This is a genomic window from Listeria rocourtiae FSL F6-920 (genome assembly GCF_000525975.1).
Lineage (GTDB): Bacteria > Bacillota > Bacilli > Lactobacillales > Listeriaceae > Listeria_A > Listeria_A rocourtiae.
Map to the genome: position 1 here is coordinate 1 of NZ_AODK01000016.1, position 50,911 is coordinate 50,911.

The following is a 50,911-nucleotide window of genomic DNA, read 5'->3' on the forward strand; positions in this document are numbered from 1 at the left end:
ATTACATGCTCGCTTTGCTCGTATGCATATTGGGACTGTAACTCACTTCATTTCGAACAGTCTAAGAAGGATTACATGCTCGCTTTGCTCGTATGCATATTGGGACTGTAACTCACTTCATTTCGAACAGTCCCAACAATACGAGCGCTTGAGAGCCGATTTATTTGGGTTATGAGCCAGATGATCTTTTTTATTTGACTACCATTACATTACATGGAGCGTGGTTAACAACGTATGCAGTCGTCGAGCCAATCAGTGTTCTTTCAATGGCCCCTCTTCCTGTTGCTCCGATAACGATTAAATCGATGTCGTTTTCTTTTGCAAATTCGATAATGCTACGTTTCGGATCGCCGTGTACCGTTTCGTTTTTGAACGCTACGTCTGAATCAATTGTCGCAGTCATACTTTCCAGTCTTTTTTCAGCTAAGGCACGATACACGTCATCCATTTCTGGACGTACATTGAGCGATAAGTAGAGCTCGTCATTATTCGGCATGATTTCTTGAATAACTGTAAAGAAGACCAAACTAGCATTTTCTAATTTTGCGATGCGGATGGCTTCTTGAAAAGCATCATTGGACTGATCTGAGCCATCGATAGCTACTAAAATTTGTTTATTTGTCATTTCATTTCACTCGCTCTCTTTATTTTATATTCTTGCTACAATCAATACGACTATGCATGGATTCTTGCTTGCCTTTTCTGGATAAATCTCAGTAAAATTACGAGCAAGGCAATACAAACAATGGATAAAATAGCAATTTTAGTATTTCCTTTTAGTAACGCATCCCCTCCAAATGCATATAGGAATGAAGTAGGTAAAACACCTAATGTAATCGCTAGCAAAAGTGATTTTAGTGGTATTTTTAATTTGACTGCTGTGTAGTTCACGATAACGGATGGGAGTATTGGAATCATGTAACCCGCTGTGATGCCGAAGAACAGTTTTTTCATGCGTGAAATATTGGCTATGAATTGATTTGACCTGTTTGCTTTTTATGAATTGATTTGACCTGTTTGCTTTTTTGGATATTCCAAATTTACGTAACATAATAATCACGATGAAATTTCCTAATATATTTCCGGTGGCATTCATAAGCACACCTAACCATGGGCCAAAGCTCACGCCGATAAGAATACCGATAACTGAGTTAGGAACACCAGGAATGGCGCACATGATAGCTGTCAAAGCTACTAGTAGCAAGGCATCTTTTAACTTATGCCTACGAATACTCTCCATCAGCTGCGTTCTATCTGCATCCGGATCAAGAAATAGCTTGAAATCAGCAGAATAATCCTTGTAAATAATGTAGCCTAATATGATAATCGCGATGAGGCCTAGTACAATAAACATTACTTTGAGACGGATATTCATGTTCTCCCTCCCCTTTTCCCCTCTACAACTCCAATTATAGCTTGACATTTTGTGCTTAGCAAATTCGAAAACGTGACTGCTTGATTACTATACTTTCTCTTTTTTGCGGAAGCCATTTGGCGTGTACCCAGTATATTTTTTGAATTGGCGGTAAAAGTAAGCCATGTCGGTGTATCCTGATTCTTCAGCAATGGCTGTCACGGGTTGCTTCGTTGTGAGCAACACTTCTTTTGCATGGTTGACGCGATATTGGTTTAAGTAATCTGTGAAATGGCTACCGACCTCTTTTTGAAAAAGTTGACCGAGATAAACGGCATTAATGTGGAACTTTGCACCTAGCGTTTTGAGAGACATGCCTTCTGTGAAATGCTCAGTGATATGAGACATGATTTTCTGGATAATCGGGCTTTTGCTATTGTCATCAGGCTGATTGCGATCAAAAAATGGGTGAATGAGTTCCAGCATCGTTGTTTTGAGTTCACACGGGGTTGCCGCACCATCTAGTTGCCGAATCGCCTTTAGTAGCTGTTCGGGATCGGATTCGGACATCATTAATGCGACTTCGCTAAGTACTCGTATGACTTGGTGTGGATCACTTTCGTAAAGATGCGCCTCCCATTCACCAAAGAATTGATTGAGCCAAGCGAGTGTCTTTTCTTTTTCTTGCAAAACAAGGGCGCGCGCTAATTGATGTTGACTGAAATTCGGGCGCCAGCGATGTGGCAAAACCTTGTCGGCTGATATAAGTGTTCCTGGTGAGGAAACGAGTCGTTCTTGGAGTAGCTGTTCAAGCCCACGGAATGCTTTGGGAAAATAGGCCGTTCCGGTTCCGACCTCGCTCATCAAGAAAAAGCATTGCTCCACGCCAATCAAAGCTCCAATTTCTTCATACACCGTTGTGATTTGAGCAGCAATTCCTGCATCATCCTCCGCCATTAACCCAATAAGTAACTCTTCTTCGGGATTCAGCAACATGAATGGATACTCTGCGCGTAAATGGCTTTGGAGTTTCTGCCAGCCTTCCTCTGTTCGATTTACTTGGCCGTATAACGGTTGTATCCAAACGAGCGCTGTTCGCATGTCCTTAGCGAGCGGCATTTTGTATAGCGCCATCCGTTCTTTCCAGTCCTCCATTCCAATACGGTTGTTCAACCAGCGCCAAAGTGCATTATCCCGCAAAATATAGTACGCTTCGTCATCTCCTGCTGCTTGAAAATCGGCTTCCACCTTTTCTTTAATTTGCGTGATTGTTTCAAGTAATTCCGTTTCGTTTAGCGGTTTGAGCAGATAGTTTTCAATCCCGATGGCAAGCCCTCTTTTTACGTATTCAAATTCCTGGAAGCCTGACAAAACGATGAATTTTGTCTCAGGCTGTTCTTTTTTCCACTCCTCAATCAGCTGCAGACCGTCCATTTTTGGCATTTTGATATCCGTAATGACAAGATTACACGGCTCATTCGAAAAATGGGCTAGTGCCTCCACCCCGTTTTTGGCAGTTCCTATAATCTCAATCTCTTCATCAAACTCTTGAATTACCGCCTGTAAGCCCTGCACAATAAGCGGTTCATCATCTACTAAAAGCATTCTCAACATAGTTTCTCCTCCCCTCCGATGTATACGGAACGCATAGCATCACTTCTGTACCTTGGCCTTTGATACTCGTAATTGTAAGTCCATATTGTTCTCCGAAATACAGCTGGATACGACGATGAATATTGACGAGCCCAATTCGGCCTTGCTCACCTTTCTCACTCGCTAAATCTTTTTTTTATTTGGCGCATTTTATCTGCGCTAATACCGCGCCCATCATCACGCATCTTGACTTCGAGTATATCATCAAGTCGTTTCACGCTAAATGTAAGACTTGTTCTTTTTTCTTCATGTCGCGCATATTTGAAAAAATTTTCAACGAGTGGCTGTAGTGTGAATTTTAAAAAGGGATGCTCCAATAGTGGTTCTTCGACTTCTAGGAAGAATGGGACCTCTTGTTGGTATCGGAGCTCCATGAATTGGAGGTATTGGCGGACGTAGTTAACCTCATCGGCAAGCGTGACCATCTCAATGTTATCAGCGGTGTAGCGGAGCAGCGTGGATAAATGGTAAATCATATTACTAGTTACTTTCGCCCCTTCTAGCCTCGCATGCATCCGAATCGCTTCCAAGGAATTGTATAGGAAATGAGGTTCGACTTGGCCTTGTAGCGCTTTTAACTGTGCTTTCTGTTCCTCGATTTCGAGCGTGTAAACTTGCTTAATATAGTCATTCAGGCTATCACCCATTTTGTTGAAGCTTTGGCTGATTAGTGTGAGTTCGTCTTCGCGTTCATCGACTGGTAGCTTGGCGTGGAGCTCACCTTTTTCCATCTGATCCATGCCGTCGATGATGACTTGAATGCGGTTAGAATAACGTCTGCTGATGAAAAAGTTGATTGCAATGGAGATTAGGACAAGAATAACACCGATGCCGAATAAGGTCCACTGGAGGACAGGGATTCCGCCGATTTGGTTTTCTGGGACAATGACTTGACCGAAAACGCCGGATGCTTGCTCTTCGGTGGTTTGGATATAACCACTGTCATAACGGTAACCGTTTTCAATATTCGCAGACGTGATGTCAGGTAGTGAGTGATTGCTATACAGCACTGTTTTAACGCGATTTAAAACAGCAAATGTGGACGCTGATTTTGCTTTTGGAATAAGCTCTCCTAGAAATTCTGGGTCAGCATACATTAGTACTGTACCGAGTGGTTGTAGTGTACTAGGGTCATTGATAATCTGTTTGAAAACAACACTTGAGCCGACGCGGAATACGTTCTCTTTTTTGGAGGCGCTTTGGAGTAATTTTTGTTCGCCGTATTTTTCGTAAATTGGTTGCCATTTGCCATAATTAGTCGGAAATGTGTACGTGAATTCTTTGTCCGCAGACACGAGCTGCACCGCGATTACATCGTCATCATATGTAAAGTAAGACCTTAGAAAACTCTGCAAATCCACGCTGTAAAATCCCTGTTTTTCGTAATAATTATCAATATTTTGCCTGATATAATCCGCATAATCATGTGTCATCGCGACTTGGACATCATTCATGAGTTCACTGTTTTTGTAGATTTCCTGCGTCATAGCTACGAGCGCAGCCTCTTTTCGACCTACAGCAACAAGTTGTGATTCCGAAACTGTTTTTGTTTCTTGGAGCACCGCATCGACTTTTATGTTTGTATAGTATTTTGATATGAAAAATAATAATAATCCAACGGTGAACAGCGATGTTAAGGAAAAAATCAATAACATTCGCTGAAAAATTCGCCGTTTTAGTTTGTGCGCACTCATTTTAGAAAACACCCCCAGTCCCTATTATGCCATATCTTGCGCGGGTTGGGCTGTCATTTTTGCTTGCATTCTCTGAAACCGAATGAGGTTTACTTTCATCACCCAATATGCTGGCAAAACTCCGGAAATAAAAAGAAGTAGCGCTGGGACTTGGGCAATCAAATACGCTGCGACCCCAAAGCCTGCAATGAGGAGCAGTGATGTTTTCCAACTTGTGAAAGCGAGTAAAAAGGACTGAATGATGTAACCTCTTAGCGGATAAATAAAATGTGCGTATACAGAAAAATAGTTGACGAGTGCAAGTATTGTCATACCAAACAAGAAGAATAAAAAGAAGTAGAGCAAACTTGACGCTAAACCATTCATTGTTGCAAACACGATGCGAAGATCAATATATAAGAATCCTAGAATAGCAACGAAACACAAGCCTGCTATGTTGGTTTCTAGGAACGCTTTTTTATAAGCATTCCAAGCTGTCGGCCAAATCGCGATATCAATTTCTTTTTGTGACCACTTTCGCGTTACTGTGAAAAGAGCTGCCGTTGCTGGCATGAATCCGAAGACACCTAGACCGATAATAATTAAAAACATCCAAATCAGATTTGCCCAAACGAAGCGAATTAACCATTGACTGGCAACAAAGAATTTATCCATTTTTTCTACTTTTTCCATATATACCATCTCCTAGCACGAAAAAGGTTGGGACATAACCCAGATAAATCGGCGACAAGCGCTCGCATTCAAGGGATTTAGCAGACTTCCGGTTCTGCTACACAAGAGCAGTTTCGCTTAACTTCTTGCATGGTCGAGGAAACTACCCTCTCCCTGCATTCAGTCATCATGTACAGTCGTACACTCCGCTTTGTTGGGACTGTTCGAAATAAAATGAGCTACAGTCCCAATATACATGAGAGCAAAGCGAGCATGTAATCCTTCCAAATCCCTTGAATACAAACGCTTTCGCTCAATTTGTGTGAAGCAAAATTTTTGTCCTGCCCAAAAAGTGGATAGGGCGATCTTTATCTCATCTGGAGTTTGTCCAAACTCTTCGCTACTCTATTTTATATTTTTGGCTAGTGGAGAGCCTTTCACACACATACCACAAAGGCTTAGCACAAACTCACTAAACATCGCGTTTGACCAAGCAAACCATTCACGCGTATATTCGTTATGATTGCTCGCATTGACGCCTTCATGCATGAAACCAGTGCCGCCATCTGTTGTCGTAAGCATTTCGAGAATCGCTAATTTTTCTGATAAACTTGTCGCGGTCATCCCTTGCACACTAAGCGCGATTGGCCATACGTAATGATCTGGCGTATGCGGACTACCAATCCCTGTCAACTGACTGCCCTCTACATAAAAAGGATTTTCCCGACTCAAAATGAAATCCCGTGTTGCAAGATATTTTGGATCGGTGAAATCGCCAAAGCCTAGGTAAGGCGCAGCTAGCAAACTCGGAACGTTTGCGTCATCCATAAAATTTTTGCGTCCAGTTCCATCTACTTCGTAGGCGTATATTTCACCGTAATAGGGATGCTCTTGCACCGCAAAATTTTGAATTCCCTGCTCAATTTCTGATTTTAACAATGCAATTTCTGTAGTTAAGCTCGCATCACGCCAATATGCAACGTTTATTTCTTCAAGATATCCAAGCGCGACCACTGCAAACATATTGCTTGGTACAAGATAACCGTAAAGACAAGCGTCATCACTAGGCCGGAAGCCGCTCCACGTCATACCAGTATAAGCAACCTCTGTCCCCTTGCCATCACGATTCAACGTATCTGATTGGCGCACATCCTCACGTTCAAACGAATACGGCGACTTCGTTTCGTGATATTGCTCCGTTTTCCAAACATCCAGAATCGCTGCTACACCCTGCCGAAAATCCGTGTCAAAATGTGCCAAGCTTCCCGTGCTCTGCCATAACAAATACCCTAATTGAATCGGATAGCAAAGTGAATCAACCTCGTATTTCCGCTCCCAAACATGTGGTGACATTTCCGTCTTATCCGCTTGAAAACCCTTCCCGTTCGCTTCTTGATTAAAGGCATTAGCGTACGGATCCAACTGCACAAAACGCATCTGCTGCTTCACAAGACCCGCAATCACTGTCGCTATCTCCGGATCTTCTTCTGCGACCATCAAGTATGGCCGAATTTGGCTCGTTGAATCCCGCAACCACATCGCTGGAATGTCCCCAGTAATAACAAATGGCAAGCCTTCCTTCGTCTCAATAAGCGTTGTTGTATACGTATTTAAAAAACATTGCTGAAACATCTCCTGCAATTTCAGGTGCTCTGGAAACACTTCTGCAACCCGATCAATCATTTTCTGAAAGCTTTTCGGCACATTTTTCGTCGTCATTTTTCATCCTCTTTTCTCCACGTGATAATTTCACTCGGCGCAATCTGCCAATTCGTTGCTAACTCCTCATCTGGACTAGCTTCTTCTAAAATTGTCGTTTTTCGCATGTCACTGAGTAAAACCAACTCCTGCATCCTCTCACTTACACTATAAAAACGTAAAATTTCTGCATCCCGACTCGCCGCCCTTTTCCAGCTAGAGAAAATTAAACCTGGGGCATCTTTCCACATCGCGAATTCCATGTGGCTCGAAAGCTCTCCATCATGTTGCCCATCCGCTTGAACAGCAAACGGTTCCATCTGATACTCATACGCCCGCTTCGCTGCCTCCATCCGAAGCGTCTCTTCCACATACGGCATGACATAAAATTCTGCCACTTGTTCACCAAATGACTGCGCTTCTGGAGCTGGGAAGTTCCCCCAATCACCCATTTCCGAATTCGCACGAAGCAACGTCAAGCGAATCTCTGAGCCATCCACGCTCACCTCATACTCTGGCAAACCACGATTTACAACCATCAAGCCCGCCAATGCCACAAAAGCTTGCTGTCGCTGATCATTGCTCGGGTTTTGCCACTCCTCACTCACCCGATTAGGCCGTTCCACAATTTCAAAAACACTATCCGCAAAATGCGTCGCGCACGCCGTTCCAGTCGGAAAAATCGCCCGCAAACGATGATCCGCTACTTGGTTGTCCATCCGCACATCTACCTTTAACGCCTTCGAACCATAATCAAGCGTCAATCTCGTTCGCACGACAAATTCCCTAGATTGCTTCGACCTTGGCGACACTCGCTCAGGATGCCAAACAACACGCGCCTTCTCATCTACAAAAGCTTCCGTATCGGCACTCTCCGGCAACATCATCCGGTGCCTAATCTCTACGATTTTACGAACCTTCGAACTCTCTAAAACCGTAAGCTCAGCGACCAAGTTCTCCGTTGATATCCGCTTCTTGTCGCCAGTCTCCTTAAACATATACTCATTCCCAATATCACCTTGATCCACATACGTTCCAAGCCCAGAAAAAAATTTGTCCTGACTCCTTACAACTCACAGAATATGAACCATTTTCCGCAATAGCTACCTCCAAAAACTGATTTTCCAATCGATTCGCGTCATTCTCAACACTCACAACCTCAATTTCACCAGCCACAGGTACCGCAAAATAAGTTGCAAAACCCAACCTCGGCAAGTCCTCCGCTACAAAGCTCACCTGATATCGTCGCGCAAAATAAGGCTTCCGAAATGCACGATCCGGCAACTCATAATCAAACTGCATCCCAAGCTCCGTAACGTCCACATCCACCAAATTACCATTTTCATCCCGAATCTCCAACCGCACACTCGGTAAACCGTTCAAATAAGCCGGAATCTCCTCAAACGGCATCTCCGCAAAATACGTCCGCTCCAACTCCACATCCATCGTCACGACCCTCGTAGCCGCGTAACCCGATGTATGAAACACCACGATCGGTATCGACTCCGCACCGCCATCAAATTTTGCTATCGTATCCATTTGTCGCACAATCCCCGTCACCTTATCATCCAAAATCGCGCGCGCCGCCTGTTCCGCTTTCATGAAGCGAGTCTCCATCTCTCGGTGCACCGCATCAACACTACAACCTGTAATGCTATCATGAATCTGGTTTTCCATCAGCAACTTCCACGCAAATTTCAAATACTCCTCCGGGTACACAGTCTTCCCAACCTGTGTTGCCATCACCGCAATTGGCTCCACAAGCTTCTCCAATAACTGCTGCACCCGCTGATTCGCTTGCTTCAAATACATCCGCGACGAAGCTGTATTCACAAGCGTCGACCAGCCATCAGTCCGCTGATTCGTAAGCTCGCCCTCAATCACTTGTAAATCATCACTCGGCAATAACTTCCGCAATTCCGAAACATATTCGGTAAAATTGCTATGCTTAAAATCAATGTCTGGATAAAGCTCCCGCGCCACATCCAGCGCCTCGGGTAAATCCACCTGCACCGGCTGATGGTCACATCCATTCAAGAACAGCAATGCTCCCGTCGACGCATAGGCGTTAACATCCGAGAGTTTTCTATCCCAAAACGCCTTTGCTGCCGCGCGCTCCACTGGAATCTCATTCCCGTTCGAATACCAATTGGCTAGCAAAACACCCAAAACCCTTGTCCCGTCAGGTGCCTCCCAATACATTTCCGAAAATGGCGACGTATAGCCACCCTCAAAAACCTGATTATTGAACCCTGTTGGCTTCACACCGCGCCCAAAAATCACCGAATCCATTCCAGCCTGCTTCACAAGTTGCGGTGCCTGTCCATATATCCCAAATGTGTCCGGAAAATAACCGATTCTCTCCACCGCTCCAAATGCCTGCGCATCCTGCATACCATAAAGTAAATTTCGCACATTCGCTTCACTGCTCGTTAAAAATGCGTCTTGCAACATATACCAAGGCCCCACCCGCAATTTCCCATCTCGGACCAAGCGCTCCATCCGCTCCCTCTCTCCAGGTTTTACCGACAAATAATCCTCCAGCATAATCGTCTGCCCATCTAAATGAAAATAATCAAATCCGTCTTTATTCTCCAACAAATTCGCCGTCTCATCTAGCAACGTTACCAACCGATAACGCAACGTCTCAAGTGGCAAAAACCACTCCCGATCCCAATGCGAATGTGAAATTATGTACGCTGTTTTCTTCATCATTTCCGCCCCTCTCACCAATCCCAAAACAGTTTTTCAGCCATTTTTGTATTCGTTTTCATTTTTAGTATATCTGCCCTAATTTCGAAAATCAATGACACGCGTGCAACTTCTATGATAAGTCTATTTTTATGTGTTTTGTCTACCTTTACAATCCGCCTTGCTTCCCATTAAAACATCATTATGCTACTATTACTGCATACTTAAAATAAAGGAGTTTTACCATGCATATTAAAATCGCAAAATCAAAAGAAGATAGCCAACATATTTCCGAACTTGCGCACTATATCTGGCACGAGCACTATCCGTCCATCATTACCAAGGAACAAATCGATTACATGCTTAAAAAATTCCAATCCGCTGACACAATATATAGCGAAATAGAGAACGGCACAACCTACTTAATGGCCTATAAATCAACCACGTTCGTTGGCTACGCCGCATTCTATCAGAAAGGCGCTGAACTATTCCTAAGCAAGCTGTACATCAACCCTGCCTATCACAAACAAGGAATCGGCAAACAACTCTTCGCAGAAATCATCCAATTCGCACAAAATAATAATTTGCCCAGCATCCGACTTTTCGTAAATAAGTACAACACAAACTCCATCGAAGCCTACAAAAAAATGGGTTTTTCTGTCGAAAAGGCGCTTATAACCGATGTCGGTGGTGGCTTCATCATGGACGACTATACGATGACATACACCGTTTAAAACAAAACAGAGCAATACATGGATTTTGCTATAATTTACAGAATAAAAAAAAGTAGTTGCAACAACCAAATTGGTTACTACAACTACTTTTTATCGTCTAGGCTCCATACGGAACTTGCGCATCATCATATCTAACTTCGAGATTTACGAATTTATTGTATTCTTTTACAAATGCCAATTGCACGGTTCCAACTGGTCCATTACGCTGTTTCGCAATGATAATCTCAATCGTTCCGTCATTCTCACTTTCATGATCATAGTAATCATCACGATACAAGAACGCAACAATATCCGCATCTTGCTCAATCGAACCAGATTCACGAATATCTGACATCATTGGGCGCTTATCTTGTCGTGACTCCACACTACGGGATAACTGCGATAATGCGATAACTGGGATTTTCAACTCCCGTGCCAACGCTTTAAGAGAACGTGAAATTTCGGAAACTTCTTGTTGCCTATTTTCACCACCGTTACGACCACTTCCAGAAATTAGTTGTAAGTAATCTATCACAATCATCCCAAGTCCAGCTTCTTGTTGCAAACGTCGGCATTTTGAACGTATTTCATTGACGCGCACACCTGGTGAATCATCAATATAAATACCTGAATTAGACAAAGTTCCCATCGCGATAGTCAGCTTCTGCCAATCATCAGCGGTTAGTGATCCTGTCCTCAAATTCTGAGCATTGATATTGCCCTCTGCGCAGAGCATCCGCATCACAAGCTGCTCCGCCCCCATTTCGAGACTAAAAATCGCGACATTTTCATCGGTTTTAGTCGCAACATTTTGGGCAATATTTAGTGCAAAGGCAGTCTTACCCACAGAAGGACGAGCCGCAACGATAATCAAATCATTACGCTGAAAGCCCGCAGTCATATGGTCTAACGCGCTAAATCCGCTTGGAATACCAGTAATATCACCTTTTCGATTATGGAGAATCTCAATATCATCATATGTTTTGACAAGGACATCTTTAATATTTTTAAAAGCTCCGACATTTTTGCGTGAGGAAACTTCTAAAATATTCTTTTCAGCTTCATCCATCAGCGTTTCAACTTCATCCTCGCGCGCATAACTATCCGTCGCGATTTGTGTCGCAGTGCGAATCAACCTCCGAAGCAAGGCCTTATCTTCCACAATATGGGCGTAATATTCCAAGTTGGCTGCGGTCGGAACTGCGCCTGAAAGCTCGGTCAAATATGGCAATCCGCCAACATCTTCAATTTTACCCGTTGATGCCAATGCTTCATAAATAGTCACAACGTCGACTGCTTTTCCTTGGTCGCTAAGTTCCAACATGGATTGAAAAATTAGTTGGTGCGCCTGACGATAAAAATCATCCGGCATTAAAATTTCTGAGGCTGTAATCAAGGCTTCAGGTTGTAGAAAAACAGCACCTAAAACAGCCTGCTCAGCCTCAACATTTTGAGGTGGTGTTCTGTCTTGAAGGTTATCCACCATTAAAATCTCCTCTCTCAATCATAACAATGCATAGGCATAGCTAGTAAAACCACTTGATTATTCTTCGGTAACATGAACATCCAATGTAGCAATGACTTCATGGTGAAGTTTTACTGGGACTTTTGTGTGTCCAAGAGCCCGGATTGCTTCTGGAAGATCGATTTTACGCTTGTCGACTTTGATTTTGTGATCTTTTTCTAAGGCTTGTGCGATTTGTTTTGATGTGATGGAGCCAAAAAGACGACCGCCCTCACCTGATTTTGTTTTTAATTCAATCGTTAGTTTCTCTACTTTTTCTTTCAATGCTTTAGCGTCTGCTAATTCTTGTGCTGCTTCTTTCTCAGTTTTCTTTTTTTGGCCTTCAAGAGCGCTAATACTGCTGCTCGTTGCCGGTGTTGCTAGACCTTTTTTGATAAGAAAATTTTGCGCATAGCCTTCTGCAACCTCTTTAATTTCACCTTTTTTAGCTGTACCTTTTACATCTTTTAAAAATATAACTTTCATCTTAGTTTTCTCCCTTCCAATAAGCATCGATGGCTTCTACAAGTTGTTTCTTTGCTCCTAAAACTGTACTATTTTTTATCTGAGTTGCTGCATTGGACAAGTGTCCACCGCCACCCAGTTTTTCCATAATTACTTGAACGTTTATTTCGCCGAGTGAACGCGCGCTAATTCCAATCATTTTATCGGGTCGTAGCGTGATAACAAACGAGGCTTGAACACTCTCCATCGAAAGCATTGTATCAGCTGCTTGCGCTGCAATGACCGTATCAAAAGTTTCATCTTCGCGTCCTGTCGCAATCGCCATTCCGTCATGGTAAACTTCAAGCGACTCGACTAAACGACTACGTTGCTTAAACGTTTCAATATCTTCTTTCAAAAATTGCTGTACCAGAACCGTGTCTGCACCAAGTGAGCGCAAATAACTTGCCGCATCAAAAGTACGGGAACCCGTGCGTAGCGTAAAGTTTTTTGTATCAACCACAATCCCTGAAAGGAGCGCCGTTGCTTCAATTTTTCCAACTTTTTCAGTGGCTGGTTGGTACTCAAAAAGCTCTGTGACTAATTCTGCGGTTGAAGAAGCGTATGGCTCAATGTACACAAGCACTGGGTTTTCCACAAATTCTTCCGAACGACGATGGTGATCCACAACCACCACATGCGCCGCGGTTTCCAACAATTCACGATTGATAACCATCGAGGGCTTATGTGTATCGACGACGACAAGCAAACTCTTATCGGTTATTGTATCAAGTGCGGTTTGCGGTGTGATAATGTTGCGAATCACGTCTGGATATTTCTCGATTTCACGCATTAAGCGCTGTACATCTGGACTCATTTTTCCTGGTTCGACGACGACATACCCTTGCCGCTCATTCATTTCTGCAATCTTCATCACACCGAGGCTTGAACCCACAACGTCCATATCTGGATAACGATGCCCCATTACAAAAACTTGATCACTCTGTGTGATAAGTTCTTGTAATGCTTGCGAGATGACCCGTGCCCGAACTCGTGTCCTTTTTTCCATCGGGTTCGTCTTTCCACCATAAAAACGAACTTGGCCTTCAGGTTGCTTAATAACGACCTGATCACCACCACGACCGAGCGCCAAATCAAGCCCCGACTGCGCGAGATCTGCCAAATCAATCAAATCATCCTCTTTGTAACCAATTCCAACACTCAATGTTAGCGGAATATTCTGCTTCGACGTCCGCTCACGAATCCGATCAAGAATCTGGAATTTCTCTTCCTCCAGCCTCTCCAACTGCGCCTCCGTCAAAAAAGCAATAAAACGATCCGAAGAAATTCGTTTCAAGTACAGCCGATGCTCCTTCGCCCAGTTCGTTAACATTGACGTCACCAAATTATTCAGCGCACTACGCCGGCGATCGTCCATACCTTGTGTCCACTCATCATAATTATCGAGAAAAATAATCCCAAAAACAGATTTATCCGCCTGATATCGCGTGTTCAGATCATAATATTCCGTCCGGTCATACAAATAAATAATGCGTTCCTTCCGCTTCACAATCGTGTCAAAACGGTGATTACGCCATGCAATCGACTGGATTCCTTGATCATCTTCCCCACGAATCACCGCTAAAAATTCCGGTCCAACATCCGCGAGCGACGAACCTAAAATATCATCATCCTGCCCGAAATATTTCGCCATAAACGGATTGAACCATTCTACATTATAATTCTCATCATATAGTAAAATCCCCATCGGCATCTCAACAAGCGCCTCACCCTCACTGCGCTTAATTCGATACGATAAGTTCGAAATATACTCCTGAACCTCTTTATTCAGCCGATTCTCCATAAAAAACAGTGTTATAATGAGCGATGTAACAGCGACAAATAAAAGTACTGCCAACCACCACTTATAATAAAAAGTGACAACCGTCAGGACAAGTACGACTGCTATTAGCCCATACAATGGATACTTCAGCATTCTCTTCTGAAAAAAGCCTGACATCAGCAATAAGCCCCCTTGCTTTCTTAGATTAGCATCGAAATTAGGTATCATTTGTTATGTAATCGGTCTTATAAATTATAAAATTCCAAGCATTCACTTAGAATTCCATCCTCGCTATCATACGAAGATAAGAATACTTTAATCATACCATAAATCGGGTTTTGAATGTTACTATGAAGTGAAAATGTAACAATGTTTGTTTGGTTGCGAAATAATAGAGTTTCTACTGGATACACTGGCTATGTAGAAAAAAGCACGCCAAATCACCTTAGCGCACTTTTATCTACATAAATCCTACTTCTTATCCTTCAAATGATGCCCCTCAATATCCATCGATGGCAGCACTTTATCCAACCATTTCGGCATGTACCATGAACCTTTTCCAAATAGTTTTGTTAGGGCTGGGATGATTGTTAAACGCACGATAAATGCATCGAATAATACACCGAAGCCTAGCGCAATCCCGATTGATTTGATCATTGGGTCCGGCGCGAAAACGAAACTGATGAAAACAGAGAACATGATTAGAGCTGCTGCAATGATAACTGGTCCGCTTTCTTTCAAACCGGTTTTGATGGAATGAGTGTTGTCTTTTGTTAGCGTATATTCTTCGTGTACGCGGGACATGAGGAATACCTCGTAGTCCATTGCGAGCCCAAAAAGAATACCAATCGTGATGACTGGAAGAAAGGCAAGAACTGGTCCGGTGGTGCTGATGCCGAACAGTTCATTAAACACGCCGTCTTGCATAACCATTGTCGTGAAGCCAAGTGTCGCTGTTAGTGAAAGTACGAAGCCAAGTACAGCTGTAAGCGGAATTAGTAAAGAGCGGAACACGACAGTTAGCAGGATAAATGCCAATACAACGATGACACTTGCGAAAACTGGAATCGCATCGTTAAGTTTTTGTGACATATCGATATTAATCGCACTCTGACCAGTTACTTCCATGTTAATGCCATATTTGCTATCAGCTGTTTTGGCGTAGCTTCTAAGGTCATGAACGAGTTGCGTTGTTTTATTGTTCGTCGGTCCCGTTTTTGGAATAACGGAAATAAGCGCGTAATTGCCATTCTTATTCGGTATTGGTGGCGTCACGATTGCAACGTTTTTCATGCCGGCGATATGTTCGGTCACTTCAGTCAAATGCGTTGCACTACCTTTATCTGTCGTATCCGCTAAAATAACTAATGGTCCATTAACACCTTCGCCAAATTTGTCGGATAGAATATCGTATGCCTTCTTCTCCGTGGAATCTTTCGGTTTCGAGCCGTTATCTGGAATACCGAGTTCCATCGAACCAAATGGAATGCTCAGTCCCCCAAGTACGATAACTGCGAGTAAAAAGGCAATAAGCGGTTTTCCAACGACAAATTTTGTCCAAACGTTGTCAGCTTTTTTGGCCGCTTTTTCTTTTTGCGGTCTGATTTTATTATGGAAAATTCCGATGAATGCTGGGATTAGAATTAGCGCAGAAAGCACAGCAAAAAGGACGCTGAGTGCAGATGCAAGCCCCATAACCGTCAGGAATTCGATGCCAACAAGCGACAAACCACATACGGCGATGATAACTGTTATACCGGCAAAAATAACCGCGCTACCTGCTGTTCCTGTTGCGAGTCCGACTGCTTTTAGATGATTTTTCTCTGTTCGAATGATTTGGCGGTATTTAAATAGGATAAATAACGCGTAATCGATTGCAACAGCAAGGCCAATCATGACGGCCAGTGTGAGCGTAACATTTGGCATTTCGAAATAGCTTGAAATAATCGCAATAATGCCAATACTCGTGCCTAAGCTTAGAATCGCAGTGATTATTGGTAACCCTGCTGCGATGACGGAGCCAAATGCGATAATCAAAATAACTAGCGCTACAACAATACCGACTGCTTCTGATGAACCACCGATATCCATTGGTGTAATCATAACATTCCCTGTTAATTCCGTTTGAAGATTTTTATCATCCATGCCTTTTAGTGCATCTTTGACTTTATCGATGGATTTTTCTGTTACAGCCATCGCATTGACGTTGTAGCTAATATCCGCAAAAGCAGTTGTCATATCTGGGCTAATTGTTTTAGCTTCATACGGGTTCGCGATACTTCCAATTTTATGATCATTTTTCTTAATTTCTGCTAAAACTTTTGTGATTGCAGCTTGAGATTCAGGTGTCACAATACCTTTTTCTTGATCGCTTTTAAAAACGATACGGATGCTGCCTTTTTGACTATCCTGCTTGAATTCTTTTTCAATTTTATTCGATGTATCCAGTGATTTTAAACCACTCATTTTTATATCGTCGGTAAAATTAATACCATTAATACCTAGAACAGTTACAATTATTCCTAATACAGCAAGCCAAGAAATAATCGTTTTCCATTTGTGTTTAGCAAAGGTCTGCCCTAGTTTATAAAGTAAATTGGCCAATTGGTTGTTTCCTCCTTAGAATCACGCTATGATATATTTATAGACATACAGTGTATATTACACGATTCTGAAATGAAATGTAAGAATCAGATTGTATATTTTGTATAGTTAAGCAACACTTTAGGAGATGTGTAGATGAACGATTCAGATTTACGTGTACAAAAAAACAAAAAAAGCCCTCTATAAAACACTACTACATATGCTTGAAACACAGGAACTAGCCAGTGTGACGGTGAACAGTATTTGTAAAGAAGCCCTGATTCACCGAACGACCTTTTACAAGCATTTTTATGATAAATATGACTTACTGACATATGTGCTGCACGAGCAGTTCCAAGAGTATTTTGCATTAGACATCAAAAATCGAATCAACCATCCTTTTCAATCTGGTTTCGATACCGTCTACATGGACATGCAACTCGTTTTAGAAAAGCAAAAAAATGATGATACTTTTTTTTAAAACAATGGCCTCCTTCTTTTTGACGGAGTTTCAGAAAGATATTGAAGAAAACATGGATAAGCTAACCGTATCAGATGACATTCCTGCAGAGTTACTGACATATATCTACGCTGCCAATCTAGGGGCAATCATGTACTGGTCACAACAAATGCCTACCCCTGCAGATTGGGCACAAATGGATAAACTATTTAAAGCAGTTTTACCGGTAAAAATTAATTTATAAAGAAAACTACACGCGTTTTTCATCCTATACTCTGATGAAAAACACGTGTAGTCTTTTTTATTATGAGGCTTATATCAAGGTAGTTCATTACCTGCTGCCAAATAAATCTCGTACCATTCTTGGCGTGTCAATGTAATATTGGATGCTTCACTAATCGCTTGTAAACGTTCCGGATTCATTGTTCCAACAACGGTCTGAATCTTAGCTGGATGACGTAAAATCCAAGCTGTTGCAATCGCTGTATTCCCCACACCTTTTTCAGCAGAAAGACGATCGATAACTTGATTCAACGCTGGGAATTTCGGGTTGTCGAGGAAAACACCTTCGAAAAAGCCGAATTGGAAAGGAGACCAAGCTTGAATCGTGATATCTTTCAGACGACAATAGTCTAAAATGCTACCATCGCGATCTACAGAGCGGTCTATTGCCATATTCACATTCAGCCCCGCATCAATCATCCCCGTATTAGTAATACTGAGTTGTAGCTGATTAGCGACTAATTTTTGCTCCACATATTTTACTTAACAATTCGATTTGCATCGGATTCTGGTTACTAACACCAAACTCACGCACTTTGCCACTCTTCTTAAGTGTTGTGAACGCTTCGGCTACCTCTTCCGGCTCTACTAATGTATCTGGACGATGTAGCAACAAAATATCAATATAATCTGTCTGTAAGCGTTTTAAAATACCATCTACAGAAGTCAAAATATGCTCTTTGGAAAAGTCAAACATCCCTGGACGAATACCACATTTCGACTGTAAAATCATTTTTTCACGTATCGCTGGATTCATTCCAACCGCATCCGCAAAAACTTCTTCAGACTTACCGCCACCATAAATATCCGCGTGATCGAAGAAATTAATCCCCGCATCCATCGCTATGTTAATCATTTTTGTTGCATCATCCTTTGATAAATCAGCCATGCGCATACAACCTAGCGCGATTTCAGGCACTATCAAGCCACTGTTACCAAGATTAATTTTGTTCAAGGAGAACACCTCTTTATCTTATTTGATAAATACTTACTTTCTTATTTTCACACGCTCATCAAGTGAAGTCAATTAAGAACCTCCACTACTCGCCGCAGCCACACTCGCTGCTGCTGCAGCACTTGCTGCGGCCGCTCTTTCAATAGCAATCAACACATGTACAGACACCATCAAGCTTTCAACTTGCTCTCTCGTCATATTGCGCGCCTGTTCCTCTGTATATAAACTAAGCGCCATAGCTGTATAAAACTCACGATTCCACCGTAAACCACTATCATGACGCATCGCTTCCAGCAAATCAAAAAATGCCACATCAAGCTCCGTACTCTCCTGCACATAAGCTAAAATCCCCAGTGTTACATAGTGAAGCGGTCGAATTTTCACATCCGCACGCTCAAGTTCCTTCATTAACTGGACTACTTTTTTCACATGATTCACGTCACACTCTAAGAAAATAAGGGTAGATGTTGCCGCTAAAAATTGTAAACTATCATTTTTTCGAAAACCAGCACGATTAAATTCGGTAAAGTAATACTCATTAATCATGGCTAACTGTTCCACCGAAAGCGACGTATCCAGCTGCGCCATTAACACCGCTGATGTCACATCCTCCGCCCCCGTCAAAAAGGGATGCTGTTTGCGCAAAGCCATGTAAATATCATGCGCGCGCGTTGCTACATGCTTCGGTTTATCCGCTTTCAAAAGTAAATAAGCCCCAAAATACGTGAAATTAGTTCGCTTGAACCCGGCCTCCACAAGGAGCTCATAATGATCAATCACCCGCGCTACTGTCTTCTCATCACTCTGTCCATTCACTAGCAACAATCCTGCCAGCGATGCCCGCGTATTTCCATCTAGCGCATTGAAAAAGCCTAATTGTTTCTTAAATAAGGTCGTTGTCGCTTTAAACGCTTGGCCATCAATGACTTCGTTCTCACTTGTAAAAAGTTGCGCTACTAAAAATCTAATGCGCTTATCAACACCCATTACACCCGAATTATTGACCTCTTGAAAGTTTACCAATAACTGTTGCACTATTTTTCCACTATCAAAAGCAAACTCAGTCATCCACATGCACTCCTTCGGTATTATCCAATTTATTATACTTATTGTACCAAAGGATAAAAAAGACTACAATGCGTGACAAAAAATGAGGAAACTAATAGATGACCTAAAAACTGGCATTACATTTTATAATGATAGCTATTTATAAAATGCATTTCTCTTTGCTGATAGAAGTTTGTTATGCTGAATCTATGCGAATTTATGTGAAACACCTACTGTGAATCATTGCCAGGAACTACAAAGTATCATGAAATTAAAGTGTACAACAATCAGCATAGTAACCAGCCAGCCTTAGATGACCTATTTCTAAGGCTGCCAAGACGTGCTCAAAATGGACAACTAGTTTTTCTATATATCTTTGGAAATTCCTCAATTATATGTAGGTGTCCATTAACCTCGCCAATAAAAATAATAGAAATGAGGATAACTATGAAACTAACAAAACAGACTATAGGTCGTAGCTTATCGGTTGTAAGCGTAATCATTAGTTCGTTAATTCAACCACTAGCTATCTACAGCCCACACGTACAAGCAACGACTACCACGACGTCACAAAATGAGTCGACATCCTATGCTACAGTCCCAGAAGGGAGTACATACAAAAGTATTTTCCCAGACTACGTACTAGGCGCCTCCGTAGCTGCTCAAATTCAAGGTACCTCGGTTTTCCAAGTAGACCTAACGGCTCCTGTCACACAATCACAACTGGATAGTATAACAGAATTAATCGCAGACTATAATGGGCCAGTTGCCCAAGACCTCGAGGGATTACAATATCTCCATCACCTAAAGAAATTTTATAATGTAGCGGGAACCAATGAGTCCAGTAATGTTAGTGACCTCACCCCTCTCCAACATTTAACCGAGTTAGAGGGATTATATTTTGAAAATAATGATGAGATACAAGACCTCACACCCCTAACCAACTTGACCCAGCTTAAAGAGATAAGCATGGTAGGATCAAAGGTACAAGATGTAGGTCCATTAGCGGGCTTAACTAATTTAGAGAAAATAAATCTATCAATGAATAAAGTACAAGATCTGACCCCACTGCAAAACCTGACGAAATTACATTACTTAGACGTAAATGGAACATTTACAGATGTCCGACCAATCCAAGATTTACCGCTGTTTAACAATTCAGAGGGCTATTGGTGGCTAACCAGTTCACCAGTTCTACCAGATGCGTATGTTGGTCAGTCGGTCACCATTGAGGCATATGGTCTAAACAGCTTATTACCCTTAAATGAAGGTACTGCTACATTAGACCAACGATACGGTAGTGATATATCTTGCTACAACGCCACCACTCATCAACTGACTTGGTTAACCTCGGGGACAAAGGGCGAGGGAGTCATCGATTTTAGGGAGGAAGGAGCAGATGACAATCGTCAGTTAATCAAAATAGTATTTAAGCAGCAAGTCCTTGAAGCTCCCGAGGGTTCCCCAGTCACTGTCACGTACAAAGATTCTGATGGAAAAGAATTGGAGAAGCCTACGACGTTAACAGGCAAACAATTTGAACGGTACCATGCCGAAGCGAAGGACATCGCAGGCTATACATTGACTGAAACGCCTGATAATACCACGGGCACCTTCACCGACCAACCACAAACCGTTGCTTTTGTCTATCAGAAACAAGCAAAAGAAAGTCAACCGGTGACGGTGACATACGAAGATGTTGATGGCCAGACTCTAGAAGAACCCATCACTCTAACAGGGGAGATGGAACAAGCGTATCAGGCTGAGGCGAAAGACATTGCCGGCTATACACTGACTGAAACGCCAGACAATGCCACAGGCACCTTCACCGACCAACCGCAAACCGTTGCTTTTGTCTATCAGAAACAAGCAAAAGAAAGTCAGCCGGTGACGGTGACATACGAAGATGTCGATGGTCAGGTGTTAGAAGAACCCATCCTTTTAACAGGTGATATGGATCAAGCTTATCAGGCTGAGGCGAAAGACATTGCCGGCTACACCCTGACTGAAACGCCAGATAATGCCACAGGCACCTTCACCGACCAACCGCAAACCGTTGCCTTTGTCTATCAAAAAAACAACGCGAGTGACACTGATGCGCCTCATCATGATAACGATAGCGATGAAAAACCACTAAGCACAACACCTGCCGAAAGCCAGCCGTTAGAAGAACAACAGCCATCACCCAAAGATACATCCTCACAACATGGCGATCGATTAGCACCACTTGGTGATAGTTCCCCTTGGGTGTGGTATGCCACAGGAGGTCTCTGTCTGTTGCTAGGAGGACGATTATTCCGGAAACGTTAAAAAAATAATAGACGATGGAGGAACATAACAGTGAAAATTAAAATGATGGTGAGTTGTATCATGATTAGCGTCCTAGTTATACTTGGTATTATAAGTCCTCAGCCCCTCACTCATGCCACCACAACACAGAGCGAAAAGACCTTAACCTTTCAAACGGCCTTTCCAGATAGCGCACTAGCGAAAGCGGTGTATGTAAGCCTCTATCCAGAACAAACAACACAAGAAATCGATTTAACAAAAACAGTGACACCAAAAGAATTAAGTCAAATCAAGACGTTAACAGATACACGGGATGTACCGATTTCAGATTTAACTGGTATTGGCCAATTAACTGGATTAACAACACTCGCCTTAGAAGGAAACGAAGGTGGACGCATTGTAAATATTTTTCCCCTCAAGCCCTTAAAAAAATTGGAGAAATTAACGCTACGAAATGAATTCATTTCAGACTTAGCGCCACTTGCTTCAGCCAAAAAGCTAAAAGAATTGGACCTTTCTCACAATAAAATTACACATATTAATTCTTTACAACGATTGACGCAACTAGAGAAGCTCATTCTCTCAGGAAATCAAATTACCGATTTTCGTCCGTTAAAAGATTTACCGGTCACCAATACAACCGCGTTTCAGGCTCATGCTCAAACTATCGTCAAAGATAGCGCAACCAAAACGGGTCGACGTGTTTTCGCTCCAAAAGTGTACGATACAACAGGGCGCCTGCTTTCTCCCCAAGTAGTCCAAGGCAGCGGGGACATCACAAAGATTCAAGCGGTGATGTGGGGGCAACCTGGTAAAAGCAAGCTGCAATACCGTGACAAGAAAAAAAATCCAGCGATTGTTGTATTTGTTCAATATAAAGCTGCCGGCAAACCATCAAAAACAGCTACGCTACAAAAAAAGAAGGCATCTTCAAACTCTCCATTAATTATCAAAGATGCTAATGGGAAAATACTCAATGATACCGATTATTTATTGGCACCTGGTAATGCAGAGCTAACAAAAAAAGATAACAGTCAGGCGATTGCTGATGCGATTGCCTTAGTAGCGCAACAACCATTCAATGCCGACCATCACAAGGGCAGTATTTCTCTCCCCAATGGGGAATGGCATCTGATGAACAAAATTGAGCTAGAGGAAGGTCAAAGCTTACTAGGCAACCAGACGACACTCATACGTGCTATAAAAGATTTTCTAATAGAGCCCATCGAAACACGAGACAGCGTCTCCTATTACGATGCGATGATTGATATGGCTAGCTACTCTCGCGTCAGCGGAATCACGCTAGATGGTCGCAAAGGAGATGCTGCCGCACATCAGAGGCAAAACGGCATCACAGTCAAAGGACACTACACGGAAGGAGACTCCCCTACAGCTCCAAGCGATACCGACTACTTACACGACATCGTCATCGAAGATATGACGATTCAAAACATGACGGGTAGCGGGATTATCATTGATTTAGCCAAAAACGTAATCATCCAAGGGAGCACAGAAGTCTCGGATGCCAACCATGCGATGCGCGTCGTCAATATGGGCTATGACGGCATTATCGGCTATTCGGTGGACAACATGACGCTCCACCGTACCTTAACAAAAACCATCGGTCATATGAAGTCGATTAATATACCAGAACAAAACTACAACCTGTGCCAATCGATGCGCAAAATGCGAGTCAATAATCCAGGACACACCCATCAAATTCGCTATCCTGTCAGTCATCAAGGAACGATTTCGCACAACGTTGTTCTGGACAATGCGTATGAAGGCATCGATGGCCACTCTGTGCAGGACTATCACATTGTTGCCAATACAATTGTCGACGTCCAACAAGCCATTATCACCGGTGGACAAAATTATCCTCCTGCCTATTACTACCCTACTCGTGATGTCGTCATTACCGAAAACCGAGTGAATCAACAGGAGGATATTAAAAAATGGGGGGGATCTCTAGAAGAACCTTCCCAAGCGGGAATTGTGCTGTGGGGGGCAACACGAAAAACACCAGAAGGCCCAGGATCGGATGAAGTTGGCTACTCGAACGGTGAAATTAGCAACAATCACGTCGATCACATTCAGCCTACGACCGAAGGCACCGGCTTTTATGGTGGCATTGCCATCAAAAACACAGATGGGGTCACGGTGCAACACAATACCATCGGCACCCAAATGGCCAATTCTGTGCAACTCGCTGGAATTGCAGTCAATGATAGTAATCTGTCCACCAAAATACTAGATAATCACATCGGCTATATCGGTTATACCGGGGATATGTCTTCGATAAATCAGACAGTGTACGCACCCATTGCCATACGTGGCCAACACAATACATCCATGATTCGAAATAATACATGGGATTCTAAAAATCCTACCGTGATTGTCGATGAAAAAGCAGGTCACCATTCGGGGAATGTCCTGCATCACTTACCAACCAACAATTGGGAAACCGAACAAGCACAACAGCGAGAAGCCGATATGTTTAATTATAATATCGCCAACCTACAGTGGGATACAGCATCTGGCACGGTCACCGGTTCGCTCGGGAAAGATGTCACGCACGTGGCTCTATATCAAGGGACCACGGAAGCTATTTTTACCAATGACAATCACTTGATTACGGAAGGAACCATTGATGCGGACCATCGCACCTTTACTATCACACATGAGGCGCTAAAAAATGGAGATATCGAAGACTTTGTCATCGTCGCTCAAAACACCATGGGCACCAATGGCAACTATCACTACAAAGTCATGTACAGCCCCCTTCAAAACCCTGAATGGTTTAAGTTAACGGTGGATCCGTATGATGTCAGAAACAGCGAGCAATTACAGGGGACCACGCTATCCGATCACGTGAAAAAAGTGCGTGTTCGCGTAGATGGGGATATCAAGTGCGTGCTAGACGTCACCGAACAAACATTTCGTGGCGATATTCGAAAATGGTTGAACGATGCAGTTTTCCAAGAAGTATGGGTTGAATCACTCGATACAGAAGGACACGTGATGTTCAGTAAGAAAGTGATGTTAGAGGATGCCCAAGGTTTTGCGATGACAACAAATCCCTTCGTACTACCAAGCGATTCCAAAGTGAAAGGAACTGTCGGCGAGCTTGTCAGTGTGGTTCAGATGGCGGTTAATCAGAAAGTCATCAATAATTTGGATACATCTGCTCATACAGGCGCTTTCCAAGCCAATGTCGCGCCGTATGTCACATCGGTAGATGATGACTTACAGGCAAGTAGTCTCGATGTACTCCAACAACCCCGGCAGACAACAGCTGTAACTATCTCAGACACACGCTATGCTTTGAGTATCCCTACCTATGACCTGAGTATTCATACGTTACATGGGACAGTTGGTGAGTGGATTCACCACGTCGCTTTGGAAGTCGATGGTAAAGTAGTCAATCAAGTCGATACAAACGATGGTGCTTTTTCTGCGCGTATGTCCGATCGTATCCCATCCATCTTCTCCAAAGTAGAGGCCGTAGGCTATGATGCTCAAGGAAAAGAACGTAGCCGGATAGCTGTCGATATCACCGATCAAGCGTACGCCATTTCTGCTAATCCTTATACGATTGATGACTCCTATCTCACAGGTAACGCCGGAGCTAAAGTAGCCTTTGCCGATATTTATGTGAATGGAAAACGAGCCAACCACTTGACATTGGATACTTCGGGCACTTATAAAGCAGCGATGAAAGGAAAGATTAATTCGATAACAGATGAGGTGGAAGTGTGGGGGATTGCCTCCGATGGGAAAACAGTGCGTTCCAAAATGCCTGTGACCTTAGTAGACAATAAAACAAAAATAAATACCAACCATTCTAAATGGGCACCTTTTCTAGAAAAACAACAGGAAGCTATTTATTTTGGTGTCGTTAGCCCGAAAAAAGAATAACCAATACACAAAGTAGCTAAGAGAACTCTTTGACTTTTCAACTTCTACGCCTTTAATACTGTTAATAGCTCATGACAAGACTTAAGAAAATTTTATAATAAAAGGTTCTCTCATAAAAAATCTAGAGGTTGAGACAAACTCCCAAAACAAGCTAAAAATCGCCCTACCCTTTATATGGATAAGACGAAGATTATGCTAGACACAAATCGAGCGAAAGCGTTTGTGTTCAATGGATTTGGAAGGATTGCATACTCGCATGCATATTGGGACTGTAACTCACTTCATGTCGAACAGTCCCAACAATGCGTAGCACATGAAATTAAAAACACTAATCGGTTTGATGCTCTAGCTATATCCATAATCTAGGAACCACACCTTGGTATCTACCGCGTTTGCGTACATACTTATTGCTACTTAATACATGAATTTGACGTGCTTCTACTATCATTTGACGAATTTCCAATGTACTACTCTTTTCTATATTTCCTAACTGTTCTTGTAAACAGACGAAGCAAGCGAATAAAGAACACTTACCCATCCTTTGATCCACTAGTAATCGCTCTAGTTTGCGAAATTGGTCAATAATTTCTTGTTCATACATCATTTGTTGTTTAGCCATTCCTTGGTAGCCTGTAAATTCTTCTACATCCATGTGCTTCCTTTTCAAAAAAAAGAGCGTTTTATCTAATTTTTCGATTTCATCGACTTGTTTCCCTATCATATGTTTCAACTTCTTATTACTTCTTTGCAGAAACAATACATATAGTAACATAGGTATAATGATTGCTAAACCAATTAAATACATCATAAAATTCCTTCCTTAGACAGTGTTGCTTTATAAATCATATTGCTGTATTATTCGTTATTCCTTAGCGTCATGTTGCTGATGATTTTCTACGAATTCTGTCATCGTCGCTTGACCTGACTCCGAAATATTCTCACGAAAAATAACCTTGTTAATAGTCAAGAGGAGTATTTTTAAATCTAACTTACACGATAGATGCTTAACATAAAAAATGTCTAACTCAAATTTATCCGCCCAACTAATCGCATTTCGCCCATTGACTTGGGCATAACCCGATAAACCTGGTAATACGTTATGCCGTAACCGTTGATAATCTGTATAATGATCTAGGTAACTTACCAAAAGTGGCCGTGGACCAATAAAACTCATATCACCTTTGATAATATTAATCAGTTGAGGAAGTTCATCCACGCTTGTTTTACGCAAGAACTCTCCTAATTTCGTCATTCGCTCTGCATCAGGTAATAAATTCCCCTGAATATCTCGTGTATCTCTCATTGTTTTAAATTTGTAGATTGTAAAAATGCATTCATCTTTGCCCACTCGTTTTTGCCGAAAAAAAGCGCTGCCTCCGATACCAACTTTGACAACAATATAAATGAAACATATCGGTACTATTAAAATTCCTAACGCCAACAAAGCAACAATGAAGTCAGTGATCCTTTTGATTTGAATGTATTGCAAGAGAAATTCCCTCTTTTCTTAATGATACTGTTTTTTTAATCAGTGGAAGATAAAGGATGATCACAGTCAATAATAAGAGACTGTTCACGAGCCAACTATAGGACACCAAAAAAGTATTATAAAAGCCGGCCATAAATAAAATACCAATGGTGATGAGTTGCTTTGTCATACGAATCCCTTCCCATTGCTTATTAGACAAAATGGTACGTAGGAAGTAATAAATAAAGTAGGAGATGCCGATACTAAGTGCGGCTCCCTTTGCTCCAAACGTTGGGACAAGCGATACAGCCAATATTATATTAGTAAGCACAGCCCCGATAGAAACATAGATATTCAAATATGTTTTTCGACTAAAAACAATTCCAAGTGTCGTTGTTTCACTAATTGTGTACAGAATGGGGACAAAACAAAGAAACGGGAAAATATAAATCATATCCGCATACGCTGTTGTGAACACCAATGAGACGGCATTTTTACAAAGCAAAATGAGTAAGAATACACAAGCAAACAATGCTGTGACACCATCTGCCACAAATTGAAAATAAGCCATTTGTTTCTGCTCTTTTTGCCAGCGATACGCCATTGGAATCCAAAAGCTAGTAAAGCTCGATTGCATAATTTTAAGTAAGCTTGCAATTTTAAACGCCGCTGTGTACAAACCGAGTTCTGCATAATTAGAAAAAAAAGCCGATAATAAAGCGGTCACTTGTATTAAAGATAGCTTCAATCGAAAAAGCGATAAAAACCGGAAAACCAAAAACCCATAATTTTTTAATGAGCTTTCTATCAAGCGAAAAATGTTTAAGGCTCAGCAATCGTGCACAAAATGCAATGATAAGCAAGTCACCTACAATTTGTCCAATTAAAGTACCATAAATAATCACTGAAAAATCGCGTTTTCCTGACAGAATAAAGGCAAGTGTCGCTACTAAGATAAACACTTTGATGACAAACGTCAACAGCGAATATAGCGCCGCCTGCTCTTTCATTCGAATCGAAAGCAGAAAAAAGCGTTCAAAAATCAGTGTAAACATACTGACACAGAGTAGTATAATCGGAACAACAGCTTCCGCATCATAAAATATAAAATCAGCAAAATCAGCCCGAAATAGCAAAAACAAACTGCTCAAACCTGTTGCAACCAAAAGTGGAATAAATATAGCGTTCTGAATTAAATAACGTTTATCAGACTGTTCATGGTACTCTCGTGCGTATGCTTGGTCAAATCCTAAGTAAAGATAGGCGGTTAAAAGTGTCTGTACTAAAATAAACATGCTCGCCTTTCCATACTCTTCTGGTGAAACGAAATACGTTGTTAGCGGTATCGTAATAAAACTCACTAGCGCTCCGGCAATTGGACCTAACGTGAAATAGAAAAATCGCTTGATTGTCGTATTCATCCTTTTACTTCACACATTTCCATCAATCGCTGATTTAGTGTCTCAATATTAAATTCATCTGCCACTTTTTGGATAGCATTGCGTGACATACGCTGTCGATTTGTATCTGTCATTCTAATCATGCTTTCAATATGATGAGTGAGTGCCATAGCATCATTTTCAACCGCTAATAGACCATTATATTCATGTTCTACCAGTTCAGGAATACCACTGTGATACGTAGAAATGACCAACTTTCCTTTTGCTAGGGCCTCCATCAATGAAACTGGAATACCTTCCATATCACCATTTTCTGCAACCCGACTCGGCTGTAAGATGATAGATGCCTTTTGAATGGATTGTTGTACTTCGGTTTGTGTCAACCAACCTGTAAAATGAACCTGCTTCTTCACGCCTAAAGCCTCAGCTTGTGCCATCAACACTTGCTTCTTCTCACCATCACCAATAACTGTCAGCTCTACAGGATATCCCTTACTTCTTAAACGAGCAGTACTTGATATCGCTATATCAATGCCTTTTTTCTCTGTCAAACGCCCAATTAAAAGTAGCTGAATCGTCTCTTCAAACTGGGAAGGTAGCGTCACTGGTGTAAATTTATTTAAGTCAACCCCCATATGATGCACACGAACCCGATGTTCCGCTGCGCCGTATTCCTTCACTTTCTTAGCCCATAGACGGCTAATAGGCAACAGTGTGATGGTTGATTGGAATAACGGTTGGTAAATCTCACTTCCAAAACGCTCCACAAAGCCTGTTACATCATTGCCATGAAAAAAAACAAAACGATTCGTCACAGACTCAGACTCTAAAATACTAAGTAACAAACCGTTCGAACCGTAATGCGCAATAATGGCATCATATGTCGATTGATTTTTGATATATTTCTCTGCCAAAAGTGGCCGCAAGCTAAATATAAATTTCCCATAGCGCCAGTAGTTGAGTAGCTGCACTGTTCGAATAGGGTTCTTAACAAAATGCTGTGTAACCCTTACAAGCTTTTGTCCTATGGATTTCGGCACATTCACAAACGTAACTTTATCCATAAGGCCGTAACGTACTACATCGGGATGTGCTTTTCCATTTACTTTTGACATCGCTAAAATAGTCACATCATGACCAGCATCCAAAAAGCCTGTCATTTGATTTAAAATAAAGGTTTCGGATAATGCTGGAAATGTCGATACCACAAATAAAACTTTCATTCTCTATTCTCTCGCTTTCATCGCTTCTTTTAGAATATGCTCTAATTTCTTAGCTAGCGTACGACGATCAAAATTTTCTACAGCTAAACGATAGGCATTCTCTCCGAAGTCATTTCTCTTATCTAGCTTCAATACATCAATCGCCTGTACCACATCACTTGGTTCCGTTGGGCGAACAAAAATCCCCGCTTGATACGTCTCTATCAGCTCTTTCATCCAGCCTTTACAATTAACAAGTGTTGGCTTTCCAGCAGCAAGCGAATCAAAGAACTTATTAGGCGAAGCCATCTCTAAAACGGGATGATGCTTCACAGACATAATCGTCGCATCGACGTCCGCTATGAGGGCTGGAATATCTTTTTTAGGAACTTTTCCGGTGAAAATAACGTTCTTCAGTGCGTACTTTGCTACCAAAGCTTCTAATTCAGCGCGTTTTCCGCCATCACCAGTAAGTAAAATAACGGTATCTTTTCGCTCTTGTTCATCTAACAAACGCGCCGATTCTATCAAATAATCCAATCCATTAATAACACCCATAGAACCTACATGCGCCAAGATAAACTTATTCTGTAGCTGAAATTGTTCTCGTATTTTCCCTGTGGGTGCTACATCAAATAGTGCTAAATCAGCGCTGTTAGGAATCACACTGACTTTCTTCTCCATCACCCCACGAGCAATAATGCCATCTTTCATTCCTGGAGAAAGTGCCACAATATGTGTTGCTCGTTTATAAATATGTGACTCAAAATAGCATAGTGTGCGGTAAATAAAGCGATTTTGAATATACCCTAATTGATACGGTGCTTCAGGCCATAAATCACGGACCTCAAATACAAATGGCACTTTACTTTTCCAAGCTAAGAAGAGTGCTGGAATCCCAATCGTTAGCGGCGTAGACGTGGCAAAAATCAAATCGTATTGACGGTGCTTTACTCGGAATAAACACGCTAAGAAAAGAAATTGCAAAAATGCCCAAATTCGACGCCATTTGCCAAAGTGATTCTCATATTGATTACGAATAGCATGTACCGTAATACCATCCACATCATACGTTTCAAAGCGAGTCGTTTGTTGCTCTGTGAGAGATCCTAATTGGGAATCACCTGTTAGAACTTCCACCTCATGCCCTTGCTCTTGTAAGATTCTCGCAAATTCATACGAACGCGTCCCAGTCGAACTGTCCAGTGTTGCAAAATATTGATGCATGTACAAAATCTTCAATAGGGAACTTCCTTTCCATTGTCACAAAAAGAAATCATTTGCTCTACAACTCTGTTCTGATCCTCTTTGCTCAAGTTACTTCCCGATGGCAAGCACAACCCTCTAGCAAATAAATAATCAGAAATTGCTTGTTCCTGCGCTTTATAGAAGGAAACACCTTTTAAAAACGGCTGGCGGTGCATCGGATTCCAAGTCAGTCTACTCTCAATCCCTTGCTCATTCAGAAAATTCATCACAGCTAGCGGATTTTGATTTTCTAATAAAACAACAGACAACCAGCGATTTGATTGAACATTTTCCTGATCAAGTGGCATCATTTGAACAGATGTGTCCTGAAACGCCTGCTTGTAGTCTTCAAAAATACAACGTCGCTTCACGATTTTCTTGTCCAACGTCTGCAGTTGGCCTCTACCAATACCAGCGAGCACGTTACTTAGCCTGTAGTTATAGCCCACAGCTTCATGAAGGTAATACGGTGCTTGACTTTTTGACTGTGTGGCTAAATATTTTATCTGTTTGGCCACCAAGACATGGTTTGTGACAACCATTCCCCCACCAGATGTCGTCATAATTTTATTGCCGTTAAAGGAATACACACCAATGTCACCGATTGTTCCTGAATGTTTACCATCATACGTACTTCCCAACGATTCACAAGCATCTTCAATTAAGAACGCACCATATTCGGCGCATAAAGCTTTAATCCGCTTCATCTCGGCGACTTGTCCATAAATATGCGTAACTACAACCGCCCTGACCTTTACTTCTTTCTTGAAAGCCTCTTCTAGTAAATCAGCTGACATATTCCATGTCTCCTGATCCGAATCAATTAATACCGGCGTTGCTCCCTGATAAATAATCGGATTGACAGAGGCTGCAAAAGTGAAACTCTGGCATAAAACGATATCACCTGTAGAAACACCCGCTACGATAAGTGCCAAATGTAATCCAGCCGTTCCAGATGAGACTGCTACACCATATTTTGCGCCAACAAAAGTAGCTATTTCTTCCTCAAACGCATCTATGTGAGGTCCAGCTGGTGCAATCCAATTGTCTTGAAAAGCCTGTTCAACATAGCTTAATTCATTTCCTGACATATCAGGTGGTGAGAGTAAGATTCGTTGGTTCATGAAGCACGCCACCACCTATTCTATAAATATGATTCGCCTGAATATCTTTATACACATGTTGCATATCTACAATGGCTTTACTGCTTTCTAATAGGCCGTTATAGTCTAACTTCGTGTGCTTCGTTAAAATAACGACACAATCATATTGTTCGAAAGCACATGACTGGGACTGAATCACTGGTACAACTTGATCGTCTCTATCTTTGAAAGAAGGTACAAACGGATCCAGCACGGAAATCACGGTTCCACGTTCTTTCAGAATTTCATACACATCAAGTGCTGGCGATTCCCGTACATCATTAATATCTGATTTATATGCCACACCAACCAACAAGACCTTCGCCTCATTCAGTGATTTTCCTTGGATATTTAAGGCATCTTGAATTTTATCCACCACACGATATGGCATATTCATATTAATCTCCTGAGCTGTCTCAATAAATTTATTAAAAAACTTACTTTGTTTTCCCTTCCAGTGGAGATACATAGGGTCTAACGGAATGCAATGCCCACCAACACCTGGACCAGGATAAAACGGCATAAATCCAAATGGTTTCGTTGCAGCCGCATCAATGGTTTCCCAAATATCTAGCCCCATTCGTTCACACATCAACGCCATCTCATTTACAAAAGCAATATTAATGCTGCGGAATGTATTCTCTAACAGCTTGCTCATCTCTGCTGTTTCAAGCGAACTAACAACAACGACCTCATCTAGCACAGAGGCGTATAATTTTTCTGCTAATTGGGCGCTAGCAGGAGTCAAGCCACCGATGACTTTCGGGATACTTTTCGTTTGGAATTTGCTGTTCCCAGGATCTACACGTTCTGGTGAAAAACAAAGAAAATAGTCTTCATCCATATGTTTTCCGGCCTGATTTAGACGTTCCGCAAAAATTTCTCGTGTAGAGCCCGGATACGTAGTACTCTCCAGTATAATGAGTAACGGATTGTCCAAATATCGCTCAATTTTTTCCGCGGTATACGTTAAATAACTAATATCGGGCTCCTGATTCTTATTTAATGGTGTGGGTACACAGATACTAACGGCATCCAAATCACCTAAAACTTGAAAATCAGATGTCACCTGAAATTGCTCGGATTGGATAGCATTATTTACTTGAGAATCTGTGATATCTAAAATATGAGATTTCCCCTCAGATAAGCTGTTAATTTTCTGTGAATCAATATCGATTCCGACCACCTTATATCCGGCTTCTACTAATTCCATCGCAAGCGGCAAACCAACATAGCCTAAGCCAATAACCCCCACTGTCATTTTTTTTAATGTGTATTTTTTCCATCATTAAATCAATAGAACGAATTTTCTGCATTTTATATATTCTCCTTTATTCTCATTATTTAGCATTTATTAAATCAAATAACTGAACACGTAAATCACTTTCTGTTACTTGATTAAAGTGTTTTTGCCAATTTTTTAATATTTAAAATAGCTTTGGGAATGCTTACTTCTCCACAGTAAAATTTATTTAAATGATTCTTTCCTGTTGTAAATTCACTTGCTTCAAAAAGCTCTTCTTTAATTTTTTCACCGTCTCTAATCCCAATGAATTTAATTTGAACAGTACTTCTTTTTTTCCCAGCTAAAATAGCTAATTTATGAACAATATCCACTATTTTTTGAGGTTCTCCCATTTTTAACACAAAAATTTCTCCACCTTTAGCTAAGACGCTAGCCTCAATTACGAGTTGACTCGCCTCTGGTATGGTCATGAAATAGCGTTCCATATCTGGATGCGTAATGGTCACTGGCTGGTTCATTTTAATTTGCTTCCAAAAAAGTGGAATCGCACTACCGCGACTTCCCAGCACATTTCCGAAACGAACGACAGAGTAAATTCCAGCGTTACGATCATTATTTTTTGACTGGACAACCCACTCTGCGATCTTTTTTGATGCACCCATAACAGAAGTTGGATCTACAGTCTTGTCTGTAGAAATCATAACAAACCGCTCTACACCACATTGCACGCTCATATCTACTAAATTTTGAGTGCCGATAATATTGTTTTTAATGGCCTCTCCGATATTGTCTTCCATCATCGGCACATGTTTATGTGCCGCAGCGTGATACACAATATCAGGTTTATAATTATTAAAGATAGCTTGAAGCCTCTCTCTATCTTGAATATCTGCAATCAGGGGAACTAATGGAATTTGTGTTTTCATGCGCATTTCTTGATGAATATTAAAAATACTGTTCTCCCCGTGACCTAAAAGAAGAATTTCTGCCGGTTCACATTTTGCCAACTGACGTACTAACTCTCCCCCTATAGAACCACCCGCACCGGTAATTAACACTCTTTTTCCACGGAATTTAGGAGTTAATGCTTCATAATCCAACTGCGCTTCTTCTCGACCTAGTAAATCAGCGTAATCTAGTTTTTGCATGGTTTGAATAGATCCTTCGCCACTTACAATCGCTGCAATATCAGGCATAACTTCTGTTTGTACACCTGTTTGAGCGCACATTTCTAAAATGTCTATTTTGATATTTTTTTGTAAAGATGGTATCGCAAAAATGATATGTTCAATAAAATACTCGTGAACAACCTCTTTGATATCTCGAAGCTTTCCTAAAATCGGCACGCCTAGACGATCTTGAATATCTTCACGATCATCTAATAGCCCGATAGAAATAAGTGAATTTCCCTTATGTGTTCGAAAATAAGGAATGAGCAGTTCACTCGCTTCTCCTGCACCAATAATTAATGTTCGTTTCTTATTTTGATTGATGTTATTCATTGCGTATCTCCTTTTTACTATGGTATTTAATATAGCAAATTCCAAATGCAATCATAAACCAAAGGAATCGTTTTTCTAAAATTGTACTCAAAGCAATGGATGCACCCATGAATGAAATCCATATCAGCAATGGAAGATGCCATTTACCAGAGCTTTTCATGTACAGTAGTTGAATAATATATAGGGTGAAAATACCGATACAAAATATAAAACCAATAACGCCAATATTTCCTATCGTTTCTAACCAAAAATTGTGCCCGGTTACGTAGGCCTCAGAACTATCCTCCGCATAACCAATCAGCAATGTATTTAATTGTCTTGGTACGTTACCTGCACCAATCCCTATAAAATGACTATCTTGTATAATTTGTATTAATAATTCATATAAGTGCCCCCGCGCAGATGTTGAGGTGCCTTTGCCTGTGAAAGATGAGTAGATGATATCCGTTAAATTTTTGCCAAAAGAGCTAAATACAGCTATCGTAAGAAAAATGGGTGCTTGAAGAAGACATATGATGATACCTTTTTCCTTAAATTGAAAAAAGAAAATGGTCAAAATACTGATTCCTATAGCTAACATACCAATTCTAGAGTAGGTCGAAACAACAACATAAATAGTCATCACAGTAACGACAATGTATAAAATTAAACCTAGATTTTTACGCTTAAACTCTAAAAGATAGTTGGCTGCTACCGGGTAGAGAATAGCTAATAATAAAGCATAATCATTCGTGTTAAACAAAAATCCAGTAGGCTGAAATTGGCTAGTAGTCGTAATATATACATTCGATCCTGAAAGAGGAAGATGCCATCCTAGTATAGTTTCAATTATCCCCACAACCAAATTAAGACTAAAAAAGATGGTTATCAATTGAAAAAGGCGCATAAATTGTTTCTCTGAGTTTAAATGATAAAAGCAGATAACAAACAAGTAGCAAATTTCAAAAATGAAATAAGAGTATCGAATTCCCAATGTTACAGACCCCGCCCAGCAAAGCGAAAGGATACTTGCAACGAAATATAGTAGTAATAATATAAAATAGGCGCGATATTTTTTTAAGTTTTCGATGTCAAAATCTTGGGTTATAAGCAGTAAAAATACATGTATCGGTAGCAAAAGCCTAAAGAGATAGATACTTTCATGTCCTGGAACAGATAAATATGCCCCTAGGAACATCGCTACAACAACGACCCAGAATAGAATCTCAACTATCTTTTTAATATCCACATAATAAACAGCAATACCGATACACAGCAGAGGAATGATTGCATACATCCATGGAAGTAATGCACCTAGTATACCCAATGCCCCACCGATAGCGATGTAACAAAATTTTATTAAAGTAGGATTCTTAAGTTTATTTGTACTCATAGCGCTTGTATTCTTTTTTAGAAAATTGTTTTTTATTAAGTACTAATCCTAAAATGGTTGGATTAATGAGTTGCATCTGTTCAAAGGCTTTTGTGACCTCAGAGGTTTGCGTATGATTAGCTCCAATAATGAATAACAAGTTCTTGAATTCTGAGATAATAAACTTCGTATCTGGCGAAAAATTAATAGGTGGTGAATCAATCAATACAACGTCATAGTCAGCTGCACAACGATTGATCTCACTATAAATTTGCTTTGAATTAGCAACAACAGAGGGGTCTAAAGAAGTATAGCCACTTGGAAGAAAAGAAATATTTTCACCAACAGGGATAAGCGCGTCTTCCAGTGCTAGTTGGTCGTTGAACATCGCAGAAACGCCATGGTATCCGTAATAAATATTTTTAGAGAGCTGTGAGCGATGTAAATCATAATCGATAAGAAGTACTTTTCTATTAGCTTCTGCAAACGCAAGTGCTAGATGAAGAGCACAATAGCTCTTTCCATCCCCTTGATTAGCAGATGTAATAACAATAATATGATCTTTCTTATTTTTTAATCGATGCTCCACATTCACCCGCAAGTCACGAAATTTATTAGAATAAAAAGTATCCAATCGATTCAATGCTAGTTTATCTCTTATCAAATGGCTTCTTTCCCTTCTCCTTAGAATACCCAATTATACCGACAACAGGAAAACCAAATTGCTGAATATCTATTTCATCACGAATTTTTCGTGTTAATAATAGTTCAATGAAAATGTAAATCATGCCAACCCACGCACCCATAATACCGGCAACCACATAGTATATATTCGAAGATATAGGCACACCTTTAACAGCTGTGTTTAAAACTACCATTTGATTTCCTGTGAAATATTTCTTAATTTGTTCTTGTGTAATTCTCGCAGTTGTAGTCGCAATGTCTTTCGATTTGTCTGCCGCATTACTCTTTACCGTTATATTCATCGATAAAGAATTCTCATTGCTGGACACTGTTATACTATTTTTCAATTGTTGCACAGATCCACCTAAATCTAACTCTTTTTTCACATCTTCCAACACTTTCGTACTACGTATGATATTCATATAAGTATTCATTAACTGAATACTAACACGCACACTAGATTCATCGGTTTCATTAGCTTCCTTGTTTTTATCGCTTGATGGCAGAACCAATAGCTCGATACTAGATTCATATTCTGTGTCTATAAAATTTGATTTCACCAAATGGACACAAAATATGAAGAATAAAGAAAAGAAGAGGATAAGATACCAACGTTTCAAAAGTTTATTAATATAATTCCTAAATATGTTCGTCTCCAACAAAAGCACCTCGTTACCTTACCTAAGGGTTTTATAAAAATTGATTAACTTCTTTCCCTCTATTTCCCAGTTATATTTTTTTTTCATAGTTATTACGTCCATTCCTCCCCATTTCGAAACGCAAGGAATCGTCGAGTAAAATGGACACACTTTTTTTTTTATGTCATCTATATTATGTGGGCATACAGCCATTCCACATTTATTTTCATCCATTAGTTGTTTCCAAATCGGAAAATCGGATACAATCATCGGCAGACTCGCTGCCATATATTCGAATATTTTGGTAGCTAGAGAGTCTGTATAGTTTGGAACAGGATGCAACAAACAGATACCTGCATCAGCTTCAAAATAATACTCCCAAATATTCTCATAATTTATATACGGTTTATAGTCAACATGATTTTGCAATTCATTTACTTCAATAAAAGATATTATTTCTTGCAGTACATTTTGTTCTGACTCTCCTATGAGTAATAATTCGACCGCTATACCTTCTCTAGTAAGTTGGGATACTGCCTCTAACATCTCAAAGACTCCTCGAACTGCAGCAATTCGTCCTATATAAATCAGTCGCAAGGGGCGTCCCTTTACCTGAGTGACAACATGATGGTTGCCATCTACCCTAGTAGGAAAATTATAAATATCTACTTTTTTTACATTGATATTTACATAGTGCTTACTGTAAGATTTCTCAGCAAAAATAAGACCATCTAATTTTTTTTAAATAATGCCGCTCTCCTTTTCCAATGAACAAAGATAGTACCCTCCTAAAAGGTTTAGGAATCCAACTTTTATTTTGGATAGCTGCTGGAAAATTCTCATGCATATCATAAATTATTTTGGCGCCTTTTTTATTTCTTTGAATAAAGGGAACTAATAGAAGTAGCTCAGGGTCATGAAAGTGATAAAATTTGGCCGAACTCTTCTTGATTTGTTTTTTTTAGTTCTAAAATATTTTTGTATCGACCTAGTCTTGAGCGTTTTGGCAATAGTGAAATACGTAAATTATTCTTAATTTCAGCTGACTCGCTCCCCACCCCATAAAAATCTATGTGGTAGTATTGTGCTAATGTTAAAGCTTCTTTATGGAAGATACGTGCATCCTGATATGGATGAACCGAGCTAAACATCATAATCTTGCTTTCATCCAGATGGATCATCATTCACAAACCTTTCTAACTAATATGAGGAACCTGAGTGACAATTCCGAAATAGGCTATCAAGAAAAAGTTCCTACGCATACTTTTTTTGATTTGACATAAGCAGTGAAAATACAGTGTTTTTTAATTTTTTGAATCAACAAGCGTGTCTGTATTACTAGAAATCATATATAATGGCCTAAAAAAGTTAGCCCTTCTCAGGATACGCTGTTCACTTTGGATGGATAAAGTGGAGAGTATTGTTTGCCCCATCCCTTGTTGAATCATCTTTAAGATAGTAGAGTTATTATTACATGTTAATGTTGCTTCTGGTTTTATTCTGTTGCGTGTTAAATATTGATTTGTATACTGTCTCACACTGTCCTCCTCACTATGGAACAGCCAAACGTTATCTTGGGGATTCCCCACAACAACCATTTCATCATGCATAAAAATTTGGGATTCAAGGGCCGTAGTACTCGTTTTAGATTCAACCAAGCCTATATTTATATCGGAAAGGCTAATTGATTTGGCAATTTCAGAAGAATTAGCGATACTAAATTCAAATCTAGTATGTGGAAATATTCCTGCTAGTCTACTTAACAATTCAGGTACAATGGTATTCCCAATCGTTTCAGAGGCACCAATTTTGAATGTATGATTTTCTTCTTTTTCTAGTTTATGAAGCGTATGAACAGTTTCCTTCCATTCACTCTGTAATTTCTTTAACTCAATATAAAAAAATTGGCCCGCTACTGTAGGAGATATACGCGTATACTTTGAACGTTCGAAAAGGCTTACGCCCAATAATTTTTCTAAACTGCTAATCTGAGTAGATACCGCCGATTGAGAAATGTATAATTGCTGGGAAGCCTTCGTGAAGTTTTTTTCATCATATACGGTAATAAAAGTTTTTAATAACTTAAACATTTAATAAAAACCTCCTATGATATTTTATTATACAAGAAAGAAACAAATGCATTAAACATCGATAAGTAATCGTTATAATTATATTTTATGATGACGTACCTTAATTTGAGAGCATTTATCATTTTTCTATTCCTTCGAGATTGACTCCGTTGAGTGTAACACCTCTTCATCTATTATTATTTGTATTTGAAACGTTATTTCTGTATTTCATACAGTATAAAACAGGAGATATCAATTATTTATTTGTAGTAGCGATATCTCACCCTGACATAAAACGAAGTAGCTTCAACTTCCCAGTACACTACTTCACCTAATAAAAGATAGAAAAAATTGATTCTTCTGCTTTCGAACTCCAAAAATTATTCTAAATTTTCAGAATGTAAAATCCAGAAGTTAGATCAATGGTTGTTCTGTTTAAACCTCAATAAGAATCGCATTTTTTCAAGTTAATCTGTTGCTTTGAAAAGAAAGCTGTATAAATAGCAATGCTAAGCTTCTCTATTTATACAGCCACTCATGATTTGGATTTTAAAATACTAGTATGTGTTCTTACAACCTTTGGTGACTTTTAGATACACATTTATTTCAATTAAAGTAAAACATTGACTGTAACGCGTTCTAATTCTGTCGTACCATTTGACATAACCATCTCTACTTTTTGATCTACACTCGTTACAACTTTATTTGCCGCTACTTTATAGGTCATTGTCTCTGGATCTAGGGCACTATTCTTCACCACTTGACCATCAATGTACAACACTACTTTTGTTGCTGCTTTGTCATACGTTCCGGTAATGTATTCCTCACCAATCGTGTAATCATTAGCTGTTAGTGTATACTCTGGGATAGGGGCATCTTTCACGTTGACAGATACACGTTTTAATTCCGTTGCTCCTTTGGACATTACCATCTCTACTTTTTGGTCTTTACTTGTAACAACTTTATTTGCTGCGACTTTATAGGTCATTGTTTCTGGATCTAGGCTACTATTTTTAACAGCTACACCATCAATATATAGCACTACTTTGGTTGCTTCTTTATCGTATTCTCCTGTAATATACTCTTCACCAATAGTGTAATCATTGGCAGTTAATATCAGTTCCTGCTCAACTAATGACACCTTAGCTTCTTCTTTTTCATTTCCTTCTGAATCTAGACTCACAACCTTTACTTCATCAGAAGTACTTGAAATTGTACTCATATATGCTCGGAATTCTCCATCTACAGGTGTAACATTATTGACGGCCTTACCATTCACGTACACACGAACAGTGGCTACATCACTTCCTACTTTTCCTGTTAAATAAGTAGACTGTCCTACGATAAATTGATCTGCTGTAATAGAGTAATCTTTTTCAGAGGCTTTTACAATTGTTGTCGCAGTCGATGTTTGTCCATTAATGGTTGCTATAGCTTCTACTGTAACCCCTTCTTTTTGTGTTGGAATTACAACGCTATACGTACCATCTTCTTTAATGGTTCCAGATCCAATAACTTGGTCCCCCACTTTAATTTCAATTGTTGCACCAGCTTCTCCTGTTCCTGTAGCCTCGGTTGAGTCAGCTGTAAGTTCATTTATTGTTGTTTCTTCCATTTCGCCTTTTACAACTGTTGATGCTGACGATGTTTGCCCCCCGAGAATTGCATTAGCTTCAACTACAGTTCCTTTCTTTTGTTTCTTAACTTCAATGCTGTAGGTGCCATCTTCTTTAACCTTACCAGATCCGATAAGTACATTGTTTGCAGTAATTACAATGTCTGCTCCTGGTTCACCTGTTCCTGTAACTGTCGTTGAATCAGTTGTAAGTTCATTTATTGTCGTTTCTCGCATTTCTTTTTCTTCACCCACAGATAGCTTACCGTAATTACCTAGTTTAAAATTTTGCTGTAATTGATAATTATCTGATACGAGGTTTTCAGATTCATTCCGTTTAATGTCCATGCTTGTTGACCCAGTAATCCAAGAGTTTAGAGGAAGCGAATTATAATCCCCACCTATTTTGTTCCAAACCTTTAAAGATGCCATTTTTATGTTTAATTTCGCTTTTACAGAATCTATTAACGGGGCATCCTTCTTCCCATTAGTAATAGAGAATCCTTTTGGTGCATTTACTTCAATTTGAGAATCTGAACCTAATTTAATGACCTCTTTTTGGTCCGTTTTTGTGTCCGTTTGGGAATCTTTTGCTCTCTTAATATACATAGATGATCCAGATAAAGCATTCAGTGAAGATTTTGATTGGAGGTCTATTGCAGGTTGGTTATCACCACGGGACTCCACATTAACAACACTGTCCTTCTGTGCAGTTACATATACACTACTGTACGTCCCATATATGCCTTCCTTTTCGTTTGAAATTAAATCTAAATTCCCTGCTGTTGATAGTGCCCCATCAGTAGATTCAAATCTAAGCGATTGATTCTTAGAGTGTACTCTGAGAGAAGAATTTTTTTCCTGATTTAATTGATCAAATAACCAAATACCATAGAGAGAAGACCCTGTAGTGTCTAAGCTCACATTGGCGCCTTCTTTAACAATCAAATTTGTACCCTGTATTCCAGCAACAACTCCATCTACTTTTGCTTTAATGGAACCTTTTAGAATCATTGTACCGTATAATGAGTAGGCCAATTTCTTACCTGAACTCGTCACATTATCTAGTGTTATCGTTGCATCCTTATACTGACTCCAGAAAAGAGGTAAGACACCTTGATTAGCAATGTTTATATTACTTACAGTTGCATTCCCATCTACTTTAGCAAAACCAATCCCATGGCCGTCCATGTCAATTGTATGACCTTGTCCATCTAAATTCTTATCCGTAGTAAAATTAAATGCAGACTTAACAACAATATCTTTTTTCAAAGTTATATTGACAATATTAGGGTCTTGTAATGCTTGCTTTAGCCCTTCAAATGTTGAGACCTCCGCAGATGTCGCTCTTTCTTTTTCTGTCACTGTGTGAGCTACGCTTTGAACTTTACTTGCTGATGCACTTTCTGGAATCATCGTGACTATTTGACTTCCTAAAAGCACAGTTGTTAGCATGATAGCACTACTTTTTTTCATCATTTTTACGTTTAACATTGATAGCATCTCTCCTTAATATTTTTTTCAAACTAGTTATTTTTTTCACAAAAAGCTTTAAACGACTCACCTCCTTTAATTGCTAGCAATTCTGTTTAATACACTATTTTTCTAGGCTTTAAATGTTCTCTATTATACTTGCCAGCTCTTTAACATATGTTAAAGTATACATCTTAATTAGTTGAATAGAGTAATATTTTTTATAAATAGGTATCATTACAAAATATAATAACGCCCGTGCACAGGGCTAAATCGTTTATGTTCATTCATATTTTAAAGAATAATCGTAGTCTCTACGGTAGATATCTTCAAACCTGAGTAGATTAATGAAATGAGGATCCATTTGCTTCGTGTTCGTCGATTGTAGATACTTTAACCATTGATTTTCTCTATTAGTAGCGTATGCCAATAACCGAGATACTTCCTCTGATTCCTTAGCAATATCAACAAATATTTCTGGCAAATGCCATAAAATACAATCTGTTTGCGCTATGTATTTAGTAGTTATGTGTAAAATGGTGTCTTTTACACCAAAAATGTCTCATTCCCCTTTTTGGAAGTGTATTCGTATGAAATAAATCCCTCATCAATTATAAATAAACCTTGCTTCAATTCAATGCTACTCCCTGCCGACATTTTTTCAAGGACGGCATACTTTTGAAATAAAATTAGATCTGTAAAATAAAATAGATTTCTCAATAGAATAATCCCTCTCCATCCTTTATTTATCAACCTCCACGGTTAATATCAATAATTTGTATTACTATTATCCTTTTATACATTCTATTTTTTTAAAAGTATAGACTATGCTTTACTCCTATTAACTTTTTGTGCTAAAATTAGCCCTAGCATGCTATTTAGTGAGTAGTTCTAGCGCTTGCAATAAATCTATAATAAGGAGGTGCCAAGATGTTTCAGTGGTTAGAAACATTTATTTCTGTCTATGAGAACAATAATTTTACAAAGGCTGCTAATGAACTATCTATTTCACAACCAACAATATCTGTACACATAGAAAAATTAGAAACAGAGATCGGCGTCGTCTTGTTTGAACGAAGCAGCAACAAAAAGATTACTCCCACACTTGCTGCCCATTTTCTATACGAAAAAACGAAACGAATGCAAAGTAGTTGGGACAATGTAATAGATGAGCTAGTTAGTATAAGTAGCGGGAAAAACCGGTCATTTAAAATTGGCGCTTCACAAACAATTGGAAACTACCTCATCCCAAAAGTCTTAGGTAAATTGCAAAAAGCATTTCCTAAGGTCGATTTTGAAATTATTATTGATAATTCCGAAAGCATCTTTCAATCTGTTTCTATACTAGATACAGATATTGGGTTAGTTGAATCTCCTTTAGTATCTTCTAATATTGACAGGCAAGAATTTATGTATGATAGAATGATATTATTAGGCAAGCCAGAGAGCACAACATGGATTTTAAGAGAAGAAGGGTCTGGTATCCGAGAATATTCTGATAGGTACATGATGGAACATAATATATCACCAGAAACAGAACTTGTCATTAATAGCAATGAAGTTATTCTGCAATTAGTTGAACTTGGTTATGGGCGCACACTCCAATCAGAACTTGTGAATTACTCAAGTTCTATAGAAGCCGAAGAAACATTGTTGATAAGACCACTATATGCAATCTCAAATAAAAATCATCCAGACTTAGATAGGCAAATCATTCAGTTTATTTTCAGTTTATTTAATCTGTCAAAAAACAAACCGTATGGACGATGGCCTCTTTGATTATTGTCCATACTTTTTTCAATTAATTGCAATACCTACATACAATATCGACTAAGCATACGTATGTTCCACCTTATCTACAGCAATCCATGAAAATAAAGCTTTTTTTATTTTATAATTAACTTTTTTATCTGAATTATCAAAAATAATATACAATGGCCTGAAAATATCCGTTCTATTTAGTACGTTATAATTATCCATGTCCAACAGACTTGATATGATTGTTTTCCCTAGGCCCTGTTCTATCGTTTTTAAAATAGCTAGTTGGGTATTAAACTTTATTACTGTCTCAGGTTTTGCTTTACTACGCATTAAATATTGATTAATATGCCGCTCCATACTAGCTTCCCCACTATGAAATAGCCAAGTACCCTCTCCTTTCCCTACAACTACCATTTCATCGTGCATAAAGATTTTAGATTCTAAAGCAGTATTATCAGTATCATAAGATTCCACTAAACCAATATGTGTTTTTGATAGCTGCATTGATTTAACAATCTCCGAAGAGTTAGCGATATAAAATTCAAATTGGTGCTGTGGAAATTCCTCTTCTAGCTTACTTAATAGTTTTGGTACCATCGTATTCCCAATCGTTTCAGAAGCACCAATAACAATAGGCTCATACGCTTTTTGCTCTAATTGCTTCAGTGTATTTACAGTACTCTCCCACTCATTTTGTAATTTTTTGCATTCACCGTAAAAAAAACGGGCTGCGATTGTCGGCGATACTTGTACATATTTTGTTCGCTCAAAAAGAGTGATTCCCAATATTTTTTCCTAAACTGCTGATTTGATTAGAGACCGCTGATTGAGAAAGGTATAAATGGCGCGAAGCTTTAGTAAAATTTTGAGCATCATATACAGCAACAAATGTCTTTAGTAATCCAAACATACCAATAAAAACTCCCTATAAGAAAAGTTATGACAACTACATTATACTAAACAACAAAAAAACATATTAAACGCAGATAAGTAATTGTTGTCATTAATTTTTCGGATACCTGAAATCACAATGACTTCATACCATCACTAAATTCAATGGCATTAATAAAATCAGTAGCATTGTTTTACATATACCTCTTCTTCTAAAACCTGTTCAAAGGGTAGTGATAAATACAAAGAGGAGGATCAGAAACCTTAAAATAGTTTCTAATCCCCCTCTTTGATTTACATATAATCCATCGAGTTCTTCTAGCTATTTATTTAACGTACTATTCCTGCGCCCAAATGTAAAATACAAAATTAATCCTAGTAAGAACCAAACTCCGCATGCAATCCACGTCGCCATAGAAAGCCTTGTAATCAGGAAGAGACACATTAGAAAGGACAAAATCGGTAAGACTGGATACAATGGTGTTTTAAATCCACCACTACCAATCGATTTGTTGCGACGTAAAAAAATAATACCTATGGAAACCATCATGAAAGCAAACAACGTTCCCATATTTACTAGTTCTGCCAATCTCTGAAGGGGTACGAATCCCGCGAAAAACATCACGATAACGGCATACGTCCAGGTACTTTTAATAGGTGTGCTCGTTTTTTCATCAATCTCTGCCATACTTTTTGGTAGTAAACCATCGCGCCCCATAGCATAAATCAGACGGGTCCCACCATAAAGCATCACTAGAATCACCGTAATCATACCAACAACTGCACCTAGTGAAACGATACCAGCAATCCAATTCTGATTGATTACCTGTAAGGCAAACGCAACAGGATCAGCAACATTCAACTCTTGATATGATACTATTCCTGTCAAAACAATCGAAACAGCGATGTACAATATAGTACAAACAAGGAGAGAGCCTATAATTCCTATTGGCATATTCTTCTGTGGGTTCTTCACTTCTTCTGCAGCTGATGAAACAGCATCAAAGCCAAGATAGGCAAAGAAAACCAAGGCAGCCCCGTTTAATACACCACTAAACCCAAATGGCATAAACGGCTCCCAATTAGTCGGTTTCACGTAAAACATACCCACCAAGATAAATAGTAATATAACACTGATTTTCAAAATGACCATAAAAGCATTAACACGCGTCGATTCACGAACACCACGTGTCAATAGGTAAGCAATAATGGCTACAATTGCAATCGCTGGAATATTGACATACGTTCCTGCTGCTGGGTTAAATGCCCCTGAAATCGCATCAGGAATATGGAGATTAAACCCAGATAGTAACGTTTTAAAATAAGAAGACCAACCACTTGCAACGGATGCCACAGCAAGCCCGTACTCTAACAATAAGGCCCAGCCGAGCAACCATGCGATAAACTCACCAAAAATCACATAACCATATGTATAGGCGCTTCCTGCTACTGGCACAGACGAGGAAAATTCAGAGTAGCAAAGAGCCGCAAGTGCGCAAACAACAGCTGCAATGATGAACGATATGACAATCGCTGGACCAGAATAAAGTGCCGCAATTGTTCCAGGCAGAATAAATATCCCCGTACCAACAATCGCTCCTATTCCTAAAAAGACTAAATCTGTCGCGCCTAGCGTTTGTTTCAAATGAATGCTATTACTTTTATTATGAATAAGTGCTTCTAACGGTTTTTTTCTTAGTAATGATTTAAAAAACATAATTTTATACTCCCAACTTTTTTGTTCTAAAACATCTTTGAAACTCTTTTTTTCCATCATACCTTTAAAGCGAATATGCGTCAATGCTTTAAACAACATATGTGCTACAGTGTAAAGTAGTTTTTCTATAGTAAAAGCCCTCTGAAAAATCAGAGGGCTTTAAGATTTTATTTCTCATCTGCAACAAATGGTAGCAATGCTACTTGGCGTGAGCGTTTGATAGCAATCGTTAATTTACGTTGGTATTTAGCGCTCGTTCCAGTTACACGACGAGGAAGAATTTTTCCACGTTCGGAAATGAATTTCTTCAGTAATTCAGTGTCTTTATAGTCAATATGCGTAATTCCGTTCGAAGTAAAGTAACAAACCTTTTTCCGACGGCGTCCGCCTCTGCGTCCTCCAGCCATTATAATTTCCTCCTATCCAAATTAAAATCCAATAACACGCTCGCTTGTTTCCCGTTTTTTAGAACGGTAAATCGTCATCTGAAATGTCGATTGGCTTACCATCGCTAGCAAATGGATCAGCGTTGCGCTGTGCTTGGTAACTCTGAGATTGAGGTTGTTGTTGGTTCTGTTGTCCGTAGCTATTATCATTTTGTTGGTTAAAGCCACCACCAGTGTTTCCACCGTACGATTGCTGCCCACCAAAATCATTGTTATTGCTGTAGCCGCCACCATTTCCGCCACTGTTTGCACTGCGGGGTTCTAGGAATTGGACACTCTCAGCAAGAATTTCTGTTACATAGACACGCTTGCCATCTTGACCTTCATAATTACGCGTTTGAACTTTACCATCCACGCCCGCCAAGCTTCCTTTTTTAAGGAAATTCGCAACGTTTTCGGCTGGCTTTCTCCATACAACACAATTAATGAAATCTGCCTCACGCTCTCCAGCCTGATTTGTAAAGTTACGATTTACAGCAAGTGTAAATGTCGCAACTGCAACACCAGCAGGAGTATAGCGCAATTCAGGATCTTTTGTCAGACGACCAACTAATACAACACGGTTCATCATAAGTAGAACCAACCTCCTCTCTTTTTTCATAAAAACCCGAGCCATACTCAGGAAATATTAAACTTCTTCTTTAATAACCATGTGACGAATGATATCATCGGAAATTTTTGCTAAACGGTCAAATTCATTGATAGAATCCGCAGTTGTAGCAGAAACACGAGTGATTTGGTACAAGCCGTCTTTATGGTCTTCAATTTCATAAGCCAAGCGACGTTTACCCCAATCCTTCGATTCGATAATCTCCGCACCATTGTCAGTTAAAATGCTGTCGAAGCGCTCAACTACAGCTTTCTTCGCCTCATCTTCAATGTTCGGACGGATAATGTACATAATTTCATATGTTCTTGCCATCTCTTTACACCTCCTTGTGGTCTTAGCGGCCCAAAGGTTGGTTCATAAGTGATATAAACCGGCGGCAAGCGTTCGCATTCTACCAATTTTCCGGACTTCCGGTTCTCATGTACGCAAGTACATTCCGCTTCCGGCTTCCACAAAATTGGTAGAATACAAACGCTTTCGCTCGATTTGTTTAAAGCAGAATTTTACGTCCTACCCACAAAAAAATAGGTTCGACACATAATCTTCTTAAAGACTTTCTCTCTTAAGACAACAACCTCTCCAATCTTTCAGTCGTATTTTATGACTGAAAAACTGAAAACGGGCAAGGAATAATTTTTAATTACTCACGAGGTATAATTATAGCATAGCTTATTAGGTATCGCAACTATGTTTAGTATGAGAAAAGCGCTAGAATTTTTTTCGCCTTTCTTCATTAAATAGTTTTATAATGATTAGAAGTACATCAACAGCTTAAATTTGACCTTAGCTGCATTTTTCATTAGGATATTAATATAGGATATTTGGGAGGTTTTATTAATGAAAAATATTATTCCCGCATCAGATTATCGTCGGTTAAAATTACTTAATTTACTTTTCTTTACCGAGGCGCCCATTATAAAAAAAGAAGTTGCTACTATCATTGAATGTTCTGTTAATACACTAAATGCAGACATTGAGGTGCTCAACTCCACGTTTCCAACTGAGATGGCTCACATACATGAAATGGATAAAAAGCTTTCGCTAAAAACGACATCTCAAATTAATTTTGATTACTTAACAGCGTATATGATTTCTACTAGTCATCTGTTTCAACTGGCTCTCTCTGTTTTTAATGGGGAGAAAACGACTATTTCTGAATGGGCAGAAAATAATTTTGTTAGTAGATCTACTTTTTATGTCAAGCTAGCCGAGGTAGACACTTTCTTAGCTAAAAGCCGCCTCGTGCTTAACAATGCTCCGCTCGAAATACAGGGGGGGGAGGTAAATATTCGCTTCTTTTTCTATCATTTATTCAGTAAGTGCAATCCTTATACTGGTTGGCTAATAGATGATTTTGATTTTGAAAATTGCATAGATAAATTTATTCAAAAATTCGAACAACATATAAATGTCTATTTTTCTCAGAGTACTCGTATTGATTACGCGACCGCCATCGCTGTCTCGTTAAGAAGGATAAAACAGGGACATACGGTTAATGCTTCGGATGAAGATGAAAAATTCTGGAAAGATATCTATACGTATCATAATGCGATGGAGATTGATTTTAGTGATTTAGAAGAGGCGCTTGGTTCTCAACTGGTCCCTGTCGAACGCTATATGCTACTGATGATGTCCTCTCTTGGCTCTTTCACCTATGTCAACCAGGAGAGAATGAAGATGCGTCTTTACTATAATGAGAGATTTCAAAGTGCGCGTTTGCCAATCACAGAAGACCTTTTGACAATTGTCGACAATCAGATTGCAGATACTTTAGCGTTAAAAGTGACGATATTGGACTACTTAGCGCGGTTTCTATTTATTGAAAAGACTAATTTGATTCTAGATGTTGATTATTTCTCTAAAAAATTAACTCCTGACACAGAGGATAAAGAAAAAATTCTCACTATCCTAAAAAAATATGAAAGCCAGCCTGACTATCAGTACTTACGATCCAATAGGGAAGTTATCGCGACTTATGTTCATACCCTATTTTCAGTTGCTTTATTGACAGAAAGCTATACTAGGCTGCTCCATATTAAGATTATTTCAAAAAACGGTTTTATGTGGGAAGAGTATTTAAAAACACAGATCAGGCGTTATTACTCAGAAGAAGTTATTATTTTCTGTGATGATCTTAAACCTAGAGAACATTGGGCTCAGCATGACCTTATCATTAGTGACTCACCCTTGCCCAATATAACAGATGTCGAAGTATTAGTTTGGCATATGCCACCAATAAAGCGCGATTTTGCAGCCTTAGGTAAGATTGTAGATGCTAGACTTGAGAATAAATAGAAAAAAAGTATGCTCCTCTAATTAACGTGGAGCATACTTTTTTAATAAGCGCGCATAAAAATTCGTTTTCAAGCATAAAAATGAATGCTGTTTTTACAAAAAAAATGATGTCATTTTTGTGAATTATCATTTTAAGCTAAAAATAATTGCTGTATTTTAGTGACTTGCAACACGAAATGCAGGTAAGATATAGGTAAGAGGAAAAGAGAACCGCGTGTTCATTCCTAGTTAAATAAAATAGAAAGTGGTGATTTAAACGCACGGTTTATAACGCATATGTTGCAACTGTCGTGCAGTTAGATACTTAATGAGCAATCAAAAAATGATGTTTTGAAAAATATAAAAAACATGAAAAAATAACCTGACACAATTAA

40 protein-coding genes and 2 pseudogenes are annotated in these 50,911 nt (G+C 39.7%); 7 read left to right on the forward strand and 35 right to left on the reverse strand.

Features of this window, described 5'->3' with window-relative positions:
• Positions 1-190: 190 nt before the first annotated feature.
• The 7 genes and pseudogenes from PROCOU_RS06375 to PROCOU_RS06405 form a co-directional block, all read right to left on the reverse strand.
• Positions 191-625, reverse strand: a complete 435-nt coding sequence (locus tag PROCOU_RS06375; RefSeq protein ID WP_036070621.1) for a universal stress protein — start codon at positions 623-625, stop codon at positions 191-193.
• Between the two features lie 50 nt (positions 626-675).
• Positions 676-954, reverse strand: a complete 279-nt coding sequence (locus tag PROCOU_RS19260) for a VTT domain-containing protein (protein ID WP_133620703.1) — start codon at positions 952-954, stop codon at positions 676-678.
• 508 nt (positions 955-1,462) lie between these two features.
• A complete protein-coding gene (locus PROCOU_RS06385; protein ID WP_036070623.1) occupies positions 1,463-2,968 on the reverse strand; it encodes a response regulator transcription factor in 1,506 nt (501 codons plus the stop codon).
• A gap of 155 nt (positions 2,969-3,123) precedes the next feature.
• Positions 3,124-4,701: a sensor histidine kinase gene (locus PROCOU_RS06390; protein ID WP_051994242.1), complete on the reverse strand. Its 1,578-nt coding sequence runs from the start codon at positions 4,699-4,701 to the stop codon at positions 3,124-3,126.
• Between the two features lie 24 nt (positions 4,702-4,725).
• A complete protein-coding gene (locus PROCOU_RS06395; RefSeq protein ID WP_036070624.1) occupies positions 4,726-5,373 on the reverse strand; it encodes a YesL family protein in 648 nt (215 codons plus the stop codon).
• A 384-nt stretch (positions 5,374-5,757) separates the two neighbouring features.
• On the reverse strand, positions 5,758-7,071 hold the full coding sequence (locus tag PROCOU_RS06400) for a glycoside hydrolase family 125 protein (RefSeq protein ID WP_036070626.1): 1,314 nt from the start codon (positions 7,069-7,071) through the stop codon (positions 5,758-5,760).
• Positions 7,068-9,765, reverse strand: a pseudogene (locus tag PROCOU_RS06405) (alpha-mannosidase). The gene PROCOU_RS06400 and the pseudogene PROCOU_RS06405 overlap by 4 nt, the downstream one beginning before the upstream one ends.
• 221 nt (positions 9,766-9,986) lie before the next feature.
• Between PROCOU_RS06405 and PROCOU_RS06410 the strand changes: the two are divergent.
• Positions 9,987-10,475: a GNAT family N-acetyltransferase gene (locus tag PROCOU_RS06410; protein WP_036070629.1), complete on the forward strand. Its 489-nt coding sequence runs from the start codon at positions 9,987-9,989 to the stop codon at positions 10,473-10,475.
• Positions 10,476-10,572: 97 nt separating this feature from the next.
• Here PROCOU_RS06410 and dnaB read toward each other — a convergent pair whose 3' ends face one another.
• The 4 genes from dnaB to PROCOU_RS06430 all read right to left on the reverse strand — a co-directional run bounded on the left by dnaB (position 10,573) and on the right by PROCOU_RS06430 (position 16,849).
• The gene (dnaB, locus tag PROCOU_RS06415) at positions 10,573-11,940 is read right to left on the reverse strand and encodes a replicative DNA helicase (RefSeq protein WP_036070632.1); all 1,368 of its coding nucleotides are present in this window, start codon (positions 11,938-11,940) and stop codon (positions 10,573-10,575) included.
• 57 nt (positions 11,941-11,997) lie between these two features.
• The gene (gene rplI / locus PROCOU_RS06420; protein WP_036070634.1) at positions 11,998-12,444 is read right to left on the reverse strand and encodes a 50S ribosomal protein L9; all 447 of its coding nucleotides are present in this window, start codon (positions 12,442-12,444) and stop codon (positions 11,998-12,000) included.
• Between the two features lies 1 nt (position 12,445).
• On the reverse strand, positions 12,446-14,422 hold the full coding sequence (locus PROCOU_RS06425; RefSeq protein WP_036070637.1) for a DHH family phosphoesterase: 1,977 nt from the start codon (positions 14,420-14,422) through the stop codon (positions 12,446-12,448).
• 294 nt (positions 14,423-14,716) lie between these two features.
• Positions 14,717-16,849: an MMPL family transporter gene (locus PROCOU_RS06430; protein WP_051994243.1), complete on the reverse strand. Its 2,133-nt coding sequence runs from the start codon at positions 16,847-16,849 to the stop codon at positions 14,717-14,719.
• 154 nt (positions 16,850-17,003) lie between these two features.
• Here PROCOU_RS06430 and PROCOU_RS18350 point away from each other — a divergent pair, with 154 nt between their 5' ends.
• Together PROCOU_RS18350 and PROCOU_RS18355 are read left to right on the forward strand one after the other, a co-directional pair.
• Complete coding sequence (locus PROCOU_RS18350) at positions 17,004-17,309, forward strand: TetR/AcrR family transcriptional regulator (RefSeq protein ID WP_244266249.1); 306 nt, start codon at positions 17,004-17,006, stop codon at positions 17,307-17,309.
• Positions 17,290-17,532 (forward strand): hypothetical protein, encoded by a 243-nt coding sequence (locus tag PROCOU_RS18355; RefSeq protein ID WP_244266250.1) that lies wholly within the window; start codon positions 17,290-17,292, stop codon positions 17,530-17,532. The genes PROCOU_RS18350 and PROCOU_RS18355 overlap by 20 nt, the downstream gene beginning before the upstream one ends.
• 74 nt (positions 17,533-17,606) lie before the next feature.
• On the opposite strand, the pseudogene PROCOU_RS06440 reads toward PROCOU_RS18355, so the two are convergent.
• Together PROCOU_RS06440 and PROCOU_RS06445 are read right to left on the reverse strand one after the other, a co-directional pair.
• Positions 17,607-18,465, reverse strand: a pseudogene (locus PROCOU_RS06440) (aldo/keto reductase).
• A gap of 132 nt (positions 18,466-18,597) precedes the next feature.
• Positions 18,598-19,593 (reverse strand): DUF4003 family protein, encoded by a 996-nt coding sequence (locus PROCOU_RS06445; RefSeq protein WP_036070639.1) that lies wholly within the window; start codon positions 19,591-19,593, stop codon positions 18,598-18,600.
• Positions 19,594-20,019: 426 nt separating this feature from the next.
• Between PROCOU_RS06445 and PROCOU_RS06450 the strand changes: the two genes are divergently transcribed.
• Positions 20,020-21,882, forward strand: a complete 1,863-nt coding sequence (locus tag PROCOU_RS06450; protein ID WP_036070642.1) for a MucBP domain-containing protein — start codon at positions 20,020-20,022, stop codon at positions 21,880-21,882.
• 30 nt (positions 21,883-21,912) lie between these two features.
• Complete coding sequence (locus PROCOU_RS06455) at positions 21,913-25,779, forward strand: leucine-rich repeat domain-containing protein (RefSeq protein ID WP_036070645.1); 3,867 nt, start codon at positions 21,913-21,915, stop codon at positions 25,777-25,779.
• A 349-nt stretch (positions 25,780-26,128) separates the two neighbouring features.
• Here the strand turns inward: PROCOU_RS06455 and PROCOU_RS06460 are convergent, their stop codons facing one another.
• The 16 genes from PROCOU_RS06460 to PROCOU_RS06530 all read right to left on the reverse strand — a co-directional run bounded on the left by PROCOU_RS06460 (position 26,129) and on the right by PROCOU_RS06530 (position 42,838).
• Entirely contained in the window at positions 26,129-26,587 is a 459-nt protein-coding gene (locus tag PROCOU_RS06460) for a hypothetical protein (RefSeq protein ID WP_036070648.1), read from the reverse strand.
• 54 nt (positions 26,588-26,641) lie between these two features.
• Positions 26,642-27,268 (reverse strand): sugar transferase, encoded by a 627-nt coding sequence (locus PROCOU_RS06465; protein ID WP_036070651.1) that lies wholly within the window; start codon positions 27,266-27,268, stop codon positions 26,642-26,644.
• On the reverse strand, positions 27,237-27,974 hold the full coding sequence (locus PROCOU_RS16460) for a lipopolysaccharide biosynthesis protein (protein ID WP_051994244.1): 738 nt from the start codon (positions 27,972-27,974) through the stop codon (positions 27,237-27,239). Before PROCOU_RS16460 ends, PROCOU_RS06465 begins: the two co-directional genes overlap by 32 nt.
• Complete coding sequence (locus tag PROCOU_RS16465) at positions 27,943-28,668, reverse strand: oligosaccharide flippase family protein (protein WP_051994245.1); 726 nt, start codon at positions 28,666-28,668, stop codon at positions 27,943-27,945. The genes PROCOU_RS16460 and PROCOU_RS16465 overlap by 32 nt, the downstream gene beginning before the upstream one ends.
• Positions 28,665-29,870, reverse strand: a complete 1,206-nt coding sequence (locus PROCOU_RS06475) for a glycosyltransferase (protein WP_036070653.1) — start codon at positions 29,868-29,870, stop codon at positions 28,665-28,667. Before PROCOU_RS06475 ends, PROCOU_RS16465 begins: the two co-directional genes overlap by 4 nt.
• Positions 29,871-29,873: 3 nt before the next feature.
• Positions 29,874-31,091 carry a glycosyltransferase family 4 protein gene (locus PROCOU_RS06480; RefSeq protein WP_036070655.1) on the reverse strand — a complete coding sequence of 406 codons (1,218 nt, stop codon included), beginning with the start codon at positions 31,089-31,091 and terminating at the stop codon, positions 29,874-29,876.
• Positions 31,088-32,221, reverse strand: a complete 1,134-nt coding sequence (locus PROCOU_RS06485) for a DegT/DnrJ/EryC1/StrS family aminotransferase (protein ID WP_036070657.1) — start codon at positions 32,219-32,221, stop codon at positions 31,088-31,090. Before PROCOU_RS06485 ends, PROCOU_RS06480 begins: the two co-directional genes overlap by 4 nt.
• Positions 32,190-33,500, reverse strand: a complete 1,311-nt coding sequence (locus PROCOU_RS06490; protein ID WP_051994246.1) for a nucleotide sugar dehydrogenase — start codon at positions 33,498-33,500, stop codon at positions 32,190-32,192. Before PROCOU_RS06490 ends, PROCOU_RS06485 begins: the two co-directional genes overlap by 32 nt.
• A 137-nt stretch (positions 33,501-33,637) precedes the next feature.
• Positions 33,638-34,987 carry a polysaccharide biosynthesis protein gene (locus tag PROCOU_RS06495; protein ID WP_051994247.1) on the reverse strand — a complete coding sequence of 450 codons (1,350 nt, stop codon included), beginning with the start codon at positions 34,985-34,987 and terminating at the stop codon, positions 33,638-33,640.
• Complete coding sequence (locus PROCOU_RS06500; protein WP_036070661.1) at positions 34,980-36,359, reverse strand: O-antigen ligase family protein; 1,380 nt, start codon at positions 36,357-36,359, stop codon at positions 34,980-34,982. Before PROCOU_RS06500 ends, PROCOU_RS06495 begins: the two co-directional genes overlap by 8 nt.
• A complete protein-coding gene (locus tag PROCOU_RS06505) occupies positions 36,346-37,002 on the reverse strand; it encodes a CpsD/CapB family tyrosine-protein kinase (protein ID WP_036070663.1) in 657 nt (218 codons plus the stop codon). Before PROCOU_RS06505 ends, PROCOU_RS06500 begins: the two co-directional genes overlap by 14 nt.
• Positions 36,989-37,681, reverse strand: coding sequence for a YveK family protein (locus PROCOU_RS06510; protein ID WP_036070667.1), 693 nt, complete (start codon positions 37,679-37,681; stop codon positions 36,989-36,991). The genes PROCOU_RS06505 and PROCOU_RS06510 overlap by 14 nt, the downstream gene beginning before the upstream one ends.
• An 18-nt stretch (positions 37,682-37,699) precedes the next feature.
• The gene (locus PROCOU_RS06515; RefSeq protein WP_077913352.1) at positions 37,700-38,383 is read right to left on the reverse strand and encodes a glycosyltransferase; all 684 of its coding nucleotides are present in this window, start codon (positions 38,381-38,383) and stop codon (positions 37,700-37,702) included.
• 191 nt (positions 38,384-38,574) lie between these two features.
• A complete protein-coding gene (locus tag PROCOU_RS06520) occupies positions 38,575-38,844 on the reverse strand; it encodes a hypothetical protein (RefSeq protein ID WP_036070672.1) in 270 nt (89 codons plus the stop codon).
• A gap of 120 nt (positions 38,845-38,964) precedes the next feature.
• On the reverse strand, positions 38,965-39,750 hold the full coding sequence (locus PROCOU_RS06525; RefSeq protein WP_036070675.1) for a LysR family transcriptional regulator: 786 nt from the start codon (positions 39,748-39,750) through the stop codon (positions 38,965-38,967).
• Positions 39,751-40,339: 589 nt separating this feature from the next.
• On the reverse strand, positions 40,340-42,838 hold the full coding sequence (locus tag PROCOU_RS06530) for an immunoglobulin-like domain-containing protein (RefSeq protein WP_036070678.1): 2,499 nt from the start codon (positions 42,836-42,838) through the stop codon (positions 40,340-40,342).
• 909 nt (positions 42,839-43,747) lie between these two features.
• Here PROCOU_RS06530 and PROCOU_RS06540 point away from each other — a divergent pair.
• Positions 43,748-44,596 carry a LysR family transcriptional regulator gene (locus tag PROCOU_RS06540; protein WP_051994248.1) on the forward strand — a complete coding sequence of 283 codons (849 nt, stop codon included), beginning with the start codon at positions 43,748-43,750 and terminating at the stop codon, positions 44,594-44,596.
• A 51-nt stretch (positions 44,597-44,647) separates the two neighbouring features.
• Here the strand turns inward: PROCOU_RS06540 and PROCOU_RS06545 are convergent, their stop codons facing one another.
• The 6 genes from PROCOU_RS06545 to rpsF all read right to left on the reverse strand — a co-directional run bounded on the left by PROCOU_RS06545 (position 44,648) and on the right by rpsF (position 48,554).
• Positions 44,648-45,364: a LysR substrate-binding domain-containing protein gene (locus PROCOU_RS06545; protein ID WP_036070682.1), complete on the reverse strand. Its 717-nt coding sequence runs from the start codon at positions 45,362-45,364 to the stop codon at positions 44,648-44,650.
• Positions 45,345-45,488, reverse strand: a complete 144-nt coding sequence (locus PROCOU_RS19265; protein ID WP_077913353.1) for a helix-turn-helix domain-containing protein — start codon at positions 45,486-45,488, stop codon at positions 45,345-45,347. The genes PROCOU_RS06545 and PROCOU_RS19265 overlap by 20 nt, the downstream gene beginning before the upstream one ends.
• Positions 45,489-45,791: 303 nt before the next feature.
• Positions 45,792-47,186: a branched-chain amino acid transporter BcaP gene (gene bcaP, locus PROCOU_RS06550; RefSeq protein WP_036070703.1), complete on the reverse strand. Its 1,395-nt coding sequence runs from the start codon at positions 47,184-47,186 to the stop codon at positions 45,792-45,794.
• 167 nt (positions 47,187-47,353) lie between these two features.
• A complete protein-coding gene (gene rpsR / locus PROCOU_RS06555; protein ID WP_036070684.1) occupies positions 47,354-47,593 on the reverse strand; it encodes a 30S ribosomal protein S18 in 240 nt (79 codons plus the stop codon).
• A gap of 58 nt (positions 47,594-47,651) precedes the next feature.
• A complete protein-coding gene (gene ssb / locus PROCOU_RS06560) occupies positions 47,652-48,203 on the reverse strand; it encodes a single-stranded DNA-binding protein (protein ID WP_036070687.1) in 552 nt (183 codons plus the stop codon).
• Positions 48,204-48,260: 57 nt separating this feature from the next.
• Entirely contained in the window at positions 48,261-48,554 is a 294-nt protein-coding gene (gene rpsF, locus PROCOU_RS06565) for a 30S ribosomal protein S6 (RefSeq protein WP_036070689.1), read from the reverse strand.
• A 525-nt stretch (positions 48,555-49,079) separates the two neighbouring features.
• On the opposite strand from rpsF, the gene PROCOU_RS06570 reads away from it, so the two are divergent.
• A complete protein-coding gene (locus PROCOU_RS06570; RefSeq protein ID WP_036070692.1) occupies positions 49,080-50,537 on the forward strand; it encodes an AcpB/EbpR/MafR family transcriptional regulator in 1,458 nt (485 codons plus the stop codon).
• Positions 50,538-50,911 lie beyond the last annotated feature (374 nt).

Excerpts from the sequence above, each read along its gene's own strand:
- PROCOU_RS06490 (WP_051994246.1), bottom strand. The coding sequence starts at position 33,500 with ATGACAGTGGGGGTTATTGGCTTAGGCTATGTTGGTTTGCCGCTTGCG.
- rplI (WP_036070634.1), bottom strand. The coding sequence starts at position 12,444 with ATGAAAGTTATATTTTTAAAAGATGTAAAAGGTACAGCTAAAAAAGGT.
- PROCOU_RS06495 (WP_051994247.1), bottom strand. The coding sequence starts at position 34,987 with ATGAATAACATCAATCAAAATAAGAAACGAACATTAATTATTGGTGCA.
- PROCOU_RS06410 (WP_036070629.1), top strand. The coding sequence starts at position 9,987 with ATGCATATTAAAATCGCAAAATCAAAAGAAGATAGCCAACATATTTCC.
- PROCOU_RS06485 (WP_036070657.1), bottom strand. The coding sequence starts at position 32,221 with ATGAACCAACGAATCTTACTCTCACCACCTGATATGTCAGGAAATGAA.
- PROCOU_RS06390 (WP_051994242.1), bottom strand. The coding sequence starts at position 4,701 with ATGAGTGCGCACAAACTAAAACGGCGAATTTTTCAGCGAATGTTATTG.
- PROCOU_RS06520 (WP_036070672.1), bottom strand. The coding sequence starts at position 38,844 with ATGATGATCCATCTGGATGAAAGCAAGATTATGATGTTTAGCTCGGTT.
- PROCOU_RS06375 (WP_036070621.1), bottom strand. The coding sequence starts at position 625 with ATGACAAATAAACAAATTTTAGTAGCTATCGATGGCTCAGATCAGTCC.
- PROCOU_RS06395 (WP_036070624.1), bottom strand. The coding sequence starts at position 5,373 with ATGGAAAAAGTAGAAAAAATGGATAAATTCTTTGTTGCCAGTCAATGG.
- PROCOU_RS18355 (WP_244266250.1), top strand. The coding sequence starts at position 17,290 with ATGATGATACTTTTTTTTAAAACAATGGCCTCCTTCTTTTTGACGGAG.
- PROCOU_RS06475 (WP_036070653.1), bottom strand. The coding sequence starts at position 29,870 with ATGAAAGTTTTATTTGTGGTATCGACATTTCCAGCATTATCCGAAACC.
- rpsR (WP_036070684.1), bottom strand. The coding sequence starts at position 47,593 with ATGGCTGGAGGACGCAGAGGCGGACGCCGTCGGAAAAAGGTTTGTTAC.
- PROCOU_RS16465 (WP_051994245.1), bottom strand. The coding sequence starts at position 28,668 with ATGAATACGACAATCAAGCGATTTTTCTATTTCACGTTAGGTCCAATT.
- PROCOU_RS06425 (WP_036070637.1), bottom strand. The coding sequence starts at position 14,422 with ATGTCAGGCTTTTTTCAGAAGAGAATGCTGAAGTATCCATTGTATGGG.
- rpsF (WP_036070689.1), bottom strand. The coding sequence starts at position 48,554 with ATGGCAAGAACATATGAAATTATGTACATTATCCGTCCGAACATTGAA.
- PROCOU_RS06530 (WP_036070678.1), bottom strand. The coding sequence starts at position 42,838 with ATGTTAAACGTAAAAATGATGAAAAAAAGTAGTGCTATCATGCTAACA.
- PROCOU_RS19265 (WP_077913353.1), bottom strand. The coding sequence starts at position 45,488 with ATGTTTGGATTACTAAAGACATTTGTTGCTGTATATGATGCTCAAAAT.
- PROCOU_RS06500 (WP_036070661.1), bottom strand. The coding sequence starts at position 36,359 with ATGAGTACAAATAAACTTAAGAATCCTACTTTAATAAAATTTTGTTAC.
- PROCOU_RS06385 (WP_036070623.1), bottom strand. The coding sequence starts at position 2,968 with ATGTTGAGAATGCTTTTAGTAGATGATGAACCGCTTATTGTGCAGGGC.
- PROCOU_RS06460 (WP_036070648.1), bottom strand. The coding sequence starts at position 26,587 with ATGATGTATTTAATTGGTTTAGCAATCATTATACCTATGTTACTATAT.
- PROCOU_RS06400 (WP_036070626.1), bottom strand. The coding sequence starts at position 7,071 with ATGACGACGAAAAATGTGCCGAAAAGCTTTCAGAAAATGATTGATCGG.
- ssb (WP_036070687.1), bottom strand. The coding sequence starts at position 48,203 with ATGATGAACCGTGTTGTATTAGTTGGTCGTCTGACAAAAGATCCTGAA.
- PROCOU_RS06445 (WP_036070639.1), bottom strand. The coding sequence starts at position 19,593 with ATGACTGAGTTTGCTTTTGATAGTGGAAAAATAGTGCAACAGTTATTG.
- PROCOU_RS06525 (WP_036070675.1), bottom strand. The coding sequence starts at position 39,750 with ATGTTTAAGTTATTAAAAACTTTTATTACCGTATATGATGAAAAAAAC.
- PROCOU_RS06540 (WP_051994248.1), top strand. The coding sequence starts at position 43,748 with ATGTTTCAGTGGTTAGAAACATTTATTTCTGTCTATGAGAACAATAAT.
- dnaB (WP_036070632.1), bottom strand. The coding sequence starts at position 11,940 with ATGGTGGATAACCTTCAAGACAGAACACCACCTCAAAATGTTGAGGCT.
- PROCOU_RS19260 (WP_133620703.1), bottom strand. The coding sequence starts at position 954 with ATGAAAAAACTGTTCTTCGGCATCACAGCGGGTTACATGATTCCAATA.
- PROCOU_RS06570 (WP_036070692.1), top strand. The coding sequence starts at position 49,080 with ATGAAAAATATTATTCCCGCATCAGATTATCGTCGGTTAAAATTACTT.
- PROCOU_RS06450 (WP_036070642.1), top strand. The coding sequence starts at position 20,020 with ATGAAACTAACAAAACAGACTATAGGTCGTAGCTTATCGGTTGTAAGC.
- bcaP (WP_036070703.1), bottom strand. The coding sequence starts at position 47,186 with ATGTTTTTTAAATCATTACTAAGAAAAAAACCGTTAGAAGCACTTATT.